62 protein-coding genes (2 of these 62 running past the window's edge) are annotated in these 54,465 nt (G+C 66.1%); 30 read left to right on the plus strand and 32 right to left on the minus strand.

Annotated features, from left to right (window positions below):
- A protein-coding gene (locus IL252_RS05400; protein ID WP_208627168.1) for a hypothetical protein crosses the window boundary here: on the plus strand, positions 1-46 show its 3' end. Its footprint begins 149 nt before the window's first position; the window shows 46 of its 195 coding nt (coding positions 150-195); its start codon lies beyond the left edge, outside the window; it ends in the stop codon at positions 44-46.
- A 92-nt stretch (positions 47-138) separates the two neighbouring features.
- Positions 139-432, plus strand: a complete 294-nt coding sequence (locus tag IL252_RS05405) for a hypothetical protein (protein WP_153554417.1) — start codon at positions 139-141, stop codon at positions 430-432.
- Between the two features lie 148 nt (positions 433-580).
- On the opposite strand, the gene IL252_RS17720 is transcribed toward IL252_RS05405, so the two are convergent.
- The 3 genes from IL252_RS17720 to IL252_RS05415 all read right to left on the minus strand — a co-directional run bounded on the left by IL252_RS17720 (position 581) and on the right by IL252_RS05415 (position 2,819).
- Positions 581-703: a hypothetical protein gene (locus IL252_RS17720; protein WP_018256486.1), complete on the minus strand. Its 123-nt coding sequence runs from the start codon at positions 701-703 to the stop codon at positions 581-583.
- A gap of 97 nt (positions 704-800) precedes the next feature.
- Positions 801-1,646, minus strand: coding sequence for an aldo/keto reductase (locus IL252_RS05410; protein WP_208627169.1), 846 nt, complete (start codon positions 1,644-1,646; stop codon positions 801-803).
- A 201-nt stretch (positions 1,647-1,847) separates the two neighbouring features.
- Positions 1,848-2,819: a hypothetical protein gene (locus IL252_RS05415; protein WP_208627170.1), complete on the minus strand. Its 972-nt coding sequence runs from the start codon at positions 2,817-2,819 to the stop codon at positions 1,848-1,850.
- Positions 2,820-3,088: 269 nt separating this feature from the next.
- Here IL252_RS05415 and IL252_RS05420 point away from each other — a divergent pair, with 269 nt between their 5' ends.
- The 3 genes from IL252_RS05420 (at position 3,089) to IL252_RS05430 (ending at position 5,915) form a co-directional block, all read left to right on the plus strand.
- Positions 3,089-4,318, plus strand: a complete 1,230-nt coding sequence (locus tag IL252_RS05420; protein ID WP_208627171.1) for a PGF-CTERM sorting domain-containing protein — start codon at positions 3,089-3,091, stop codon at positions 4,316-4,318.
- A 47-nt stretch (positions 4,319-4,365) separates the two neighbouring features.
- Entirely contained in the window at positions 4,366-5,454 is a 1,089-nt protein-coding gene (locus tag IL252_RS05425; protein ID WP_208627172.1) for an aminomethyltransferase family protein, read from the plus strand.
- Positions 5,455-5,540: 86 nt separating this feature from the next.
- Positions 5,541-5,915 carry a rhodanese-like domain-containing protein gene (locus IL252_RS05430; RefSeq protein ID WP_153554421.1) on the plus strand — a complete coding sequence of 125 codons (375 nt, stop codon included), beginning with the start codon at positions 5,541-5,543 and terminating at the stop codon, positions 5,913-5,915.
- Between the two features lie 49 nt (positions 5,916-5,964).
- Here IL252_RS05430 and IL252_RS05435 read toward each other — a convergent pair whose 3' ends face one another.
- Positions 5,965-7,047 carry a geranylgeranyl reductase family protein gene (locus IL252_RS05435; RefSeq protein WP_208627173.1) on the minus strand — a complete coding sequence of 361 codons (1,083 nt, stop codon included), beginning with the start codon at positions 7,045-7,047 and terminating at the stop codon, positions 5,965-5,967.
- Between the two features lie 73 nt (positions 7,048-7,120).
- Between IL252_RS05435 and IL252_RS05440 the strand changes: the two genes are divergently transcribed.
- From IL252_RS05440 to IL252_RS05450, 3 genes are all read left to right on the plus strand, one after another.
- On the plus strand, positions 7,121-7,507 hold the full coding sequence (locus tag IL252_RS05440) for a hypothetical protein (protein ID WP_208627174.1): 387 nt from the start codon (positions 7,121-7,123) through the stop codon (positions 7,505-7,507).
- A 74-nt stretch (positions 7,508-7,581) separates the two neighbouring features.
- Complete coding sequence (locus tag IL252_RS05445) at positions 7,582-7,857, plus strand: hypothetical protein (protein WP_153554424.1); 276 nt, start codon at positions 7,582-7,584, stop codon at positions 7,855-7,857.
- A gap of 398 nt (positions 7,858-8,255) precedes the next feature.
- Entirely contained in the window at positions 8,256-9,569 is a 1,314-nt protein-coding gene (locus tag IL252_RS05450) for a ribonuclease R family protein (RefSeq protein ID WP_170092568.1), read from the plus strand.
- Positions 9,570-9,684: 115 nt separating this feature from the next.
- Here the strand turns inward: IL252_RS05450 and IL252_RS05455 are convergent, their stop codons facing one another.
- The gene (locus tag IL252_RS05455) at positions 9,685-10,050 is read right to left on the minus strand and encodes a helix-turn-helix domain-containing protein (RefSeq protein WP_208627175.1); all 366 of its coding nucleotides are present in this window, start codon (positions 10,048-10,050) and stop codon (positions 9,685-9,687) included.
- Between the two features lie 282 nt (positions 10,051-10,332).
- On the opposite strand from IL252_RS05455, the gene IL252_RS05460 reads away from it, so the two are divergent.
- Together IL252_RS05460 and IL252_RS05465 are read left to right on the plus strand one after the other, a co-directional pair.
- Positions 10,333-10,506: a hypothetical protein gene (locus IL252_RS05460; protein ID WP_170092570.1), complete on the plus strand. Its 174-nt coding sequence runs from the start codon at positions 10,333-10,335 to the stop codon at positions 10,504-10,506.
- A 254-nt stretch (positions 10,507-10,760) separates the two neighbouring features.
- Positions 10,761-11,726: a phytoene/squalene synthase family protein gene (locus IL252_RS05465; protein ID WP_208627176.1), complete on the plus strand. Its 966-nt coding sequence runs from the start codon at positions 10,761-10,763 to the stop codon at positions 11,724-11,726.
- Between the two features lie 136 nt (positions 11,727-11,862).
- Here IL252_RS05465 and IL252_RS05470 read toward each other — a convergent pair whose 3' ends face one another.
- Positions 11,863-12,453 carry a 50S ribosomal protein L15e gene (locus tag IL252_RS05470; protein WP_012807807.1) on the minus strand — a complete coding sequence of 197 codons (591 nt, stop codon included), beginning with the start codon at positions 12,451-12,453 and terminating at the stop codon, positions 11,863-11,865.
- A 227-nt stretch (positions 12,454-12,680) separates the two neighbouring features.
- On the opposite strand from IL252_RS05470, the gene IL252_RS05475 reads away from it, so the two are divergent.
- Positions 12,681-13,589: a cobalamin-binding protein gene (locus tag IL252_RS05475; protein ID WP_208627177.1), complete on the plus strand. Its 909-nt coding sequence runs from the start codon at positions 12,681-12,683 to the stop codon at positions 13,587-13,589.
- A gap of 19 nt (positions 13,590-13,608) precedes the next feature.
- Here IL252_RS05475 and moeB read toward each other — a convergent pair whose 3' ends face one another.
- The 3 genes from moeB to IL252_RS05490 all read right to left on the minus strand — a co-directional run bounded on the left by moeB (position 13,609) and on the right by IL252_RS05490 (position 17,050).
- Positions 13,609-14,430 (minus strand): molybdopterin-synthase adenylyltransferase MoeB, encoded by an 822-nt coding sequence (gene moeB / locus IL252_RS05480; RefSeq protein WP_208627178.1) that lies wholly within the window; start codon positions 14,428-14,430, stop codon positions 13,609-13,611.
- A 36-nt stretch (positions 14,431-14,466) separates the two neighbouring features.
- On the minus strand, positions 14,467-15,456 hold the full coding sequence (locus IL252_RS05485; protein WP_208627179.1) for a methyl-accepting chemotaxis protein: 990 nt from the start codon (positions 15,454-15,456) through the stop codon (positions 14,467-14,469).
- Positions 15,457-15,538: 82 nt separating this feature from the next.
- Complete coding sequence (locus IL252_RS05490; RefSeq protein WP_208627180.1) at positions 15,539-17,050, minus strand: carboxypeptidase M32; 1,512 nt, start codon at positions 17,048-17,050, stop codon at positions 15,539-15,541.
- Positions 17,051-17,128: 78 nt separating this feature from the next.
- Here IL252_RS05490 and IL252_RS05495 point away from each other — a divergent pair, with 78 nt between their 5' ends.
- The 3 genes from IL252_RS05495 to IL252_RS05505 all read left to right on the plus strand — a co-directional run bounded on the left by IL252_RS05495 (position 17,129) and on the right by IL252_RS05505 (position 20,239).
- Positions 17,129-17,515 (plus strand): RidA family protein, encoded by a 387-nt coding sequence (locus IL252_RS05495; protein ID WP_208627181.1) that lies wholly within the window; start codon positions 17,129-17,131, stop codon positions 17,513-17,515.
- 125 nt (positions 17,516-17,640) lie between these two features.
- Positions 17,641-19,428: a PAS domain S-box protein gene (locus tag IL252_RS05500; RefSeq protein ID WP_208627182.1), complete on the plus strand. Its 1,788-nt coding sequence runs from the start codon at positions 17,641-17,643 to the stop codon at positions 19,426-19,428.
- Between the two features lie 49 nt (positions 19,429-19,477).
- Complete coding sequence (locus IL252_RS05505) at positions 19,478-20,239, plus strand: response regulator receiver protein (protein WP_208627183.1); 762 nt, start codon at positions 19,478-19,480, stop codon at positions 20,237-20,239.
- Positions 20,240-20,275: 36 nt separating this feature from the next.
- Here the strand turns inward: IL252_RS05505 and IL252_RS05510 are convergent, their stop codons facing one another.
- Entirely contained in the window at positions 20,276-21,403 is a 1,128-nt protein-coding gene (locus IL252_RS05510) for a M20 family metallopeptidase (protein WP_208627184.1), read from the minus strand.
- Between the two features lie 92 nt (positions 21,404-21,495).
- On the opposite strand from IL252_RS05510, the gene IL252_RS05515 reads away from it, so the two are divergent.
- Together IL252_RS05515 and IL252_RS05520 are read left to right on the plus strand one after the other, a co-directional pair.
- Positions 21,496-22,497 (plus strand): DUF368 domain-containing protein, encoded by a 1,002-nt coding sequence (locus IL252_RS05515; RefSeq protein WP_208627185.1) that lies wholly within the window; start codon positions 21,496-21,498, stop codon positions 22,495-22,497.
- 132 nt (positions 22,498-22,629) lie between these two features.
- The gene (locus IL252_RS05520; RefSeq protein WP_208627186.1) at positions 22,630-22,776 is read left to right on the plus strand and encodes a hypothetical protein; all 147 of its coding nucleotides are present in this window, start codon (positions 22,630-22,632) and stop codon (positions 22,774-22,776) included.
- Positions 22,777-22,877: 101 nt separating this feature from the next.
- Here the strand turns inward: IL252_RS05520 and IL252_RS05525 are convergent, their stop codons facing one another.
- The 9 genes from IL252_RS05525 to IL252_RS05565 all read right to left on the minus strand — a co-directional run bounded on the left by IL252_RS05525 (position 22,878) and on the right by IL252_RS05565 (position 29,560).
- Positions 22,878-24,140: an MFS transporter gene (locus tag IL252_RS05525; protein ID WP_208627187.1), complete on the minus strand. Its 1,263-nt coding sequence runs from the start codon at positions 24,138-24,140 to the stop codon at positions 22,878-22,880.
- Complete coding sequence (locus IL252_RS05530) at positions 24,140-24,535, minus strand: PIN domain-containing protein (protein ID WP_208627188.1); 396 nt, start codon at positions 24,533-24,535, stop codon at positions 24,140-24,142. Before IL252_RS05530 ends, IL252_RS05525 begins: the two co-directional genes overlap by 1 nt.
- Positions 24,532-24,765 carry a hypothetical protein gene (locus IL252_RS05535; RefSeq protein ID WP_208627189.1) on the minus strand — a complete coding sequence of 78 codons (234 nt, stop codon included), beginning with the start codon at positions 24,763-24,765 and terminating at the stop codon, positions 24,532-24,534. The genes IL252_RS05530 and IL252_RS05535 overlap by 4 nt, the downstream gene beginning before the upstream one ends.
- Positions 24,766-24,853: 88 nt before the next feature.
- The gene (gene ggt / locus IL252_RS05540; RefSeq protein WP_208627190.1) at positions 24,854-26,449 is read right to left on the minus strand and encodes a gamma-glutamyltransferase; all 1,596 of its coding nucleotides are present in this window, start codon (positions 26,447-26,449) and stop codon (positions 24,854-24,856) included.
- 86 nt (positions 26,450-26,535) lie between these two features.
- Positions 26,536-26,910: a VOC family protein gene (locus IL252_RS05545; RefSeq protein WP_208627191.1), complete on the minus strand. Its 375-nt coding sequence runs from the start codon at positions 26,908-26,910 to the stop codon at positions 26,536-26,538.
- A 103-nt stretch (positions 26,911-27,013) separates the two neighbouring features.
- The gene (locus IL252_RS05550) at positions 27,014-27,820 is read right to left on the minus strand and encodes an energy-coupling factor ABC transporter ATP-binding protein (RefSeq protein WP_208627192.1); all 807 of its coding nucleotides are present in this window, start codon (positions 27,818-27,820) and stop codon (positions 27,014-27,016) included.
- A complete protein-coding gene (cbiQ, locus tag IL252_RS05555) occupies positions 27,817-28,614 on the minus strand; it encodes a cobalt ECF transporter T component CbiQ (RefSeq protein WP_208627193.1) in 798 nt (265 codons plus the stop codon). The genes IL252_RS05550 and cbiQ overlap by 4 nt, the downstream gene beginning before the upstream one ends.
- Positions 28,614-28,922: a PDGLE domain-containing protein gene (locus tag IL252_RS05560; protein WP_208627194.1), complete on the minus strand. Its 309-nt coding sequence runs from the start codon at positions 28,920-28,922 to the stop codon at positions 28,614-28,616. Before IL252_RS05560 ends, cbiQ begins: the two co-directional genes overlap by 1 nt.
- Complete coding sequence (locus tag IL252_RS05565) at positions 28,919-29,560, minus strand: energy-coupling factor ABC transporter permease (protein WP_208627195.1); 642 nt, start codon at positions 29,558-29,560, stop codon at positions 28,919-28,921. The genes IL252_RS05560 and IL252_RS05565 overlap by 4 nt, the downstream gene beginning before the upstream one ends.
- A gap of 106 nt (positions 29,561-29,666) precedes the next feature.
- Here IL252_RS05565 and nikR point away from each other — a divergent pair, with 106 nt between their 5' ends.
- The 3 genes from nikR to IL252_RS05580 all read left to right on the plus strand — a co-directional run bounded on the left by nikR (position 29,667) and on the right by IL252_RS05580 (position 32,351).
- Positions 29,667-30,077 (plus strand): nickel-responsive transcriptional regulator NikR, encoded by a 411-nt coding sequence (gene nikR, locus IL252_RS05570; RefSeq protein ID WP_012807829.1) that lies wholly within the window; start codon positions 29,667-29,669, stop codon positions 30,075-30,077.
- 90 nt (positions 30,078-30,167) lie between these two features.
- The gene (locus IL252_RS05575) at positions 30,168-30,410 is read left to right on the plus strand and encodes a hypothetical protein (RefSeq protein ID WP_012807830.1); all 243 of its coding nucleotides are present in this window, start codon (positions 30,168-30,170) and stop codon (positions 30,408-30,410) included.
- Positions 30,411-30,464: 54 nt separating this feature from the next.
- Positions 30,465-32,351: a PINc/VapC family ATPase gene (locus IL252_RS05580; RefSeq protein ID WP_170092592.1), complete on the plus strand. Its 1,887-nt coding sequence runs from the start codon at positions 30,465-30,467 to the stop codon at positions 32,349-32,351.
- Positions 32,352-32,582: 231 nt separating this feature from the next.
- Here IL252_RS05580 and npdG read toward each other — a convergent pair whose 3' ends face one another.
- From npdG to IL252_RS05600, 4 genes are all read right to left on the minus strand, one after another.
- Positions 32,583-33,251 (minus strand): NADPH-dependent F420 reductase, encoded by a 669-nt coding sequence (npdG, locus tag IL252_RS05585; RefSeq protein ID WP_208627196.1) that lies wholly within the window; start codon positions 33,249-33,251, stop codon positions 32,583-32,585.
- A 208-nt stretch (positions 33,252-33,459) separates the two neighbouring features.
- Positions 33,460-33,663, minus strand: coding sequence for a hypothetical protein (locus tag IL252_RS05590; RefSeq protein ID WP_012807834.1), 204 nt, complete (start codon positions 33,661-33,663; stop codon positions 33,460-33,462).
- A 38-nt stretch (positions 33,664-33,701) separates the two neighbouring features.
- The gene (locus tag IL252_RS05595) at positions 33,702-34,583 is read right to left on the minus strand and encodes a TIGR01548 family HAD-type hydrolase (RefSeq protein WP_208627197.1); all 882 of its coding nucleotides are present in this window, start codon (positions 34,581-34,583) and stop codon (positions 33,702-33,704) included.
- Positions 34,584-34,611: 28 nt separating this feature from the next.
- Entirely contained in the window at positions 34,612-35,019 is a 408-nt protein-coding gene (locus IL252_RS05600) for a UPF0146 family protein (protein ID WP_208627198.1), read from the minus strand.
- 39 nt (positions 35,020-35,058) lie between these two features.
- Here IL252_RS05600 and IL252_RS05605 point away from each other — a divergent pair, with 39 nt between their 5' ends.
- Positions 35,059-35,580: an archaemetzincin family Zn-dependent metalloprotease gene (locus IL252_RS05605; RefSeq protein WP_153554451.1), complete on the plus strand. Its 522-nt coding sequence runs from the start codon at positions 35,059-35,061 to the stop codon at positions 35,578-35,580.
- Positions 35,581-35,708: 128 nt separating this feature from the next.
- Entirely contained in the window at positions 35,709-35,921 is a 213-nt protein-coding gene (locus IL252_RS05610) for a hypothetical protein (protein WP_018256606.1), read from the plus strand.
- Between the two features lie 24 nt (positions 35,922-35,945).
- Here the strand turns inward: IL252_RS05610 and IL252_RS05615 are convergent, their stop codons facing one another.
- Genes IL252_RS05615 through IL252_RS05625 form a run of 3 tightly spaced genes read right to left on the minus strand, consistent with a single transcriptional unit; the run spans position 35,946 to position 38,547 of the window.
- Positions 35,946-36,416: a hypothetical protein gene (locus IL252_RS05615; RefSeq protein WP_208627199.1), complete on the minus strand. Its 471-nt coding sequence runs from the start codon at positions 36,414-36,416 to the stop codon at positions 35,946-35,948.
- Positions 36,417-38,246, minus strand: a complete 1,830-nt coding sequence (locus IL252_RS05620) for a ribosome biogenesis/translation initiation ATPase RLI (protein ID WP_208627200.1) — start codon at positions 38,244-38,246, stop codon at positions 36,417-36,419.
- Position 38,247: 1 nt separating this feature from the next.
- Positions 38,248-38,547, minus strand: coding sequence for a hypothetical protein (locus tag IL252_RS05625; protein ID WP_153554455.1), 300 nt, complete (start codon positions 38,545-38,547; stop codon positions 38,248-38,250).
- A 202-nt stretch (positions 38,548-38,749) separates the two neighbouring features.
- Here IL252_RS05625 and IL252_RS05630 point away from each other — a divergent pair, with 202 nt between their 5' ends.
- Positions 38,750-39,016 carry a MarR family winged helix-turn-helix transcriptional regulator gene (locus tag IL252_RS05630; RefSeq protein WP_012807841.1) on the plus strand — a complete coding sequence of 89 codons (267 nt, stop codon included), beginning with the start codon at positions 38,750-38,752 and terminating at the stop codon, positions 39,014-39,016.
- Positions 39,017-39,061: 45 nt separating this feature from the next.
- Here the strand turns inward: IL252_RS05630 and IL252_RS05635 are convergent, their stop codons facing one another.
- The gene (locus IL252_RS05635; RefSeq protein WP_012807842.1) at positions 39,062-39,328 is read right to left on the minus strand and encodes a co-chaperone YbbN; all 267 of its coding nucleotides are present in this window, start codon (positions 39,326-39,328) and stop codon (positions 39,062-39,064) included.
- Positions 39,329-39,445: 117 nt separating this feature from the next.
- On the opposite strand from IL252_RS05635, the gene IL252_RS05640 reads away from it, so the two are divergent.
- Genes IL252_RS05640 through IL252_RS05650 form a run of 3 tightly spaced genes read left to right on the plus strand, consistent with a single transcriptional unit; the run spans position 39,446 to position 41,416 of the window.
- Positions 39,446-39,619 (plus strand): preprotein translocase subunit Sec61beta, encoded by a 174-nt coding sequence (locus IL252_RS05640; RefSeq protein WP_153554456.1) that lies wholly within the window; start codon positions 39,446-39,448, stop codon positions 39,617-39,619.
- 37 nt (positions 39,620-39,656) lie between these two features.
- Positions 39,657-40,031, plus strand: a complete 375-nt coding sequence (locus IL252_RS05645) for a hypothetical protein (RefSeq protein WP_153554457.1) — start codon at positions 39,657-39,659, stop codon at positions 40,029-40,031.
- Positions 40,028-41,416 (plus strand): DUF402 domain-containing protein, encoded by a 1,389-nt coding sequence (locus IL252_RS05650; protein ID WP_208627201.1) that lies wholly within the window; start codon positions 40,028-40,030, stop codon positions 41,414-41,416. Before IL252_RS05645 ends, IL252_RS05650 begins: the two co-directional genes overlap by 4 nt.
- Here the strand turns inward: IL252_RS05650 and IL252_RS05655 are convergent, their stop codons facing one another.
- Positions 41,417-42,820 carry an LVIVD repeat-containing protein gene (locus IL252_RS05655; RefSeq protein ID WP_208627202.1) on the minus strand — a complete coding sequence of 468 codons (1,404 nt, stop codon included), beginning with the start codon at positions 42,818-42,820 and terminating at the stop codon, positions 41,417-41,419.
- 365 nt (positions 42,821-43,185) lie between these two features.
- On the opposite strand from IL252_RS05655, the gene IL252_RS05660 reads away from it, so the two are divergent.
- Positions 43,186-43,497 carry a plastocyanin/azurin family copper-binding protein gene (locus tag IL252_RS05660; RefSeq protein ID WP_244256817.1) on the plus strand — a complete coding sequence of 104 codons (312 nt, stop codon included), beginning with the start codon at positions 43,186-43,188 and terminating at the stop codon, positions 43,495-43,497.
- Positions 43,498-43,710: 213 nt separating this feature from the next.
- Here IL252_RS05660 and IL252_RS05665 read toward each other — a convergent pair whose 3' ends face one another.
- Positions 43,711-43,968, minus strand: coding sequence for a hypothetical protein (locus tag IL252_RS05665; RefSeq protein ID WP_208627203.1), 258 nt, complete (start codon positions 43,966-43,968; stop codon positions 43,711-43,713).
- A gap of 313 nt (positions 43,969-44,281) precedes the next feature.
- Positions 44,282-44,863, minus strand: coding sequence for an LURP-one-related/scramblase family protein (locus IL252_RS05670; RefSeq protein WP_208627204.1), 582 nt, complete (start codon positions 44,861-44,863; stop codon positions 44,282-44,284).
- 114 nt (positions 44,864-44,977) lie between these two features.
- Here IL252_RS05670 and uvrA point away from each other — a divergent pair, with 114 nt between their 5' ends.
- Positions 44,978-47,998: an excinuclease ABC subunit UvrA gene (uvrA, locus tag IL252_RS05675; RefSeq protein ID WP_208627205.1), complete on the plus strand. Its 3,021-nt coding sequence runs from the start codon at positions 44,978-44,980 to the stop codon at positions 47,996-47,998.
- Between the two features lie 107 nt (positions 47,999-48,105).
- Entirely contained in the window at positions 48,106-49,692 is a 1,587-nt protein-coding gene (locus IL252_RS05680; protein WP_208627206.1) for an ATP-binding protein, read from the plus strand.
- A 319-nt stretch (positions 49,693-50,011) separates the two neighbouring features.
- On the opposite strand, the gene IL252_RS05685 is transcribed toward IL252_RS05680, so the two are convergent.
- Complete coding sequence (locus IL252_RS05685) at positions 50,012-50,242, minus strand: hypothetical protein (RefSeq protein ID WP_208627207.1); 231 nt, start codon at positions 50,240-50,242, stop codon at positions 50,012-50,014.
- Positions 50,243-50,702: 460 nt separating this feature from the next.
- Here IL252_RS05685 and IL252_RS05690 point away from each other — a divergent pair, with 460 nt between their 5' ends.
- Positions 50,703-51,929, plus strand: coding sequence for an MFS transporter (locus IL252_RS05690; protein ID WP_208627208.1), 1,227 nt, complete (start codon positions 50,703-50,705; stop codon positions 51,927-51,929).
- Positions 51,930-52,832: 903 nt separating this feature from the next.
- Positions 52,833-53,654 carry a sugar phosphate isomerase/epimerase gene (locus IL252_RS05695; RefSeq protein WP_208627209.1) on the plus strand — a complete coding sequence of 274 codons (822 nt, stop codon included), beginning with the start codon at positions 52,833-52,835 and terminating at the stop codon, positions 53,652-53,654.
- 6 nt (positions 53,655-53,660) lie between these two features.
- Here the strand turns inward: IL252_RS05695 and IL252_RS05700 are convergent, their stop codons facing one another.
- Positions 53,661-54,465, minus strand: partial view of a mandelate racemase/muconate lactonizing enzyme family protein gene (locus IL252_RS05700; protein ID WP_208627210.1) — the 3' portion only. It continues 431 nt past the right edge of the window; 805 of the gene's 1,236 nt are visible here — the last part of the coding sequence; its start codon lies off the right edge, out of view; the stop codon is at positions 53,661-53,663.

The following is a 54,465-nucleotide window of genomic DNA, read 5'->3' on the forward strand; positions in this document are numbered from 1 at the left end:
CGCGAGCAAGTGCGGTCGCTGCTTCGGCGACGGCGGCGGCTACTGACGGTGTGGACCGACCGAGTGTCCGGACACGAGTCGTCGGAACCGAACGCGGACCGCCAGTACGTTCAAGAGAGTCCAGGCTAGAGGGTCGGTGTGGACAGACAGGCACTCGACGAGGCGCTGGCCGATCGCTACGACGCCGACGAGCGGAGCCGGCGGATCGTCTCGCGACAGGCCCAGGATCTCGCGGACTCGTGTCGCATCGCGCGGGATCTGGGCTACCCGCTCTCGGTCGAGGACGTGCTGGCGAACCTCGACGACGCGCCCGACGGGCACACGCTCGTCGAGCGGTGGAACTGGTGGCTCGGGGCACTGGACCTCTCGCACGGCGGCTACGAGCGGTTCCGCGTCCGCCCGGACGTTGCCGGGCTCGATCAGTCCGAGTGATACGGATTATTGTAGATCTTTACCGGATTGACCGCACACCGTGGTGCGGTCGACCGGGAAAACGGCTACAATAATCCGTATGAGACGCCGTCTGGCGGCGTCGCTCGTCGATTCGGCGTCGAAAAAAGCGGTATCGCTGCCAGCGACCTCAGAATACCGAGAGGCCGTGTGCTTCTCGCGCGTGTTCGAGAAGCGCGTCCGTGCTGTCGAACTGCTCGCCACAGCTGCACGTGTGATACGTCGGCGTCGTGGTCGACTGGCGTGTCGCCATACCTACCCAATAGGGCGTATCCATAATGAATGTTTATGGATAATGTGTAACATACGCACGGGTGGCGGTACGTCGACACACGCCGGTCGCCGGCCGTTCACTCGGTCAGACGGTTGTACTCGTCGGTCGTCAGCTCGATCGTCGAGGCGGCGACGTTCTGTTCGAGGTGGTCGACGCTCGACGTACCGGGAATCGGGAGCGTCACGTCGGAGTGAGCCAGCAGCCACGCCAGCGCAATCTGGTACGGCGTCGCGTCGTGGGCGTGGGCCACGTCCTCGACGACAGAGCGCTTCTCGCCGAGGTCGCCGGCCCCGAGCGGGAACCACGGAACGAAACCGACGCCCTTCTGCTCGCAGGCTTCGAGGACCGCCTCGTCCTCGCGGTTGGCGACGTTGTACTCGTTTTGGACTGTCGCGATCTCGACCATCTCCTCGGCAGTTTCGAGTTGCTCGACGGTGACGTTCGAGAGCCCGACGTGGTCGATCAGTCCCTCGTCCTTGCACTCTGCGAGTGCCGCCACGGACTCCTCGAACGCCACGTCGGGGTCGGGTCGGTGGAGCTGGTAGAGGTCGATCCGGTCGGTGCCGAGCCGGTCGCGGCTACAGAGCACCGCGTTGCGCAGGTAGTCCGGATCGCCGTGCGGGAGCCAGTCGCCGTCGGTGTTGCGCAGCAGGCCGCCCTTCGTCGCGACGACGAGGTCGTCCCGGTCGACGTTCAGGGCCTCGCCGATCAGACGCTCGCTGACGCCGGGGCCGTAGGAGTCGGCCGTGTCGACGAAGTCGACGCCGATCTCGTCGGCGCGTGCGAGCACGTCCCGAGCCGCGTCCTCGTCGGCCGGCGGGCCGACGATGTCCTCGCCGGTCAGTCGCATCGCGCCGTATCCCAGCCGGTTGACCGTCAGTTCGCCGCCGATGTCGAACGTGTCGCTCTCGTTGTAGACCATCGTGTGAACAGTCGGGGGCGAGCCGTTTGAGCGTTCGTCCCGCGACACCCATTTTTGCACCCGAAGCGCGCGAACGCAACACCGACCAGCGGCGAAGGGATCGTCCGTGCCGCCCGGCAGTCATACTGCCGACGGTACCTTCGTGACGAGCTTCGCCACCCCGGAGTGGCGAAATCGGTCACAGATGTACAGCCGGTCGTATCAGTCGGCCGAGTTCACGTACACGTCGAAGCTGTAAAATCGGCCGTCGTACTTCAGGTAGATACCGGTCTCGAACCGCGAGCGCTGGCGTTCGGGGTCGGCGTCCAGCAGGTCGTGGCGCTCCAGTCTCTGGAGCAGACCGCGGTACTCCTCGGACAGCGGTGTCGTCTCCTCGTACTCGCCCGCGGCGGCCCGCTGGAACAGCCGCCGCTGGTCGTCCGGGAGCGATTCGTCGACGCGAACGTCGACCAGCGCGCCGTCGAGGGCCCGCTCGAAGGCGGCCTCCGAGTCGGCGACTTCGAGGGCCATCGCCGCGTAGACCGGTTCCTCGAGTCGCACCTGTGTGACCGACACTTCGAGGATCGTGTCGTGGACTACGACGTGCTGGTGGTCCGGCTCGGGGGCCAACTCGCTCTCGCCGTCGTCGAGGAACCGGTAGACGGAGCCACCCTCCTCGACGATGTCGTGGGGGTAGCCGCCGCCGTACTCGCGAGCGCGGGCGACCACGTACGCCGGGAACACGGCGCGGGCGTCGATCGGCGGGAGGTCCTCGCGCTCGATCGCCGCGGGCGGGTCGTCGAGTTCGTCGCGCCGGCCGACCCACTCCAGTCGCAGGACCGACCGCTCGATCTCGCGCAGGCCGGTCGTCGTCGAGTGGAGTTCGTAGTAGGTGCCATCGTGTTCGACGTAGGTCTGCTCGTCGGGAACCAGATCGTAGCCGACGGTCGTGTATCGCTCCCCATCGAGGACCGCGTCGTAGAGGCGGCGTTGCTCGGCCGCCCAGGGCGCGTCGCCGTCGTCGGGCGACCAGCCGACCCTGTCGAGCAGCGTCTCGCCGATCTCGTCGACCGAGAGCGTGTAGGACAACTGTGGGTCGTCGACGGTCGATTCGAGCGCGGAACAGCCAGCCAGCGAGCCGACGCCAGCGAGACCGACGGCAGTCAGGAGAGAACGGCGGGACCAATCGGACATACACAGTGGTGGCACTCCGTCCGGCAAGTGTATTGTGTCCGATCCCGGCTGGCGGGGACGGACTCGTCACTGGGGGCAGTCGGCAGCATTAGCGAGACAATACGGGCCGACGTTCGCGAGGCGCGTCGGTGTTCTGTCTGTGGATTGGGACGCGCAGCGGGGACGCGACCGCACGACAGAACAGTGGCGTCTCCGTCGGCGTCGGTCGCGAGATCACTCCCAGTAGTAAGTTCTCAATACTGATGTGTCGGTCTGTCGTGTACCGTCACATGTCCGGAACTCGCAGTACGCTCGCTCTGCTGTGTGCGGGGCTACTCGTGTCTGCAGGCGCGGTGGGAACCGCTGGGGGACAGTCGACAGAGCAGGAGACGTTGACGGTCACCGTCGTCGACAGCGACGACGAATCGCTGGGGGGTATCGATCTGACGATATCGTGGGAAGCAGCTGATGGGGGCTCGATCAACGAGACGACCCGTGCGAACGGACAGGTCCTGGTCGACGTACCTGCAGGGGCAGACGTGACGATCACAGTCCACGACGATCGGTACGTGCGCAACGAGCCGTTCGTCGTCGAGAACGCGACGACTGAAGCTGTGACGGTGCCGGTCACCGCGGCCGGAACCGCTGCGATCGAGGTCGTCGACGCCGACGGGGCGGTCGACGACGCAGTCGTGGGACTCTCCCGCTCTGGCACCACCGTGATGGATACCCGCACGAACGACAGCGGAACGGCCACGTCTCAGATGATCGAACAGGGGACATACACGCTGACCGTCCAGAAGGACGGCTATCTCCGTAACCGGACGCGACTGACCGTGGACGGTGACGTGACCCGTCGAGTCGAGATAGAGCAGGCGTCCCGGCTGGTGACGTTCGCCGTCGTCGACGATCACTTCGAGGAACCACGTGCGGTCAGCGACGCCCAGATTACCGTCGCCGGGAACACCGTCACCACGCTCTCGGACGGGGAAGCGACGATCCAGCTCCCGGTCAACAGCGACTACGAGGTCGAAGTCACGAAGGACGGCTACGAGACGGTCTCCCGGTCGCTGACGGTCCGGGAGTCGACGGTCCGGCAGAACGCCTCGATCCAGCGTATCGACTCGATCTCGGTCGAGCCAGACCAGTCACAGGTCGTCGTGGGACAGTCGGTGCGCGTGACAGTCACCGACGAGTACGGTGCCGCCGTCGGGAACGCGAGCATCGCGGTCGGCGACGACACCGTCGGCCAGACGGACGAGAGCGGCGAGGTCGCCGTCCCCGTAAACAGTGCGGGCGAGACAGTGATCGAAGCGGCCAGTGGTGCTCTCAGAGCGACAGCGACCGTCGAAGGCGTCGATCCGAACGCCGACGCCGAGACGACGACGGCAGGCGACACGGCGACCGCCACCGAACAGACGACCACGGAGCCGACCAGCCTCACCGGGCCTGGCTTTACTGGGCTCGGAGCGTTGTTGGCCGGACTGGTCGGGATCGCACTGCTCGCACGCCGGCTGTAGCTCGGAGTGCGCCACCCTTAATTCGCCGAGGCACCCACTCTGGAGCAATGACTGTCATCGAGGGCGTTCACGAGGATCGCGGCGCGACGTTCCGGACGATGGGCGGGAACCGCGTCGTCGCCAACTACGGTCGCCCCGAACGAGTCCACCGGGCGGTCCGGCAGGTCGTCGGCGTGATCGAGATGGGGTACGGCGTCGTCACGGTCACCGGCGACGACCGGATCGACTTCGTCGACAACGCCGTCTCGAACCGCGTCCCGACGACCGACGGCGAGGGAAGTTACGCGCTGCTACTCGACCCGCAGGGCCACGTCGAGACCGAGTTCTACGTCTACAACGCGGGCGAGCGACTGCTGCTTTTCGTCCCGCCGGCCCGCACCGAGTCACTCGTCGAGGACTGGCGCGAGAAGACGTTCATCCAGGACGTGACGATCACCGACGCGACCGACGAGTTCGCGGTCTTCGGGGTCCACGGCCCCAAGGCGACGGAGAAGATCGCGAGCGTCCTCAACAAGACCGCGACGCCCGAAACGCCGCTCTCGTTCGTCCGCGGGTCGATGGTCGACGCCGGTGTGACCGTCGTGCGCAGCGACGGGCTGGTCGGCGAGGAGGGGTTCGAGGTCGTCTGCAGCGCCGACGTGGCCCGCGACGTGTACGACACGCTGGAGAACCGCGGGCTCAACGCCGCCCCCTTCGGCTACGACACGTGGGACGCGCTGACGCTGGAAGCGGGGACGCCGCTGTTCGACACCGAGATCGAGGGCCAGATTCCGAACGTCGTCGGCCTCGACAACGGCGTCGACTACGAGAAAGGCTGTTTCGTCGGACAGGAGGTCGTCTCCCGGGTCCACAACCGGGGGCGGCCCTCGAAGCGACTCGTCGGACTCACCTGTGGTGTCGTCCCCGCGTCGGGTGCCGCAGTCTTCGTCGACGACGCCAGCGTCGGCACAGTGACGCGGGCCGTCGAGAGCCCGACCCGCGAGGAACCGATCGCCCTCGCAAGCGTCGACTACGAACTGCCCGACGGGACGCTGTCGGTCCGAGTCGACGGCGAGGAAGTCGAGGCTGCGGTCGCCGACCTGCCCTTCGTCACCGGCTCGGACGAGTCCGCGCGGCTCCCGCGGTACGACGACTGAGCGCCGGTCGCGTCGAAGGGCGAAATCGATCGGCTCCGAGCGCCCGAGGCACTGCAGTTTTGTGCAGCGAAGCCAATACAGTACTGATGAGCAGGATCCGTCCGAGCGAACTGGACGACCGCCTCGAATCGGGAACAGACGACGATCCGTTCGTCCTCGACATCCGCCCGTCGTCGGCCTACCGCACGGCCGCTATCGAGACGAGTCACAACGTCCCAGTCTACGACGACTTGCGCCAGGGAGACGAGGACGCACTGCGCGACCGACTCGACGAGATTCCGACCGACCGAGACGTGGTCGTCGTCTGCAAGATGGGCGTCGTCGCGAAACGAGCGACCAGCCTGCTCGGCGAGGAAGGCTACGACGCACAGACACTGCTTGGCGGCATGAGCGGGTGGACAGGCTACCAGAACGACTCGCTGAGCTACAAACTCCGGTCGCTTCGCTGGCGGTTTCTCTGATACGGGCGTTGTCGATCCGTCCGATCGAACGTCGGCGGTCGAGGCAAAGTCACCGCGACAGCAGCGCTTTCAGTTGCTCACGAGAGAACAGCGTCGACGGGCGGTCCATGTGGACGCCGATCTCACCCTCGAAGGCTCGCATGCCCGCTTTCTGGACCACACCGGGCAGCGAGTAGCCGGCACGCACGAGGTGGCCCAGTCGGATGTCGGTCCTGAGGTCGTCGCGCCAGGCCCGTTCGTAGTCGCCCAGCGTCCCCGGCCTGTCGGGATCGATCTCGCGGGCCGCGTGGTCGGCGGCGGTCATGCCATAGAGGATGCCCCCGCCGGTGAACGGCTTCGTCTGGGCCGCGGCGTCGCCGATCAGGAACGAGCGGCGGCCGGTGACGCGCTTCGGTGGCCCGATCGGGATGAGCCCCGAGCAGCGCCGGTCCGTGTCGACGCCGTACTCCGCGGTGAACGACTCGAAGCGCTCGCTCACGTCGTGGCCGGGCGGGGTCGCCAGTCCGTACTCGACGCCAGCTTCGCCGCGGGGAATGCGCCACGCGAAGAACCGTGGCACGGAGAGGTGTACGTCGACGAAGTGCTGGCGGTCGACCGTCTCGGTGAAGCCGAGCACCCCGTGGAGGAGTTCCCCGGGTTCGGGCAGGTCGAGCGCGCGCCGGACGCGAGACTGCGGGCCGTCACACCCCGCGACCATCCGCGCGTCGTGAGTCGCCGTCCCGTCGGGACCGCGGACCTCGACGGTGACGCGATCGGTGTGTTCGGTCACGTCCAGCACCGTGTGGCCCTCCCGCAGATCGACGCCGGCCTCGCGAGCGCAGTCGGCCAGCCGCCGGTCCAGCCCCACGCGGTCGATGACGTTCGAGATCACCTCGTCCTTGTAGAAGCGGTGGGCCTCGCTGTCGGGGCCGCCGCGATGGAACCGGGCACCGCGAATCTCGTTCTGGAAGAGTTCGTCGCGGGCGTCGTCGGGGACGAACTCCCAGACGTCGGTGCTGACGTGGCCCGAGCAGGCGAGTGGCTCGCCGACGGTGCCCTGTTCGAAGGCGAGCACGTCGTGGCCGGCCTCGCTCGCCCGCCGGGCGAACCGCGCGCCCGCCGGCCCGCAGCCAACGACGACGAAATCGTGCATACCGACGAGTCGGCCAGCCGAGACAAATACCTTGTCAGTTGCCCTTTTGCCGGTCGGCTCCCGAAGGCCACACATGGCAGGCTACCAGCCAGGCGTCTGTAACATCGGACGAGACGAACGACGCAAGCGACGCGTCGCCGGGATCGCCGGCTTCCTCGGCGCGGCGGCCTACGTCGCGGCGGTGCTGTGGTTCGGGCTCCCAGAGCGGTACCTGCTGGGCAGCTTCGCCTTCCTCTTTGGCGGCTTCGTCGGCGTCTTCCAAGACTATTTTCGCTTCTGTGTCGCCTTCGGAGCCCTGGCACGGTACGACCTCTCCGGATCGGCCGACGACGCCGGCAGCGTCACCGACGCCGAGGCCGTCGCACGCGACCGCAAACGCGCAGTCCAGATTCTCGCTGCCGCCGCCGTCTCGGCCGCCGTCGTCACCGGGATCGTCTACGGCGTCGTCGCCGCCCTGTAGCGATCGTCGGTGTGATAGGAGTGCCTCACTAGCGGGGCAGATACTATAAGTGGGATGGCGTACAACCCGAATATATGCTCGGTTCCCGGAGTTCCCGGGACGTCGTCACCTGCATCGCCTGCGGGGAGTCGGTCTCCCGGTCCGACGCGCGCGAGTACGACAAACACGGCGACCGCTGGGACCGCACGGACAAGGAGTTCGAGTACCTGTGCAAGCCCTGTCACAGTGACCTGACCCACCAGCCACGACCCGGGCTGGAAGACCTCCTCGAAACAGTCGAAGCAGACGCCGACGATCGGGACTCGTTCCTCCAGCGGTACGTCGAACTGGCCGAAGAGAAACGCCGCTAACGGCGGTCGTCCTTTCGAGACACTCCTTGCTGTTCGCGAGTCGCCGCTCTGCACCGCACAGCTCCGCTACTCACGGCTCACTCCGTTCACCGCTCGCATTTCCGAGGGCCGCAGTTCACTGCGTTCACCGCGCTCCTTGCTGTTCGCGGACTGCCGCTCTGCACCGCACAGCCCCGCTGCTCACGGTTCACGCCGTTCACCGCTCGCATTTCCGAGGGCCGCGGTTCACTCCGTTCACCGCGCTCCTTGCTGTTCGCGGACTGCCGCTCTGCACCGCACAGCCCCGCTGCTCACGGTTCACGCCGTTCACCGCTCGCATTTCCGAGGGCCGCGGTTCACTCCGTTCACCGCGCCCCTCGCTCACAACGCATATCTGTCCACTCCCCGTACCCAGCGCCATGACAGACGAGGACGCGCAGGCCGAGGCCGGCACGCCGGAGGGGCAAGGCCCCGTCGAGATCGACGAGGAGATGGCCCGTCACATGGCCAACAAGCGCGAGGAGCTGTTCGAGAAGTTCGAGATCCGCGACGCGTTCCCGCCCGAGGTGATGGAGGAGGCCGAAGCGCGGACCACCGACGTGCAGGCCGAGATCGCCGACGAGGTCGACGAGCGCGAGGACCTGCGAGAGCTGACGACGTGGACCACGGACCCGATCGACGCACAGGACTTCGACGACGCCATCTCCGTCGAGGAGCGAGACGACGAGTACGTCCTGTGGGTCCACATCGCCGACGTGACCCACTACGTCAACCCGGACACGGCGATGTGGGAGGAGGCCGTCGAGCGAGGCAACACCGTCTACCTGCCCGGCTACACCATCCACATGCTGCCGCCGATGCTGGCCGAGACGGTCTGTTCGCTCGTCCCCAACGAGGATCGGCTGGCCCACACCGTCGAGATGCACCTCGACAAGGACGATCTGGGCTACGAGGAGATCGACATCTACAAGTCGGTGATCCGCAGCGACGCCCGGCTCACCTACACCGAGGCCGAGCGCCTGCTCGACGAGCCCGAGACGGCCGCGGACCTGCTCGAAGACCAGCGCGTCGATCTGGCCGAAAAGACCGAACTCATCTGGAACCTCGCGGACGCGATGCACGAGCAGCGCAAGGAGGAGGGATCGCTCGTGCTCAACCCCGCCCGAGACCGCGCCCACACCATCATCGAGGAGTGTATGCTCAAGGCCAACAAGGCCGTCACGCACGAGCTGATGTGGGATCGCGGCGTCGAGGCGATGTATCGGGTCCACCCCCAGCCCAGCCCCGAAGAGTGGGACGAGGCCCTCGTCGAGATCCAGGAACTCGACGGCGTCTCGATCCCCGGCGACGCCTGGGACGACCCACGGAAGGCCGTCAACGCGACGCTGGAGCAGGCACCGGGCCGACAGCTGGACAAGATCCAGTGGGCCGTCATGAAGGTGATGCCCCGCGCAAAGTACATGAACGACCCCTTCGGCGGCCACCACGCCCTGAACTTCGAGATCTACGGGCACTTCACTTCGCCGATCCGACGGCTCTCGGACCTGATCAACCACTGGATCGTCTACACGAACGACGTGCCAGAGGACCTGATCGCGCTGTGTGATCGCGCCAGCGACAAGCAGAAGGCGGCCGAGACCTGCGAGCGCGAGTACAAGCAGTTCCTCGAAGAGATCGGGCTCGATCCCTCTGCGGTGAACAATCGCGGGCTGGAAGTAGTGGACGAGGACTGATCGACCCAGCGAGCAGTCCGTTCTGTAAGTCGTCGATCAGTGCGAGTGAGGACTGATCGGCACAACGAGCGGTCCGTTCTGTGAGTCGCCGATCAGTGCGGTTTCGGACGACGACTCACTCCCCAGAATCGTCGGTGCGGTCGAGATATCGCGTGCCCCACTCGTCCATCGCAGTGACCACTTGCTCCAGCTCTTCGCCCCACTCCGTCAGCGAGTACTCCACCCGGACCGGCTTGTCGTCGATGACGGTCCGGTGGACGATATCGCGTTCCTGTAGGTCGTCGAGGCTCTCGGAGAGGACCTTGTCCGAGATCCCGTCCACGCTCTCTTTCAGGTCGTTGAAACCGAGCGGTCCGTCGCGCAGCAACTCGACGACGATGCGTGGGTGCCACTTTTTCCCCACGATCGCCGCCGCCGCAGTCAGTGGGCCCATGTCGTGTCCCCCGTTTCCCACCGAGTACTCGTCCCCCGTTCTGTCCATGCAGTGTACGGCGGGCCCCCGCCAAATAAATACTGCAGTTCCCGGAGAGTATTTTTCACAGCTTGGAGAGTGGAAAGCCCATCGATGAGTGAGCGCGGACTAATAATATTAGAATTATACGAGACATATTCGAGAGTGTGTCGCGTGACCACGGGGTGTGTTCGGAGCGGTTTATCGGCGTCAGATTTTAGTGAGAATCGCGCGTAGAGACACACGAGGAGGTGAATAGTGATGACTGCCAGTACGAAACGGAGACTGCCTCGGAACAGTAATCGAACTGCGTTGTCGCGGTACGACCTCGTGCTGGCCGTCATTCCGACGGCCTTCGTCGTCGCGCTGCTGTCGAACGTCCTCTTTGGCATCCCGCTCCGAACGGTGTTGCCGGCCAGTTCGCTGGTCGGCGTCCTCGCGCTCGCCGACACGCTGTACTTCAATCCGCCGATCGACGGGACCTGAGACGGACGGGCGAGCAACCTCTGTGCGTCGGAACCGCTGGTGATCGGTGCATCGAAGCGGTGGGGACAGACCGCGAGCGAGTGCAGACGGCGGGATCTCGCCAACCTGGTTGGGCACACGTTTTATGAGTCTGGTTACCGTATATAACAGTCACGTGACCATCTCACTCTCGTCGGTCGACCGTTTCAATCCCGACGAGGCAACCGGATTCGACGACTGGCACCGCCTGTAGATCCCGACAAAATGCACTTCCAATGGTAGACACTGACGATATCAAGACGAGTAAATCGATTCAACAGCGCACTGGCCGGACCTTCCACCTGGCGACCCGCGTGCTCCCCAAGCGGATCCGCCACGCCACGTACGTCCTCTACGCGTTCTTCCGGGTGGCCGACGACGTGGTCGACCAGCCCGACGGTCCGGGGGCGGCGGTCCAGCACGAGCGCCTCGAAGAGATCCGAGAGGCCGCCCTCGGCCACGCCTCGGCGACGGGCGAGGACGCGGCGGTGCTGGAAGCGTTCGCGGAGTTACGCGAGCGTCACGACATCCCCGACGAGGAGGTCAACGTCTTCATCGACGCGATGGAGATGGACATCGCCCAGGCTCGCTACGAGACGTTCGAGGACCTCGTGGAGTACATGCGCGGGTCGGCCGTCGCCGTCGGCAACATGATGATGGACGTGATGGACGTCGAACAGCAGGAGACGGCGCGGCCACACGCCGCGGCGCTGGCCGAGGCGTTCCAGCTGACGAACTTCCTCCGAGACGTGCGCGAGGACATCCACGAGTACGGTCGGGTCTACCTGCCCCAGGCGACGCTTGCGGAACACGGCGTCACCGAGGACGACCTCGCCGAGGCGAACGTCACCGACGACTTTCGGGCAGTGATGCAGACGGAGCTGGCCCGGACAGAACAGCTGTACCACGAGGGTGTCGCCGGGATCAGGTACCTCCCCGAAGACAGCCAGTTCGCCGTGCTCCTGTCGGCGGTGCTGTACGCCGAACACCACCGACTCATCAGAGCACGGGGCTACGACGTGCTCACCGAGACGCCCGAACTCACCCGCCGTCGACGACTCTGGCTGCTGGCCCGGACCTGGTGGCACTGGCGTCGCCACCACGATCCCGAGGCCGCGTTCTACGCGGTCAGTGCGATCTCCGAGCCGTCGCCCGCCGCGGAGACGCCAGTCGGCGTCCGAGATTCGAGCCAGCCGGCCTGACGCTCCCAGTCTGTAGCGCCGGTCCGGAGTTGCGACCCTCCCGTTTTACTGTCCGGCAGCATGTGAGCGGGCGCTCCTCGTCGGTGAGTTCGGCGGCTGACGGACGAGTGAACGAAAAACGAAAAACGGGCGAGCGTTACTTCCCGCGGCCGCGGTTGCTACGGAGGCTCGGGCGGATGTGTTCGGCACCCTTGCCGCGCGTGTCCAGTCCGCGGTTGCGCTTGCCGGCACCGGTCAGGCCGCGCAGCGCGCGGTCGGTGTGGTCGTCGTCTGCGATCCAGCCCAGGTCGTCGTCGTTCTGGATCGCGGGGTGTTCGGGGTCGACGAGGATGATCTCGTGCCACTTCTGGCGGCCGTCTTCCCCGACCCAGTAGCTGTTGAGCACGCGGAGGTTCGGGTACGTGCGAGTGGCCCGTTCCTCGGCGACGCGCTGGATGTCCTTGCGGCGCGTGATGCGGGTGACGCCCTGGCGCTTCGAGCGTCGACCGGCCTTGAATCGCTCCTTGCGAGCGCCGCCCTTGCGGACGGACGTTCGCACGACGACGACGCCCTGCTTTGCCTTGTAGCCCTGCGAGCGGGCCTTGTCGAGGCGGGTCGGGCGTTCGATGCGCTCGATAGCGCCCTCTTCGCGCCAGTCCTGCTGTCGCTGCCACTGGAGTTCGGCGAGCTTGCCGTCGTCTGGGTTCTGCCACGCTTCTCGAATGTAGGAGTACGAACTTCGTGCCATGTGTGTATCACCACGGGCGTTGCGTGGTTCAACGCCGGAATCGTCCGGAGTCACATCCCGACCTGTACGACCCGTCGATCGGTCCATGCAGGTGCCCGCTGGTGCCCGTCGTCCAGCGAGTTACCCACTGCTTCCCGGCTTGCGCCCTTAAGCCATTCGAAGCTGATCGAGACGGACCCCCGTGTGACCACCAACACGCTGATTGCCGACCGGTCGCAACGGGTGGTATGCGCGTCGTCACGCTGTTGCCGTCGGCGACCGAGATCGTCTACGCCCTCGGCGTCGAGCCGGTCGGCGTCTCCCACGAGTGCGACTATCCCCCGGCTGCCAGCGAGCAGCCGTCGGTGAACCGCTCGCGGGTCGATCCGACGGCCGCGAGCGGCGAGATCAACGAGCAGGTCGCCGCCGCGGAAGACGATGGAGTCTACGCCATCGAACGAGAGACCCTGGCCGCGCTCGATCCCGACCTGATCGTCACGCAGGGCGTCTGTGACGTGTGTGCCGTCGACCACGTCGTCGTCGAAGACGCGGTCGTGGAGCTCGGTCTCGACGCGGAGGTGCTGACACTCGACGTTCACACGCTCGACGACCTCTTCGAGTCGATCCAGCACATCGGAGACGTACTCGGCCGTGGCGAGCGGGCGAACGAGCTGGTCGGCGACTTGCGCTCGCGGGTGGCCGCGGTCGAGACGACGGCCGCACGAGCCGAGTCGACGCCGAGCGTCGCCGTCCTCGACTGGACGGAGCCGGTCATGGTCGCCGGCCACTGGGTGCCCGAGATGGTCACCACCGCCGGTGGCGAGTACGGGCTGGAGTCGGCGGGCGCACACTCGCGGCCCCGCGAGTGGGACGAGATCAGAGCGTACGATCCCGAGCGGCTGATCGTCTCGCCCTGTGGGTTCGACCTCGCGCAGATCCGCGAGAACCTCGCAGACCTGACCGAGCGGCCGGGGTGGGCAGAGCTGTCGGCAGTCCGGAACGGGCACGTCACGCTCGTCGACGGCCACCACTACGTCAACCGGTCGGGACCGCGCCTCGTCGACACGCTGGAGTTCCTCGGCTGGGCGATCCACCCGGCTCTGTTCGATCGACCGCCGAGAGACGCCGTCAGCGAACTGGAAGCGGTCCAGCATTGAGACCGCGACGAGCGCGCCGTCAGTCGCCGGCAGCGTCCGGGAGCGAGCAGCGGCCGTCGTACTCGGCTTCGGTAACCGAGGACAACACCGGCTCCGACCCACAGACCGGGCAGTCCGGGTTCGGCGCGATCGGCACCTCGTCGACGCTCATCTCGCTCGCGTCGTACACGAGCAACCGTCCGTCGAGGCTCTCGCCCTCGTCGAGGAACCACTTGACGACCTCCGTCGCCTGGAAACAGCCGATCGTCCCCGGCAACACACCCAGCACGCCGGCAGTCGCACAGTCGGGGACGGCCCCCTCCGGCGGTGCCGACGGGAACAGGCAGCGATAGCAGGGTCCCTCGCCCGAGAACGTCGTCACCTGCCCTTCGAAGCGATAGATCGCGCCGTGTGACACCGGCGTTCCGGCCAGCGTGCAGGCGTCGTTGACCAGGTACCGGGTCCCGAAGTTGTCGGACGCGTCGACGACGAGGTCGTAGTCGGCGATCAGCTCGTCGGCGTTGTCCCGCGTGAGGCGGGTCTCGTAGGTGTCGACGGTCACGTCGGGGTTGCGGTCGGCGACGAACTCGCGGGCGCTGTCGACCTTCGGTCGGCCCACGTCGTCGTCGGTGTGGAGCACCTGCCGCTGGAGGTTCGACCGTTCGACCACGTCGTCGTCGACGATGCCCAGTCGTCCGATGCCCGCGGCCGCGAGGTACTGGAGCACCGGCGAGCCCAGGCCACCGGCACCGACGACGAGGACGCTGGCGTCCAGCAGTGCCGCCTGGCCGGACGGCCCGACATCGTCCATGATGACGTGGCGCGAGTACCGGTCGAGCTGCTCGGGATCGAGATCGACCATGGCGAAAGTGGACCGCCGAGAACAATAAGCCGTGCGCTACCGCTGGGCCTGCCAGTCGGCGACGAGCTCGTCGACGGCGCGGTTGATGTCTGCGATCTGTTCGGTCTGGTCGTCGGCTTCCTCGGCGATTGCGGCGGTCGACTCGGCGATCTCCTCGGCGGCGGCCGTCGCCTGGTCGACCATGCTCGCGACTTCCTCGGTGGAGGCGGCCTGCTGGTCGGTCGCGCTCGCGACCTCCGCGATCCCGTCGTTGACCTCCCGGACCGCGTCGCCGATCTCGTCCAAGATCTCGACGGACTCCTCGACGGATTCGATCCCCTCGTCGATCTCGGCGTTGGACGTTTCGAGGCTGTCGACGGCGTTTTCGGTGTTGCCCTGGATGCGACCGACCATCTGCTCGATCTCGCTGGCCTCGGACTGGGCCTGCTCGGCGAGTGACTTGACTTCGTCGGCGACGACGGCGAAGCCTTCACCGGCTTCACCGGCACGCGCGGCCTCGATAGAGGGGTTGAGTGCCAGCATGTTCGTCTGGTCGGCGATGTCGTTGATCACCTCGACGATCTCGTCGATCTCCGCGACGCTTTGCTGGATGGTTCGGACGTCTTCGGTCACGCTGTCGGCGGCTCCCTGTATTCGCTCCATCGCGCCGTACACGTTCTGTGCGTTCTCCTGGCCCCGATCGGCCAGCGCCGTCGCTTCCTGTGTCGCCGTCGAGACCTGTTCTGAGGAGGAGGCGATCTCCTCGACGGCCGCGCTGAGGTTCGACACCTCGTCGGCGATCTGGCTCATCCCCTCGTGCTGTTCGGCCGCTCGGCCCCGGATGTCGTCGACTTCCGTCGCGATGTCTTCGGACGACGCCTGTAGTTCGGCGATCGAGCTCTGGATCTCGCTGGCAGCCTCGTTGTCGTAGCCCGCCTGCCGATCCACCCGCTGCTCGATCTGATCGTCGATGTCCGTATCGAGGTCCTCGTCGATGTCACTGGCTGTCGAGAGGTCCGGCTCCGCCTGGGGCTCGGTGTCTGACATTGGTAGCCGTTTGCCGCAGTTCGGTTAAAAATGGTGTGCACAACAGAATCAAACGAGAGAATCGGCCGACGTCGTCGGAGCTTCAGCAGTCGTACAGGTCGCGGTACTTCGACTCGGCGTACTCGAGGAAGTAGTCGGCGGTGAATGGTTCGCCGGTCGCTTCCTCGATGAGGTCGTCGGTCTCGTAGCGCGCGCCGTGGCTGTGGACGCTGTCCGTGAGCCACCCGTGGAGGTCGTCGAACTCGCCGTCGCGGAGCTGTCCGTCCAGATCGCCGATGTCGTCTTCGGCAGCGGCAAACAGCTGTGCGGCGAGCACCGACCCCAGCGAGTACGTCGGGAAGTAGCCAAAGGAGCCGTGGCTCCAGTGGATGTCCTGTAGGCACCCCTCGGCGTCGGTTTCGGGCCGGACTCCGAGGTACTCCTCCATCTTGTCGTTCCAGACCTGCGGTACCTCGGACACGTCGAGGTCGCCGTGGATCAGGTCCCGCTCGATCTCGAAGCGCAGGACGATGTGCATGTGGTAGGTCAGTTCGTCGGCCTCGACGCGGATGAGGTTGTCCGGGTGGACCGTGTTGGCCGCCTCGTAGTACTCACGGGGCGTGGCCGACGTACCGAGGTGGTCCTCGACGGTCGGCGCGAAGCCCTCCCAGAACGGCTGGGAACGCCCGACGTGGTTCTCCCAGAGTCGAGACTGGGACTCGTGGACCGAGAGATCTCGGGACTCTCCCAGCGGCGTCCCGTAGTGTTCGTCGGGGAGCCCGAGCGTGTAGGTGGCGTGGCCGAACTCGTGGATCGTCGAACTGAGCGCCCCGAGTGGGTCCGCCGGATCGAACCGCGTAGTCACGCGGGCGTCGAACTGCGTCCCCGTCGAGAAGGGATGGGGAGCGGTGTCGAGTCGCCCGCGGTCCCAGTCGTAGCCGAGATAGTCCAGGGCCGACCGGACCAGGTCCTCCTGTGAGGCCTCGTCGTAGCTCCCCTCGAAGGGATCGGCCAGCGTCACGTCGCTGTCTTCGATGTCGTCGATCAGCGGGACGAGCGTGTCGCGGAGGTCTTCGAGTGCCGCCTCGGCGGTGTCGAGCCCGAGGTACGGTTCGTACTCCTCGAACAGGACCGCGTACGGATCTCGGTCGGGGTCGATCGCCTCGGCGTACTCGCGCTTGAGCTGGACTAGCTCTTCGAGCGTGTCGGCGTAGATCTCGAAGTCGTCCTCTGCCTTGGCTTCCTTCCAGACCGGCAGCGCGTTCGACGTGGCTTCGGAGATGCGCTGGACCAGGTCGCTCGGGACCTTCGTCTCGCGGTCGTGCTGGCGGCGAATCTCGCGGACGACCGCTTCCCGCTCGGGATCGAGGTCCGACCCCTCCAGTTCGGCCAGCCACTCGGCCACGTCGTCGTCGGTCAGGAGGTCGTGCGAGAGCGTCGACAGCGCCGCCGACTGCTTCGAGCGGGCGGGTGTCCCCTCCTCGGGCATCATCACTTCCTGATCCCACTGGAGGACACCCGCGGCGTCGTCGACGTACGTCAGCTGCTCGACGTGAGCGCGGAACTGCTCGTAGGTGTCTGGCGTCTCCGGCTCGGCATCGGCTTCAGTTGCCATGCGACTGTGTTACAACGGCCGTCGTATAATCCCCGCGACGAGGGAAAGATTCACAGCCTCTCTGGTCGGGCCGTCGGTATGGAACGCGAGACCGTCGACAGCGGCACCGAGTGGGAAGCCGAAGTCGGCTACTCCCGAGCGGTTCGAGTCGGGGATCGAATCGAGGTGTCGGGGACGACCGCCACCGACGAAGACGGCGCTGTCGTCGGCGTCGGCGATCCGTACGCACAGGCCACGCAGGCGATCGAGAACGTCGAGAGCGCGCTCGTCGAGGCCGGTGCGACACTCGACGAGGTGGTCAGGACGCGCGTGTTCGTGACGGATATCGACTGTTACGAGGCAGTCGGTCGCGCCCACCGCGAAGCGTTCGGTGACGTGGGGCCAGCGACGAGTATGTACGAGATCGAGCGCCTCGTCGATCCGGACCTGCTCGTCGAGATCGAAGCCGTCGCGATCAGGGAGTGAACGGGCCACTCACGTGACGACGACCCGAGCGAAGCGAGCCCGCTCGACGGCGGTGTCGGCCCCCAGTTTCACGACCGATAACGAGGGGAGCAGTACTATAACTGTTCACCTGATTGGTACTAGCCATGGCACCGAGTCACACAGATCCCTCGCGGCTGCTCCACGTCGGCGAACGCGAGGCGTTGCTCCGGGAGGCGAGCGGTGCAATCGACGCCGTGCGAGGCGAGGTGTCGGTGACGACCGTCGGCAGTGTCGAGGCGGCCGGCGAGCAGATCGACCACGGCGATGTCGACTGTATCGTCTACGAACACGGTGCCAGCGGGGACGAACCGGAGTCGCTCCGGAAACTGGCCGATCAAGCGACGGCGACTCCGTGGCTGTTCCTGACGAGCGACGAGACGGCCGTCGACGACGCCTTGCGGGCCGGTGCGAGCGACGTGGTCGTCCTACGTGAAGACACCGGCCGACGGCTGCTGTCTCGACGACTGGAACAGCTCCTCGCCCGAGAGCGGTCCGACGAGCGCGACGTACAGGAAGCAGGGTCGACGGACAACGAAGCGTTGCGGTCGGACCAAGCTGCGACCGATCTCCTGCTGGACACGCTCGACGACGTGTTCTACCTCGTCGGCACCGACGGGACGCTCGAACGGTGGAACGAGACCCTCAAGACCGTCACCGGCTACTCGGACGCGGAGCTGGCGGAGATGAACGCGATCGATCTCTTCGAGAAGTCGGACAGAGAGCGAATCGACGAGGCCGTCGCCGAGACGCTCGAAGACGGCGCAGCGAGCGTCGAGGCGTCGTTCGTGACCACGGACGGAGAGACGATCCCCTACGAGTTCACCGGCGCGAGACTCGTCGACGACGGCGACGTGCGCGGGCTCGTCGGAATCGGACGCGACATCTCGGAACGGAAGGCCCTCGAAGCGGAACTCCGGCGGAAAGCGAGCTTGCTGGATCACATCTTCGACCAGGTACCGACCGCGCTGTACGTCAAGGACACCGAAGCCCGTCACGTCCGGATGAGCGAGTTTCACTCGGACGCCGAGGGGACCCTCGGGAAGACGGACCCGGAGGTCTACGGAGAGACGGAGTACACCGAGTCGACGTACGCCGACGACATGCGAGTCATCGAGGAGGGCGACCGGATCATCAACCAGGAGGAGTTCAACCCCAGAACCGGCGAGTGGTCGCTCACGTCGAAAGTCCCCTGGCGAACAGAGGACGGCGAGATCCAGGGACTGATCGGCGTCACCCGGAACATTACGGAGAAAAAAGAGTACGAACAGAAGCTGAACCTCCGGAACCGGGCGATAGCGGAGGCACCGATCGGAATCACGATCCACGACGCGATGGAGCCACCGGGCCGAATCGTCTACGCGAACGACAGCTTCCAGTCGCTGACGGGCTACGACGAGTCGGCGCTGGACGGGGAGGACCTCACGATACTGGCCGGTGCGGAGACGGAGCCCAGTCAGCTCGATCGGCTCGACACCGCGTTCCACGACAGCGAGTCGAGGTCGCTCGTCGCACTCCTCTACCAGAGAGACGGAACGCCGTTCTGGGGCCGTGTCACCGTCGCGCCGGTGACCGACGACGACGGCGAGGTGACGCACTTCGTCGGGTTCCTCCAGGACGTGACAGAGACCAAAGAGCGTGCAGAAGAGATCGAGCGACGGCTCGACGAGTTCGGCGAACTCATCGCAGAGGAGCTACGGACACCGCTACAACGTGCCGAACAGTCCGTCGCGGCGATCGCCGACCCCAGCCAGCAGGCTGCCGTCGAGAACGCAGTCGAGTCGATTCGGCGGGCCGACAAGCTCGTCGACGACCTGGCGACGGTCCACTCGTTCTCGGTCAAGTCACGCGACGTGTTCGAGACGGCGTCGACGAGCCAGGGTGAGGACCGATGAGAGGGCACGCTCGCCCGAAGACAGCCACAGACACCTGAGAGAACGACCGATGGACTTCCCGGCAAACAGCGTCGTCGTCTTCGAGGAAAACAGGACGCGCGGAGAGCTGTATTCGCTCTGGCTCGACGAGTACGACGTGGACGTGGCCGCGACCAAACGGGAGGCCGATACGGCACTTGACGGTGCCGTCGTCGTCGCCGTCCTGAATCAGGGGTTCGCGGACGGTGCCGCCTCGAAGCTGCTGGAGATCGTCCGGTCGCGCGCACCGCTCTGTCGCGTCGTCGCGACGCGGGAGCGGTCGGACCCGTTTCCCGACCTCAACGTGGACCACCAGCTCGTCAAGCCGGTGTTCGAGGAAGAGCTGGTCGATCTCGTCGAGACGCTCCTCTGCCGGGCGAACTACCACCTCGCACTGAGTCGGTACTACCAGACGAACGTCGATCTGTCCTCCTTCGAGATCCACGACGGCGACCACCCGCCGGACAGAACCCAGTACGACGAACTCCAGCAGCGGGCCTCCAAGCTACAGAAGTTCATCGCCCGCCTGACCAAGCAGATGGAACAGGAGGACATCCGCGCCGTCAAGCGCGACATCCTCCTGGAGCGCGACATCGAGGAGACAGACAGTACAGAGAAAATCGACAGCAAGTACCGGCCAAAGAAGTGTACGAACTGCGGCCAACGGTGGGACGGCGACGCCGACGGGGACCCCGCGGTCACACAGCTCGGTGCGTACGTCTGGCGGTGTGGGGGCTGTGGCCACGTCCAGATGGCGGCAGATCCCAGCCACCAGCACGTCAACCGCTGGTAGCGGGCGACACGCGAGCGACGAGCCGGCAACGGATCGCTACCCCGCGATCTCACTCGCCACGTCGCGATAGATCGCCACGCAACGCTCCAGCACGTCGATCGAGACGGACTCGTCTGCGGTGTGGGCCTCGCCGGGCTGGGCCGGCCCGACGACGACGCAGTCGGTCCCAGCGCCCGCGAGGTTGCCGGCGTCGGTCGCGTGGGGCTTGACGACGTGTTCGGGCGCGCCGTCCTGTGCCGCGGTGGCCGCTTCCAGCACGAGGTCGGCGAAGGCCCCGTCGTCGCAGGCCATCGGCGGGAGGTCCTGGTCGACGGTCCACTCGACGCCGTCGATCGCCTCGACGCGTTCGACGGGAGCCCGCTCACCGGGCACCGTCCGCTCGTCGACGGTCACCGCACACGATTCGGGGATGACGTTCCACGCGCTCCCGCCGTCGATCTCCGTGACGGCGACGCTCCCGCGGACCTCCCGGCCCATCACCGTCGTCGACGGAAACTGGAGGTCCCGCACCACGTCGACCGCGTCGCTGGCCCGGTAGATGGCGTTCTCGCCGCTCTCGACCTCGCTGGCGTGGGCGGCTCTGCCGGTGGCCGTGATCGTACTGCCACGGCGGCCCTTGTGGGCGACGGCGACGTCCGTGACGCCTTCGGCGGAGTAGCCCGTCGAGCCCTCGCCGACGACGGCGTAGTCGGGCGCGAACCCATCGTCGACCGCGGCCGCCGAGCCCAGACAGCCCGACTCCTCGGCGACGAACGAGACGAAGACCAGTTCCGCGTCGAGATCGGTCGCGTCGACCGACTCGAACGCCAGCATGGCGGCGGCGACCGCACCCTTCATGTCTGCGGTTCCGCGGCCGTAGAGGCGGCCGTCGCGTTGTTCGACGCGGTAGGCACCGCCGTCGGTGACCTGTAACTCGTCGGGCGGCACCACGTCGTGGTGACCCGCCAGCGCGAGCGACGTCCCGCCCGCGCCGTCGCGGGCCTGGCGGTCCTCCTCGGGGTCGACGCCCGGCCCTTTGCGCGCGAAGACGTTGCCGTGCTCGTCGCGGAAGACGGCACTGTCGGTGTGCTCACGGAGCCACTCCTCGACGAAGTCGCCCGCGGTGGTCTCGTCCTCGTGGCTGGGAATCGAGACCAGGTCGCGGGTGAGTTCGGCGACGTGCATACCCGAACAGAGAGTGGCAGACACAAAAGGCTGTAGCGACCAGCGTGGAGAGTCCACAAGAGCCATTGTGTACACGGGTGAACAGGCGTCCAATGACGACCTCGTCGGACGAGGCGACCGAGCCCGTCTTCAGTTCGGTGCCGCCCCTGCGTCGCTGGCTCAAGACGTTCGTGGTCGGCCTGTGTATGGGGTCTGCCGACGCGACGCCGGGCATCTCCGGTGGCACCGTCGCACTGATTATGGGCATCTACGAGCGCCTGATCGCTGCGATCACGGCGATCACGCCCGAGCGAGCGATGCGGTTTCTCCGCGCGCTCTCGCCCGGCGGCGGCGTCTCGATCCGAGAGGCCGTCGCCGTCCTCGAAGAGGTCGACGTGTGGTTCCTGCTGGCGCTGGTCGGCGGCGTCGGCACCGCCGTCGTGATCGTCGCCCGGATCGTCCACGTCGCCAGCGAGGAGACGCCGGTCCTGCTGTACGGCGTGCTGTTCGGCCTGATCGGCGCGTCCGCTCTGATCTTGCTGCGAGCGCTCAGCATCGAGACCGCGACTCACGCGGTCGCCGCCGCGTCGGGGTTCGTCCTCGCGTTCGTCCTGTCCGGTCCCGCCTCGCCGCTGGGGACCGACGGACTGCTGGTCGTCTTTGTCGGCGGTGCCGTCTCGGTGAGCGCGATGATCCTGCCCGGCATCTCCGGCTCGCTCCTGCTGGTCGTGCTCGGCCAGTACGAGCGGTTGTCCGGCGCGTTGACGACGTTCGTCGACGGTCTGCTGGCCGTCCTCACCGGGCGACCGGCGGCGGGACTGGTCGACGCCGGGACGGTCGTCGTCACGTTCATCCTCGGCGGGCTGGTGGGCCTGTTCACGATCTCGCGAGTGATCCGGCGGGCGCTGGACAGGAACCGGGGGGCGACGCTTGCCTTCCTCGTCGCGCTGGTCGTGGGCGCGTTGCGAGCGCCGATCACCGAACTGTCGAGCCGGGAGGCAGTCACCTGGACGACGGAGACGATCGGCGTCTTCGCCGCCGTCGCGGCCGTCGGCGCAGTGGTCGTCCTGGTGCTGGACTGGTACGCCGTCGATCTCGACTTCGAGGCGGTGTGAGCGACAGATCACTCGCATCGTCAACTAGAGGGTAGTATTATAGGACAGGCCTACAGATATCACGCCCATTACCTCGAAGATCGTCGGATTATGAGAGGAATAATTAAGAGTGTCGGGACGAATGGGGTATCCATGGCGGATCGTTTCAGCTACCGGGAGATTCGCGCGATGGAACGCGAGTACTGCCGCGAGAACGACAACATCGTCGGGTTCTTCGGCGGTACCGACGACAGCGGGACGGAGCGACCGTCGAACGACGACGAGCAGCGAAGCCGCTGATACTGTCGGGGGTCCATCTGTGACCGATTTCGCCACCCCGAAGTGGCGAGTCGCTGCACGAAGTGACAGCCAGCAGGACGAAGCCGGACACCGCCGCGGTGTCAGGCGGGTTCTCGTCGGGTGCCGATCCGTGACAGTGCCACGGCCAGCGCCGCGCCGAGTACCGGGAAGGCCGCCAGCGCGAGGAAGGTCCCGTCGGTGCCGACCGCCGAGAGGAGGATGCCGGACAGCGCCGCACCGCCCGCACCGACGCCGAAGTTCGCCAGGTAGGTGAACCCGTAGGACAGCCCCCGGTCGTCCGGCGGGCTGTACTCGGCGATGGTCGCCTGGTAGAGGGGCTGGATGGCAAAGAGGACAAAACCGAGCACCGCGCTGACGGCGAGCAGCGGTCCGAGACCGGCCCGGGCGGCCGGGACGAAAAGCACCGCGACGATCGCGAGGGCGGCGAAGACCCCGATCAGGCCCGTCGTCACCGAGATCCGGTCCGTGAGCTTCCCGCCAGCGTACTGGCCGGCGATCCCGACGGTGAGCAACCCGGCGTAGACGTAGGAGGCGAGGTCGAACTCCTCGGCCATCGGACTGCCGGGCTCGAAGAGGCGAACGTAGTCGGTGATCGGCGGGAGAAAGCCGCCGAGCACGTCCGGCAGGAAGGTGAGGACGCCGCGGTAGAACACGCCGTTCATCAGCACGACGCAGATTGCCAGCGCGAAGCCCGCGGTAAACAGCGTCCGCGTGCCGGTGACGAACTCGCCGAGCGAGGACGGCCCCCCGTCGCGGCCCTCGTCCTCGCCGCCGTCCGTGCTGACAGCCGCCATCTCGTCGAACTCGGCGGTTACCGCGTAGCCGACCGCGAGTACGGCGGGGATCGAAAGCAGGCCCGCGACGGTCCGCCAGTCGAAGGCCAGCAAGAGCAACGCGGTCGCCAGCGGTCCGAACGCGATCCCGACGTTGCCGGCCATCCCGTGGTAAGCGAAGCCGGTGCCACGCTCTGACACGCCCGTCGAGAGCAAGGAGAGCCCGGCCGGGTGGTAGACGCTGGCGGCGACGCCCCACAACCCCAGCGCGAGGGCGATCGTCGGGATGCCGGGCGCGAATCCGAGCAAGAGGAACGACCCCCCCATCCCGAGCAGACAGCCGATAACGACGGTGCGGGCGCTCAGCAGGTCGGCGAGCACGCCACCCGGGAGCGCGCCGATACCGAAGAGGGCGTAGCCGACGGCGACGATCGTCCCGAGCAGCGCCGTCGTCGTCGAGAACTGCTGGAGCCAGACGACGACGAAGATGGGGATCGACAGCTCGTAGGTGTGGACCGTCGCGTGTGCGAGCATCGCGAAGCCGACGATCGAGCGGTCGTTGTCGTTCATCAGTAGGTCCCGACGGGGACGCCGAGTGTCTCGAAGTCGCCCGGATTTGCTGTGAGGACTGGCTCGTCGAGAATATCTGCGACGGCACCGATGTACGCGTCGTTCGTCTCGACACCGCTGTTCCCATCGGCATCCCGATCAGCGTCGGCGAGCAGTCGGCTCGCAGTCCGGGCAATCTCCTCGTCGACATCGACTCGGGGATAGCCCAGGAGCGCGTTCTGGACCTGTCGACGTTCTTCTTCGCTCGCCGTGTAGGCGACCCCGTAGTAGACCTCGGCGACGACGGGCGTCGGGAGCCACTGGACTTCCCCGCTGTCGGTCAGTTCCCTCCCGCGATCGATAGCTGTACGCTCGCCGTCCATCAGATCGAACACGTACGACGAATCGAGAATCACTCGTCGAATGCCTCCCGCGCCCGCTCCAGTCGGTCCTCGTCACGGCCGCCAAACCGCTCGGCAGCTGCCCGCGCTTCGTCGACCTGCTCCGACAAAAGAATCCCGGCGAGAGCTTCCGGTTCGGGTTCGCGAGTCAACCGTCTGAGCGTCTCGAACATCGTCTCGTCGTCCCGGTTGTGGGCTTTGACCCACGCGTGGTACTCGTCCGGAACCCGGATCATCTTGCTCATGGTGTAAATCCCGATTTACAGAGTGAAAAATCTGCTGCAGCGCCACCCCGGGGTGGCGAAATCATTTACAGATGTACAGCCGGCAGTATCAGAACCCGACGCTGCTCCCGTCCTTGCGCGGTTCGGTCGCGCCCGACAGCGTCCCGTCGGGTTCGCGGCGCGCGATCTGGCCGCCGCCGAACTGCCGGGGCGGGAGGACGGCCACGTCGTGTTCCCGTCGGGCGAGGTCGGCACCGATCTCGCCGGCCAGCCGTTCCTCCAGCGCGAGGCGACCGTCCTCCATGTAGCGCCAGCGCGGCGCGTCGAAGGCCCGCTGGAGGGGCATCTCGTCGTCGATGAGGTTGCTGAGGACCTGGACGTGGCCCTGCGGTTGCATGTACCCGCCCATGACGCCGAAGGCGGCCCAGTCCTCGTCGTCGAGTTCGACGAGGCCGGGGATCAGCGTGTGGAACGGCTTCTTGCCGGGTTCGAGCGTGTTCGGGTGGTCCGGGTCGAGCGAGAACGACGCGCCGCGGTTCTGGAGGACGATCCCCGTGTCGGGGACGACGACGCCGCTGCCGAAGCCGTTGTACAGCGAGTTGATGAAGGAGACGACGTTGCCCGCCTCGTCGGCGACGGTCAGCAAGACCGTGTCGCTGTCCTCGTCGGGGAGTCCCGGCCCGCCGACACTGACCTCCCCGGCGGTGTCCCCAACCGTCGCCGCCCGCTCGCTCGCGTACGCCGGGTCGTGGAGGTCCGGAACGGACTCGAAGTCGGGGTCGGTGATGTAGTGGTGGCCGTCGTGGAAGGCCCGCTTCATCGCCTCGGCGAAGTAGTGGACGCGCTCGGGCGAGCCCGCCGGGTGGTCTCCAGCGCCCAGTTCCGCGGCGACGTTGAGCGCCTCCAGCGCGATGAGTCCCTGGTTGTTCGGCGGTAGCTCGTAGACGGTCGCGCCGTCGTACGTCGTCGAGACGGGATCGACCACGTCGGGGGTAAAGCCCGCGAGGTCGTCGGCCGAGAGGAGACCGCCCTCGGCCTGCACGGCGTCGCCGATCTGCTCCGCGATCGCGCCCTCGTAGAAGGCGTCGGCTCCCTCGCGGGCGACGGTCTCGAACGTCTCGCCCAGCCCCGGCAGCGTGACGGTCTGGCCCACGTCGGGTGCCTCGCCGCCGGGCAGGTACGCCTCGCGGCCGGCGTCGCTGACGAACCGCTGGGCACAGGCGGCCCAGGCGTCGGCGATGACCTCGCTGACGGGGTACCCCTCCGTCGCGTACTCGATGGCGGGCTGGAGCACCTCATCGAAGGCGAGCCGACCGTGTTCCTCGACGGTGTGCTCCCAGCCCCGCGCCGCGCCCGGAACCGTGATCGCCAGCGGCCCGAAGTCGGGCATCTCGCCGTCGTCGACGCGGTCCCGGACGGCCTCGCGTGTCGCCCGCTCGGGTGCGCCCCCACAGCTCCGGAGCGCCCCCACCTCCCCGTCGGCCGTGCGATACAGCGCGAAGGCGTCCCCGCCGATACCGGTGCTCATTGGTTCGACGACGTTCAGCGCCGCCGCCGTGGCGACGGCCGCGTCGAAGGCGTTGCCGCCCGCACGGAGGAGCCTGATGCCCGCCTGTGCGGCCAGTGGCTGGCTCGTCGAGACGACGCCGCGGTTCGCGTAGACGGTCGAACGACGCGAGTCGAACCGATCGAGGTCTGGGTCCATACTGCTGGCAAACGGTGACACGGGCAAAAACGTTGGTCCAGACCCCCATACTGCCGGAACTGTGGCGACGGTCCTGCTGGCTCGGACTATCCAGATCCTTCGCTGGAGCCGACCGACGGCGTTTCGTGCTGAAACGCCTGGACTTCGACGGTCCGGCCGTCCGGATCGGTCGCGAAAAACTGGTAGATCCCGAACTCGTCGTTGGCCTCGGGCCGACCGGTGGCCACGTCGGCGAGGTCGGCGTGGCAGTCGTCGACGGCGGCCTCGTCTTCGAGGACGACAGTGACGATCCCGTCGGTTTCCGTCTCGGTCCCGTCGCAGAAACCCACGAGGAGGGTGTCGTACGAGAGGATCGTACAGCCCCCCTCCTGTTCGAGCCACACGTCGAAGCCGAGTCGATCGGTGTAAAACGAGACGGTCTCGGCACGGTTCTCGGTCCGGAAGAAGACGATCCCAGACATACCGTCACCGAGACGGGCCAACCACGTGAGCGTGCCGGCTGTGTGGTCCCGGCTCGGCGTGTGGGGAGTCGATCGCCGGGTGTCGCGGCCAGGGCGGGGCGCGTCAGTCCCGGCACAGCCGTTCGACCGCTTCCTCGACGCGGACCGGGAGGTCCTCGAAGCCCGCCCGGTCGAACAGTTCGACGACGGTCGGGGGCGCGAGGCCGGCCTCGCGGAGTCGGTCGACGTCGGTCAGCACCTCGCGGGTCGATCCCGTCGCGACGACGCGCCCGTCGCGGCCGAGCAGCACGACCCGGTCGGCCACCGCCGCGACGAGGTCGGTGTCCGGTGTCGACGTGACGATCGTCACGCCGTCGTCGGCGAGATCGTCGAGGAGATCGAGCAGTGCGGCCTCGTTGTCGCCGTCGACGTTCGACAGCGGTTCGTCCAGCAGGAGGACCTCCGGGTCGACCGAGAGGACGCTGGCGATGGCGGCGCGGCGCTGCTCCCCGCCGCTCAGCCGGAACGGGGGGCGATCGAGGAGGTGTTCGAGGTCGAACCGCCGGGCGAGCTCGGCGACCCGCCGATCGGCTTCGGCGGCCGACAGCCCCAGCTGGGAGGGGCCGTACTCGATGTCTTCGCGCACGGTCGGGTTGAACAGGTACTCGCCGGGGTCCTGAGTGAGCACGCCCAGCCGGTCGCGAACGGCGTCGGCCGGCTGGTCCGTCCCGAAGTAGCGAACAGCGCCGTCGTCGGGCGCTAACAGCCCGCCAAGCAAGAGCAAGAGCGTAGACTTGCCCGCGCCGTTGGGGCCGAGCAGCGCGACCCGTTCGCCGGCCTCGATCGTCAGGTCGACGCCGTCGACGGCGGTCGTCCCGTCCTCGTACCGGTAGGCCAGTCCCGACGCTTCGATCACCGGGGCCGCCGTCACGCGGCGATCACCCGAACCACGACGGCGGCGACGAGCAACAGTGCGAACGCCGCGTCGGCACGGCCCAGCGACCCCGACCGGTCGTACGGTCGCATGCGCGTGCCACCGCGAGCGCGAGCGGCCCGCTGGACCCGTTCGCCGCGGTCGAGCGAGCGCAGGAGGAAGGTGCCCAGAAACGAGCCCGACCGCGCCCAGCGACTCTGGAGCGAGCCACGCGAGAACGTGCGGCTCCGGCGAGCGTGGGCCATCCGTTCGAGTTCCCGGAAGAACAACAGTAGCGACCGGTACGTGACCGCGAGGAGAGTGATCGCCAGCGGCGGGACCCGAAGGCGACGCAGGGCGGTCACCAGCGGGCCGAAGCCGGTCGTCAGCAACAGCACGGACAGCAGTGCGAGCGAGGCCGTCACGCGGACCAGGAAGACCGCGACGTAGCTCACTCCCGTCGCCGAGAGCGAGAGCGGGCCGAGCGCCGCGACGGTCGGTCCCGGCTGGAGGACGGCCTGTGGCGCGACGACGGCGGCCGAGGCCAGCACTGGCAGTGCGATCCGTCGGCCGAGCGTCAGGGGCGCGATCCGCGAGCCGATCGCCAGTCCCAGCGGGAGGGCGACCAGCCCACAGAGGATCGCGAGGTCGTCGGTCACGACCGCGATCACGAGAAGCGAGAGGACGCCGACCAGCTTCAGCGCCGGGTCGACGGCCTGCATGAAGCCGTCGCGTCGCGGCGTCCGGGTCGTCACGAGAAACGACTGGGCCTCGTCGCTGACCGCCGCGACGGTGCGGTCGAGTGCGTCCATCAGTCGGCGAGCAGCCGTGCGATCGCCGTGGCGACGACGAGGGTCAGCGCCGTCCCGACGACTGCCGAGACGAACGTCCCCACCAGCGGGTCGACGCCGGGGATCGTGTAGTCCGGCAGCAGTCCGGGGTTGTAGGTCACCTCGTGTGCCATCGCACCCGTGCGCTCTGCGGCGTTCTCCAGTGGTTCTGCGTAGCCGACTCGGCCGGCCGCCCACGCGAACAGCGGCGAGGCCGCGACGAGTGCGCCGATCGCGAGCAGGCTCCGGCGAACCCACGAACGGTCCCAGGCGTCGCTGGCGACGCTCACGCGGCCACCTCCGTCGTCGTCGCGGTCGGGAACAGATCCGGCCGGGCGTCGGCGACGTAGCGGTAGACGACGGCCGTGATCCCGCCCTCGATCAGCCCCAGGAGGAGGTGACCGACCCCCATGATGGAGACGGTCGTCACCAGCTCGTAGGCGAACGCCGAGGAGGCACCGAGCTGGAGCGCGGCGGCCACGGCACCGACCGTGATCCCCAGCCAGCCGGCGACGAAGGCGGCCACGAACTCGTTGTGGCCGGCCAGCAGCCGGTAGAGAGCGTAGCCGACGTACACCTCGACGACGGCCATGTTCAGGACGTTCGCGCCGAGGACGACGAGCCCGCCGTCACCGAACACGAGCGCCTGGATCGTCACGACGGTGGCGACACAGAGCGCACCGAGGTGGGGACCGAGCAAGATCGCGGCGAACGCGCCGCCGACGAAGTGAGCGCTGGTGCCGCCGGGAATCGGCCAGTTGAGCAGCTGTGCAGCGAACAGGCCGGCGGCGACGATACCGAGCACCGGCGCAGTGGTGTCCGTGAGGTCGCCGTCGGCACGCCGTGCGGCGACGACGAGCGTCCCGCCAGCGAGGACGGCACAGACGACGGCGATCCACAGATCGAGGAATCCGTCCGGAATGTGCATACGCTCCGGTCCGAGCGGGGAGAAATAATACTTTCTCATTGCTCAGTAATACTCGGGGAGAGCGCAGTTGGACACGCTCTTGCCCGCCCCCGTCGTAGCCGGGGTCATGAGCGACGATCTGGACCGGATCAGTCTCACGCTCCCGGCAGAGATGACCACGCGACTCGACGACATCGTCGACGACTGGGAGTACGACAGCCGTTCGGAGGCGATCAGAGACGCTCTGCGTGACTTCTTCGGTGCCTACGAGTGGGAGTCGGCCGACGACACCGTCCACCACGGCACCGTCGTCGTCGTCCACGACCACCACGTCGACGGGATCGCCGACCAGCTTCAGACGATCCAACACGAGATGGCCGACCTGATCACGTCGGTCCAGCACATCCACCTCTCGCACGACACCTGCATGGAGACGCTGGTCGTCGAGGGGGCGGGCACTGCGATCACCGAACTGGCGAACCGCCTGCGGGCGATCGGCGGCGTCAATCAGGTCAAGGTCGTCGTCGTCGGCGACTGATCGCGCCGGGCGTCGGGGAGCGCCGCGTCACCACCGCCCCGAACTGCGAACCCACCAAGCTATTACGACGGCGTGAGCGTCCCGTCCCGTATGCCGGCCAAATCAGGCGCTTCACACTCGACGGGCTATCTCGTCAGCGTCGTCGTCAGCGGACTGTTGATCGAACACATCCTGGCGTTCGCGCCGTCGTTCCGACGCGTGTCCCGGATCGCCGGTGAGCTCCTCACCGCGTACACGAACGTCCCGATCTCCGAGGAGGCCGCCGGAATGTTGCTCGTGACTGCGGTCCTCGTCGGCGTCTGGGGCGTCGGCTACCACCTCTATCGGCACTGAGGGCTGTCGTGCCGCGAGGGACGGGCTTTTTACCACCTGTCCCGAAGGCAGGATATGGATATTGTACCGGACACGAGCGTGGTCATCGACGGCCGCGTGTCCGAGCGGATCGAAGCCGACGCGGATCCCGACTCCGAGGTCGAGGGGACGGGCTTTGCGGGCGCGACCGTCGTCGTCCCCGAAGCGGTCGTGGGCGAACTCGAAGCACAGGCCAACGACGGCCGAGAGACCGGGTGGGAGGGGCTCGAAGAGCTCCAGCGCCTGGTCTCGCTGGACGAGGACGGCACCATCGACGTGGAGTACGTCGGCCGTCGCCCCGACGCCGTCGAGAAGCGCGAGGCCGGCGAAGGCGAGATCGACGCGCTCATCCGGGACGTGGCACAGGACCGCGGGGCGACGCTGGTGACCAGCGACGACGTGCAAGCCGAGGTCGCCAGCGCGAAGGGCATCCCAGTGGAGTTTCTGGACCCGATCGAGCGGACGGTCGATCGCCTGACCATCGAGAACTTCTTCGACGAGGCCACGATGAGCGTCCACCTCAAGGTCGGCGTCGCGCCCTTCGCCAAGCGCGGGTCGATCGGCGACATGGCCTACCAGCCGATCCGAGACGACCCCGCGACCGAGGAGGAGCTGCGATCGTACGCCGCCGACATCGAGGAGGCGGCCCACGCCAGTCCCGAAGGGTTCGTCGAGCTGTCCGAGCCGGGCATGACGATCATCCAGTACCGGGACTTCCGGATCGCCATCGCGCGTCCGCCCTTCTCGGACGCCCTGGAGATCACGGCCGTCAGACCGATCGTCAAGACGGAGCTTGACGACTACGAGCACGCCGACGAACTGCGCGACCGGCTCACCGACCACCAGCGGGGCGTCCTCATCTCGGGCTCGCCCGGTGCCGGGAAGTCGACGTTCGCCCAGGCCGTCGGGGAGTTCCTCGTCGACGCCGACTACGCAGTCAAGACGATGGAAAAGCCCCGCGACCTCCAGGTCGGCGACGAGATCACCCAGTACACCGAGCTTGGCGGCTCCATGGAGAAGACCGCCGACTCGCTGTTGATGGTCCGGCCGGACTACACCATCTACGACGAGGTGCGCAAGACCGACGACTTCGAGGTCTTCGCCGACATGCGACTGGCCGGCGTCGGGATGATCGGCGTCGTCCACGCGACGCGGGCCATCGACGCCCTGCAACGGCTGATCGGCCGTGTCGAACTCGGGCTGATCCCACAGATCGTCGACACCGTCATCTACATCGAGGCCGGCGAGGTCCACACCGTCTACGACGTGACGACGGAGGTCAAGGTCCCCGACGGCCTGATGGAGGAGGACCTGGCTCGCCCGGTCATCCTCATCCGAGACTTCGAGACCGGCGAGCCCAAGTACGAGATCTACACGTTCAACCGGCAGGTTGTCACGGTGCCACTGGACGACGGGGACGGCGGGCCGGGCACCGACTCGGGCGTCGACCGCATCGCGAAACAGGAGATCGAGCGGGAGATCCGCTCGATCGCACACGGCCACGTCGAGGTCGAACTCAAGAGTCCCGACACCGCCGTCGTCTGGGTCGAAGAGAGCGACATCTCGCAGGTCATCGGCAAGGGCGGCGGGCGCATCACGGACGTGGAGAACCGCCTGGGCATCGACATCGACGTGCGCACGCTGGCCGAGAAGCCGAGCGGCTCCTCGGCGTCGAGTACCTCCGGTTCGGGCGCGAACGCTCCCGGCCAGATCGTCACCCCGGAGATCACCTCCCGACACGTCCAGATCCCGATGGACGGCCACCAGGGCGACACCGTGGAAGTGCAGGCCGACGGCGAGTACCTCTTCACCGCGACGGTCTCGCGGGGCGGCGAGATCCAGGTCTCGCGTGGCTCTGCCATCGCCGAAGAGCTAGAGCAGGCGATCGACCGCGGCAAGACGATCACGGTCGTTCCATCGTAGCGAACGCATCCGCGCCTCTGGCGCGGTTCACAGCCACGAGCGAAGCGAGTGGCTGCCTTTTTCATCGACGTTTTTGCAAGTGGGGTGCCCGCAGCGAACGGAGTGAGCGAGGACATCCCCCGCAGCAAAAAGGTCGTGGAGCAGGCCATCGACCGCGGCAAGACGATCACGGTCGTCCCCGCATAGACGAGCGGGGGACGGGACAGCTGCCGTCGTGAGTGGTTCCCGCGACTACCGGAATCGGACGCCAAGGTCGTGGAGGCCGTCGTTGTGTCGGGCGACGTTGATCAGCAGCGGCGTCAGTCCCTCGATCTCCGCGGCGTTGGCCAGCGGGCCGCCGTCGAGCGCGCGCAGGCCCTCGATCGACTCGGCCAGTTCGATCACGGTGTCTTTGGCGTCGGACTCGTCGCCGACGACGACGGTGTCCCAGTCGAGGTCGGCGTCGAGGTCGGCGAGCCGGCCGGCCGCGAGGTTGTGGAACGCGCCGACGACGGGTACGTCGTCGGGCGCGGCGTTGGCCGCGAGTTGCGTGACGCTGCCGACGCCGGGCCGGTTGTAGTGGAAGCCGTCCTCGTCGCGTTTCATCCCGACCGCCGGGGAGACGAGCACGTCGTCCGAGGAGAGTTCGTCCGCGATGGACTCGACGGTGTCGGTGAGGTGGTAAGCCGGGACGGCAGTGACGATCACGTCCGCGCGCTGGGCGGCCTCGACGTTGCCCAGTCCCTCGACGCTCGCGTCACGGCCGCGCTCGTCGAGTGCCGTCGCGTACTCCGTCGCTTTCGCTGCTGCGCGTTCCGGATCGCGCGAGCCGACGAGCACGTCGTGGGCGGAGTCCGCGGCCCACCGCAGTGCTAGTCCCTCGCCGATGTCGCCGGTGCCACCGAGTAGGGCGATTTCCATACCGAAAGGCTGGAGCGAACACCGAATAAGTGTTGTCACACTCCCGCTACTTGCCGATGTCTGGCGCTCGTGTGTCGCCCAGACAGCTGTAGAGAGAGTCGTCGTACGGTCGACCGGGCAACGGCGACGAGACTCCGTCTCGTACTGCTGGCTGAACCTTCGCCACCCCGGGGTGGCGAAATCGGTCACAGATGTACAGCCGGTCGTGTCAGTCGTCGCCCAGGAGCGGCGGTCCCGGCTCGCCCCGGAGCACGATCAGGTACGCGAGGACGAGCGACAGCACGACCCACTGGACGCCGACGAACAGCTGCGAGGCGGGGTCCGGGGGGACGACGAGTACGCCGAGGACGAGCCCGAACACCGCGAGCGTCACGGTGAGGCCGACGAACCACAGCAGATCCGTTCGATCCATATCGTTCGATCGGTCCCGAACGGGCAAAAAGAGCGACCCTAACGGTCCGTCGACCGCGGGGAGAGCAGGTCGGGGAGGTCGTCGACGCTCTCGACGACGGCGGCCGCGCCGGCACGGCTGAACTTCTGTCGTCCCGTCTCGCCCGTAAGCCCACCGGTGAGGACGCCGATACCGTCGTACACTCGGTCGTCGGCCTCGTTGGCGTTGACGGCCGTTCGCACGTCGTCGAGCGTGTCCCCGGCGAAGGCGATCCGGTCGGCGTCGAAGCGCTCGGCCAGCGTCACCAGCGCGTGGGGGTCGGGCTTGCCGGCCTCCCAGTCGTCCATCGTGAAGCGGTGCTCGTCGGCCACGTCGAGGCCGGCCCGTTCCAGCGCGATGTCGGCCTCCGCGGCCGGACGCCCGGTGACGACGCCCACGTCGTAGTCCGCCTGCAGGGCCGCGATCGTCTCCGGATCGACGATGACCGGCTCGTCGTTGACGAACCCCGGCTCGGCGATGCGGGGCTCGCGGCCCTCGATCTCGCGGTACAGCTCCGCGCCCAGATAGAGCAGCTGGAACACGTCCCGGAGCTGGTCGGGGTCCCAGGCGTCGAAGACGTCCTCGCAGGCGTTTGGCGTCAGCGCCTCCCGGACGATCGCCTCGGCGGCGTCTCGCCCACCGCCCCGCTTGGCGATCCCGTCGGTGAAGGTCTCGACCGTCTGGTCGAGCCCCTCGCGGCTCGCGAGCACGTACAGCGCCCCGGCGTGTGTCAGCTCCCAGTCGTTGTTGAACCCGCCGGCGTCCTTGAACGACTGGATCGCCGACCGGTCGATCGTCTCGCCGTACAGCCGCTCGATGGACTCGACGATGGCCCGTCGGTAGGAGTCGGCAACGTCGACGAGCACGCCGTCGATGTCCAGGACGACCGCATCCACGTGCATACCACCCGGAAGGTGGCCGCCGGTCATTTCACTTGCCTTTCGGACCGTCCGCGCGGACGCGGTACAGCGTCTCGCCGCCGGGCAGTTGCTCGCGGTCGACCGCGACGGTGGGCGGGTCGCCGCCGAGCGTCGTGAAGTAACACGCCACACCGTGCTCGCGGGCGAGGGCGCGCAGCGGACGGTGCAGTTCGGGCGGGCAGTTCAGCGCGTAGACGGCCTCGGCGTCGGCGTAGACGCCCGGTGCTGGATCGGTCACGTCGTCCAGGACGAAGGTGAGCCCCCGCGGCACGTCTCGCCGAACCACGTCCGTGACGGTCACGTCGACGCCCCGCTGGGCGAGTCGTCGTGCCACGTCCGGCCGTCGGCCGACGCCGACCTCGACGACGCGCTCGAAGTCGGCCAATCGAGCGACGAGAGCGCTGCGTGGGTCGTTCACGGCGGGATGTTTATGTCACATCGGCACATATGGCTTCGCATGCACGTTGACGTCGTGCCGGTGGGAGACGTCTCGGCACGGGTCAAGCGCGAGGCCTCCAAGGGACTGCGGACCGTCTACGACTGCGAGGTCTCGATGCACGAACCCCAGCCGATCCCCACCGGTGCGTACGACGGCAACCGGGACCAGTACCGGGCCGAGGAGTTCATCGATCTCGCCCAGCGAATCGGGAGCGGCGAGAAGAACATCGCGATCACGCCACAGGACCTGTACTACCGGCGGCGCAACTACGTCTTCGGCCTGGCCTACCTCAGTGGCAGCGGGAGCGTCATCTCGACACACCGGCTCCAGACCTCCTCCGACGGCGGCTTCTCGAATCGATCGGCGAGCGACATCTTCGGCGACCGGGTCCGGAAGGAGGTCGTCCACGAGATCGGCCACACGCTGGGCCTGGAACACTGTGACAACGAACGCTGCGTGATGAAGTTCTCCCCCACGGTCCGCGAAGTCGACGTCAAAGAGCAGTCGCTGTGTGGCTCCTGTGCGACACAGGTGACGTAGTCGCTCTCCTGGGTGCGGTCTCGTCGCTGACTCCCGTCGACGAGCAGCCGCTGACGACGACGAGAGGCGATGGTGCCAACTCAGTTAGGTATCGTCGTTATTGTGCATGTTAACTTATGGCATGGTGTATGAGCAAGACACAGGAGTCCGCCCGTATCGACGAACTCGGAGACATCTTCGTGTCGGTCACCGGTGACGACGCCGTGACCGAGTCACAGGACCGGGCGGCCAAGCGCAGCGACCGCGAGCTCCCAGACGACGGCGGCGGCGTCGACATCGAGGACGGACTGGACGACGCCGTCGACGGGGCAGAGGTCGGAGAACCCGATCCCGTGTCCTAGAGCCGCGGGTCTCTCGATCACCACTTACTCGGCCGGATCGAACCCACCGAGCCCCAGCGCGGTCCCGACAGACCCACAGAGATAGCCAAGCACCGTGAGCGGTCGGTTCGGTTCCCCGAAGCACGTGTATCCCAGCTGCGTCTCCTGGGGCCATCCGAAGTAGAAGACGTTTGCACCCCAGTCGTACGCGAACTGCCAGGTCGCGTCCCCCCGGAGCAGCGGCTGTCGACACGCGCCACCGGCGACGCCGATCCAGAACACGAGCACGCCGAGGAAGAAGAGACCGGCAGGACGGCGATACCGCCGGAACCGTCCGATGGCCGACACACCGAGAGGAAGCAACGAAAGCAGGACGACCGCACGGAAGAACTGGCGGTCCCACCCCCACTCCGTCCCGAACGTGACGAACAGCGACCCACCGAGTAGGACCGCTGTGAGGACGAACGATAGGAGCAGACGGACGGGGCGAACGTCACTCGCTTCGCCCGGAATCATCTACGGCGCGTAGTAGTACTCACCGTCGCGTTTCTGCTGGCGGTCGAGCTGCGAGCCCGGTTTGTTGATCCGGGGCCGGGAGGTCCGTTCGTCCCGGCGGAAAGTCACGTCGAGGTTCGAGAGGAACTGGTTCATCCCCTCGCGCATCTCGACGGGCGGGCTGGCGTGGCCCTGCTTTGCCGGCTCGCCGTCGAAGACCAGCAGTCGATCCGAGAGGAGATCGATCATGTAGATGTCGTGGTCGATGACCATCGCCGTCGCGTCGTGGTTCTCGGCGTAGCGCCGGATGGCGCTGGTCGCGAGCACGCGCTGTTCCACGTCGAGGTGGGCCGAGGGCTCGTCCAGCAGGTAGAGGTCGGCGTCCTCCGAGAGACACGCCGCGATGGCGACCCGCTGGCGCTCTCCACCAGAGAGGTCGGTGAGTTGCTGCTCCATCACCGCATCGAGCTGGAGGGGCTGGGCGATTTCGGTGTTCCAGTACGACGAGCCAAAGTCGTCCGTGATCGAGGACAGGAAGGCGTCGACCCGCATCGGCTGGTCGATCTCGATGTACTGGGGCTTGTACGCGATGTCGAGGTCGGCGTCGACGGTTCCCGCGTCGGGTTTGAGCCGTCCGGCCAGCAGCTTCGCGAACGTCGACTTCCCGATCCCGTTCGGGCCGACGACGCCCAGCACCTCGCTCTCGCGGATCTGGCCGGCCTCGACGTCCAGCGAGAACTCGCCGTCGCCGTAGGACTTCGTGAGGTCGGGGTACTCGGCGACCACGTCGCCCGTCGAGACCGAGCGTGGGGCGTGTTCCTCGAACTCGATTTCCTGCTGGCGAAAGCGCATGTTCTCGTTGTCGAGATAGCCAGAGAGGTACTCGTTGATGCCGTTTTTCGTCGACTTCGGGCTGGTGATGATACCGTACGCGCCGGGCTCACCGTAGGCGACGTGGAGCGCGTCGGCCAGCAGGTCCAGGATCGCCAGGTCGTGCTCGACGACCAGCATCGACCGGTCCTCGTCCTCGGCCAGCTCCTGGATCAGCTGGGCGGCGGTCATCCGCTGTCCGATGTCCAGGTACGGGGTGATCTCGTCGAGGAAGTAGAAGTCGGCGTCGCGAGCGAGCGTCGCGACCAGCGCGACCCGCTGGAGCTCCCCGCCAGAGAGGTCGTCGATGTGGTTGTCGACGACCGGGGCGATCCCCGTCCGCTCGATCAGGTCGTCCAGCGCACCGCGTTCGTCCGTGCGTTCGAGCAGCTCGCTGGCTGTCCCGTCGAACTGATCGGGGATCTGGTCGACGTACTGGGGCTTGCGTGCGACGGTCATGTCGCCGTCCCGCAGGTCTTCGAGGTAGTCCTGCAGTTCGGTGCCCCGATACTCGTCGATGACGGCCTCCCAGGCCGGCTCCTCGTCGAACCGACCGAGGTTCGGCGTCATCTCGTCGGCGAGGATGTGGACGGCCGTCGTCTTCCCGATCCCGTTCGGGCCGAGGATCCCGGTGACCCGACCCTCCTGGGGGGCGGGCAGACCGTACAGCGCGAAGGAGTTCTCGCCGTAGCGGTGGACCGGCTCGTCGCCGAGTTCCTGTGGGAGGTTGATGATCTCGATGGCGTCGAAGGGACACTTCTCGACGCAGATCCCACAGGACTCGCCCAGACAGATCTCCTCTGAGATCCACACCTGGTCGTCGCTGCCGGCGTAGTTGTCGTCCTCGTCGTACGCGTCGCCGCGCTTGACGATGCACTCCTTGCCCGTCCGGTTGGGCGGGCAGAAGTTCATGCACTCGTAGTTACAGCGGTCGGGCTGACATCGGTCGAGGTCGACGACCGCAATGCTATCGTCGGCCATGTTAGAGTGTCGCCGTTGTCAGGAGGATTCCCCACGAGACGAACCAGAGCGAGAACGTCATGAACGCGACGAACAGGTAGTCCTTCGCGGAGAAGTCGTCGATGTCGACGCCCAGTACACTCAGAATCGGGAACTGAACGACGATCGCTGCGATCAGCACGGCGACCGCGAGTCGATCACCCGCGCCGGCCGCTATCTCGTTGGCCGCGACACCGGCGGCTAACCCAGAGAGGGCCGCCAGTGTCGTGACAGTGAGTCCGCGCAAGTGCGAACTCATGCCCTCGACCGTGTCCGTTGCCATACGCTATGGTCCGCCGTCGGGGACCAAAAGCCGCCCGGTTCGGGCACGCTCGATGGCGCGGTCACAAGGGGTCGGCGTCGAGCACGGTCGCGAGTCGAGACCCACCCAGAACGCCCGCGATACGGAGCAGTACGGGCAGCACAGTTCGTTGCTCGGCGCAACTCCTCAATCTTTATGGAGCCCGCGCCACTCGTGACAGGTGATGACCGAAACCGACGGGGAGGCCATCGCGGACCTTCCACCGAGCGCGAAGCTCGTGTACAAGGTTCTGGAGTACGACGGTCCACTCACCCAGAAGGGGATCGTCGAGGAGTCGATGCTCTCGGCGCGGACCGTCCGCTACGCGCTCGAACGCCTCGACGAGGTCGGCGTCATCGAGGAAGACGTCTACTTCGCAGACGCGAGACAGAACCTCTACGAGATCACTGACTCCGGTGCCGAACAGGCCGACGCAGCCGTCTCTGACTGACTCGTTTTCGTCTAGGTCTGTACGTGAACGGTGAGAACGGGGAGACTACGCCGAAGCCTGCTGGAGAGCGTCTTCGAGATCTTCGCGCTGGGTGACGCCGACGAACCGTTCGACGATGCCGTCGTCGTTCTCGACGATCAGCGTCGGCAGCGAGCGGACCTGATACTCGTTGGCCACGTCCTGCTCTTCGTCGACGTTGATCTTCTCGAAGCTCACGTCGCCCCAGTCGGCTTCCAGTTCTTCGAGGATCGGATCCTGCGTCTTGCACGGGCCACACCAGTCTGCGTAGAAGTCCTTGAGCGTGACTGTCATCGGTACTCGTTGGAGGTAGCCGGTGGGCCCAGATAAGGATTGTCACCACGACGGATCCTGCCCGTGGCGAGGGACGAAAGGGAAAGGCTTACTCGGTGGGACCGACGACGCTACTGTATGAGCAGCAGCGACAGCGGCGGACTGATGTCCAGTGCCGGACTCGTCCGGTACTTCGACGCGGAAGACAACAACACGATCCGAATGGATCCCCGGTCGGTCGTGGCATTCGGCGTCCTCTTTGGCGTGTTGATCCTCATGCTCAACGCGCTGTTCATGCTGGGCGCAGTGTAACAGCGGGCTTTTCATCGCTCCGTCGCAACGGCCGTCCATGCACTTCAGCCAGCGCGAGCAGCAGGCACTGGCCGAGGCCGGCCTCTCGACCGACGAGATCGCCGCCGCCTCGGAGGCCGTCGTCGCGGCCACCGACGAGGCAGCCACGGCCCTAGAAGCGTTTTTCGCGGACCGGGAGACGATCTACTCTGACATGGAGATGGCACACAGCGCCAGCGACGTGCAGGAACACGCCGTGGCGTATCTGGACCTCTTTACCCACGCCGACGACATCCGGGGCTACCTCCGCTTTGACTCGTGGGGCGTCCCGGTCGAGGGCGGGCGCGTCCTGGGCGAGGACGTGGTCGAGCTGACGCTCGGTCCGACCGTCGACGGCCGCGTACGCTTCGCGCACGACGACGACGCGCTATGACCGTCCGGATCAGGGGGATCTACACGACCGCACTGACCGAGTTGTTCCGGGACGAGCCCGGCGTCGTCCAGCCCTCGCCGCCGATCGTCGACCGGTTCGACGCCGAGTTCACCCACGAGCCGGCGACGGTGACAGTCGAGACGACAGCCGACCGGCAGGGCGTTCGCGTGACCGGCGACCCCGACGCCGTCGAGGCGGTCTCCGAGCGCCTGGCGGACGTGGGTCGGGACGCGCTGGTCTGGTCGGACCCGACCCCCCGCGGTGCGGTCTACGACGGAGCAGTGACCGAGACGCTGGGCGGGGGCGCGATCGTCGCGCTCGGAGACGGCGAGGGGTACCTGCCCTACGGCGAGACCGATCGCCGAATCGAGGACGGCGATCGGATCCGCGTCCAGGTCGACGAGCCGAGCCCGCCCTGGAGCGGCGACCGCGCGACGCTGTCCACGACGATCCGGGCCCACGGCTCGCTGGTGACGCTCGTCCGCGGCGAGACGATCGAGCACACCGGTCCGGAACTCGCCGACATCCTCCCGGCCGATCCCGTCGACGGCTGGGGAAGCTCCTGGCACCGCCACAGCGACGACGCCGGCCTCGACGCGCTGGGCGATGCGCTGGAACGGGCCAACGACCGCGCGGCGGCGCTGGACGACGCCCTCGCCGACGCGCCCGCACCGGCCGACGACGCACCGCAGCGCCACGCCGCCCCCGAGTCGACGGCGTGGGTCTGGTTCGGCCGCGAGAGTCGCTTCGCACTGGACGACGCGCGGGACGCGGTGACGGCGACGATGCCGGGCCACCACCGGATCAAGGCGGGCTCGCGGAGCGCCTCGGCCGGCGTCGACCTGGCCGAAGCGGTCGCCGACGGCTTTCGGACCGGCGAGCAGGACTTTCCCTTCACCGCGGTCGCGAGCCAGTTCGGCCCCGCGGCCGGCGACACGGTCCGCCTCGACCACGGCAAGCCCGACGGTCGGCTGTACACGCTGGGCGACGCGGCGGTCCAGTCCGTCGAGCCCGACGGCACGGTGACCGTCGAGCGGGAGATGTCGCCGGGGGGCACCTACGACGCGCTCGGCGTCGACCGCCAGGCCGGCGACGTGGCGACGACGAAGGTCAAGGAAGGGCGCTGGTGGTATCCGACCGTCTACGAGGGGGCCGACGGGACCAAACGAGGCACCTACGTCAACGTCTGTACGCCCGTCGAGGTGTTCCCCGACGCGGTCCGCTACGTCGACCTCCACGTCGACGTGGTCAAGCACGCCGACGGTCGCGTCGAACGGGTCGACGACGACGAACTCGACGCCGCGGTCGAAGGGGGCCACGTCTCAGCGGCACTGGCCGAGAAGGCCCGCAGCGTCGCGAAGGCCGTCAAACACGGCCTGGAGTGATCATCCGGAGCGGCGTCGGTACCACGCGCCGGCACCGAGCAGTCCGAGCAGCCCCGCACCGACACCAGCGCCGGCCCCCGTCTCGCTGGTGGGCGTCGACGCCTGTCCCGATGGGGTGTCGTCGGTCGTCGGCGCGCCGTCGGCCGGGCGCTGGTCTGGAAACGCGAACAGCGCCGACTCCAGGGGCGAGTCGTCGTCGGTGTTGACCCCGAACGCGCCGATGCTGGCCCCCAGGAAGAACTCGCCCGGCGCGGCGAGCTGTGCGGTCCAGAACTTCCCGCGGCCGGCGTCGCGCCAGTGGAACCGCTCGACGGGGTCTGTCGCGTCGGTCACGTCGTGGACGGTGACCCCGCCCTGGTACCAGGCGGCGTAGCAGCGCCCGTCGACGAGGTCGAAGTTGTGGGCGGTCGTCCAGACGCCGCCGCGGGTGGGATCGGGCGTCGGCGGCGGGTCGATCGCCCCCAGCCGCCTGGGCGCTGCCGGGTCGCTCACGTCGTAGAACGCGATCCCACCCGGACCGGTCGAGCCCGAGGCCGCCGCCCAGGACTCGGTCCCGATCCCCAGCAGGTCGCCGGTCTCGTCGACGGTGACGAAGTGGTCGTTGCCCGGCGGCTCCGTGCGCTCGCGCCGCCTGTTCGCAACGTCGAGCAGCGTTTCGAGCGGGCGGCCACGCACCCGCGAGACGAGCGTCGGCTCGCCGGGATCGGACACGTCGAGACACCACGTGCCGGCGTCCCAGTAGGCCAGATACGCGCGGTCGTCGTGGACCCACACGTCGTGGAGGTTCACCATCCCGAAGGGCAACTCGCCCCAGCGGTCGTCGACGTCGACGACGCTCCAGCGGGCCAGTTCCGTCCCGCTCTCGGGATCGACGACGACCAGGGGCGAGCCGTCGATCCCGCCGCCGGTGAAGTAGCCGACGCCGTCCGCGAGCACGCAGTTGTGGGTGTAGAACTCGACCTCGTGTTCGGCGAGGACCTCGGGATCGGCGGGATCGGACACGTCGACGTAGCCAAAGCCACGGACCGAGTCGCGCCCACCGTTTGCCGGGCCGGCCACGAGCAGCCGGTCGCCGTCACAGTGCAGGTCCCAGATCCCCGACAGCGGCCCGTCGGCGTGGTCGGCCAGGAGCTGCTCGCGAGCCAGCACCCGCATCTCGGTCGGGTCGGCGACATCGACGACCGTGAAGCCGTCGACGGTGGCGACGTAGGCGACCGTCCCGTCGGGGCTCAGGACCATCTCGCGGACGTTCTCGATCGAGACCGTCCCGAGGGGCTGGCTGTCCGGCGTCTCGTCGGGCGGCGTCCCGTCGCTGGTGGCAGTCGGGTGGGCGCTCGCGAGGCCGGCACACGCCCCGAGTGTCCAGCCAGTGCCGGCTGTTCGGAGGAACGTCCGACGGTGCATACATTCGCTAGAGAGTGCGACAGCAGAAAGGTTGTGTTGGTTCTATCGACGTTGTCAGGGAGTCATAGAACGACAGTCCGAAAGATGTCGATTAATCCACCAAGACCGCATCGAGGGACACAGCGAAGACGCTCAACTGAAGCAATCACCCCTGGACGACACGAGCATCACGATATGCGAAGAGTTCTAATGATACCCCTCACGACACGACACATATGATACGGCGACGGCGTTTCCTGACAGCAGTCGCAGGCGGGACCGTTGTGGGCCTGGCAGGCTGTAACTCGGGAACATTCGGACCGAACGAACGCCAACTCGACGCTCAACGGACGGAGCTACAGGAACGAAACGACGCCGTCGTCGGAATGAAAACACCCGACAACGCGTTTGCGCCGACGACAGTGACAATCGGCGTCGGCGAGCGCGTCGGCTGGATAAACGACTCTGAGTGGAGCCATACCGTCACGGCCTACGAGGACGGTCTCCCTGACGAAGCTGCATTTTTTACTACCGGAGCGTACGACACGGAACAGGCGGCACGAGATGCGTGGCCGGACGGCGATCTCGAAGTCGGCGAAACATACGAACACACTTTCGAGGTTGCCGGCGAGTACGACTACTTCTGTGTCCCACACGAGGACGAGATGGTCGGCACAGTGATCGTCAAGGACGAGTGATAGTCGGCGTTCGTGAACCGGGCCATCTGAGGCCAGAGTGAGCGCTGGTTGGCGACCACACCAGCGGAGAGTGTGACCCGAGTGTCGGGTGCGAAACCGCTATCGGACTAGTATCATCAAATCGCCGCACAGTCGGACCCAAAGCCACTGGCCGCTGGCTCTGATTTGGACAGTGAAGCCCCTCGCTCTTCGTCGTCGGTCGATCTCGCAGTGTTATGTGGCCCTCTGCGACCCGTTCGGGGAATCGAAATAGCCACGCGCACCACCCGTCACGAGTACCACGACAAGATCGAACACGAGCGTCACGACGACACCGAACACAACGAGTACCACGAGCCCCAAAACGATTCCAGCACCAGCGAGGAGAGCCCTGAAACCGATTTGCAACCCCTCGAAAGAACGAAACACGTAGTAACCGACGCCAATCTGGATGAAGAACAGTACGATCGCAAACAAGGAGAAGGCGGCCATACAGACCGTAGAGATTCACAGGCTAAATTTTTTGTGTAGTGGACCTCATCTTCAAGATACAGGCCAACAGTTAAAATATCGAACGGCCATCTTTTCATCCTACGGTTGCTCGGCACTGTTCGGTGACGAGCGATCCGAGAGAGGCTTAAAACAGCTGTTTGAGGGTATATGTAGCTCTTCCAACCGAGATCGTTTTGAGGTCACCCGACCGCTGTTCGTGGATTAGGTAGCCTCATACTGTCGGCTGTACATCTGTAAACGATTTTGCCACCCCGCGGTGGCGACTATCGTCACGACGTTACAGCCAACAGTGTCAGTTCCCCTGGATCGCGTCGATGACCATCGAGGCGGCGATGACGGCCTCCTTGGGGACGTTGCTCGCGTTGTCGATGGTGATCTCGTAGCGGTCCCGCAGCGAGAACTGTCCCTCGATGGAGCCGACGTGGTTGCCGTCGACGTCGGTGATCTCGTACTTGTGGGGGATGATCGCGCCGAACGGGAGGAGGTTGCGCGCGAGCGTCACCGCGGCACCCCGGGAGTCGATCTTCGCGATGGCGCGCTCGTCACCCGCGTCGCGGATCGTCCAGGTGTCCTGCATGACCGAGTAGTCGTTGTCGAGGACCACGAGGTCCTCGCCGGTCTGGGCGTCCGAGAGCACGTAGTTGCCGGCCACGTCGATGATGCCGCCGGCCTTGACCGTGAAGACCTCGTTGCCGTCCCCGTCCGTGAAGGGGAACTCCTCTTTCATCTTGAGCATCTTCTGCTTGCCGCGGACGACGACGTTGCCGGCGGCGTCCATCGCCTTGTACTTGTTGCGGACCAGCGACTGTTCGACGGTGTAGCTGTTGTCGGTCAGATCCAGTCCCTGGATGTCGTACTTCGAGAGGGCACTCATGTCCGGACGCTCACGCGATTTCGGCATTAATTTTGTGTCTGATGGTGACAGAGCCAACGAGTGGCACCGACGGACCGACAGCGTTTCACGCACCCAGTTCTCAGGGGGCCGTAGATGACACGAGAGTACATCGAGGTCCGCGGTGCGGAGGAACACAACCTCAAGGACATCGATGTTGAGATCCCGCGAGAGGAGTTGACGGTCGTGACGGGGCTGTCGGGATCGGGCAAGTCCTCGCTGGCCTTCGAGACGGTGTACGCCGAGGGACAGCGCCGCTACATCGAGTCGCTGTCGGCCTACGCCAGGAACTTCCTGGGCCAGATGGACAAGCCACAGGTCGAGACCGTCGAGGGCCTCTCCCCGGCCATCTCGATCGACCAGAAGAACGCCGCCAACAACCCCCGCTCGACGGTCGGGACCGTCACTGAACTTCACGACTACCTGCGCCTGCTGTACGCCCGCATCGGAACGCCACACTGTCCGGAGTGTGGTCGCGAGGTCGGCGAGCAGTCCGCACAGAACATGGTCCGTCGGATGCTGGCCCTGCCCGAGGGGACCCGCGCGAAGATCGCCGCACCGGTCGTACGCGACCAGAAGGGGGCCTTCGAGGAGCTGTTCGAGGAGCTGGTCGGCGAGGGGTACGCCCGCGTCGAGGTCGACGGCGAGCCCTACGATCTGACGATCGACGACCCCGAACTCGACGAGAACTACGACCACACGATCGACGTGATCGTCGACCGCGTGAGCGTCAGCGCTGACGCCCGCTCGCGGATCACCGACTCCGTCGAGACGGCCCTCGAAGAAGGGGAGGGTATCACGAAGGTGATCCTCCCGGACCCGCCGGAGGGCGTGTCCCTCGGCGGGGCGACGGCGCGCTCGACGGGCGATCTCGCGGGGACCGGCGACAGCGAGGACCACAGCGACCGCGACCGCCTCGTCGTCGAGTTCTCCGAGGACCTCGCGTGTACCCACTGCGGGATCGACATCTCCGAGATCGAGACTCGCTCGTTCTCGTTCAACAGCCCTCACGGGGCCTGCCCGGAGTGTGAGGGACTCGGCGAGACCAAGGAGGTCAGCGAGGAACTCGTCATTCAGGACCGCTCGAAGCCGCTCAAGCACGTCTTCGAACCCTGGAGCTACGATCGTACCTACTACTCCCGACAGCTGGACAACGTCGCCGACCACTTCGGCGTCTCGCTGGAGACGCCCTTCGAGGAACTGGACGAGTCGATCCAGCGCCAGTTCCTCTATGGCACGGACGACCTCGTCCACTTCGAGTGGCAGACCAAGAACGGCACCCGCGAGAAGACCGAGCGCTTCGAGGGCGTGATCCCGAACCTGGAACGCCGCCACGTCGAGACCGACAGCGACCGCGCCCGCGAACACATCGAGGAGTTCATGGCCGTCACCACCTGTCCCGAGTGTGAGGGGACCCGCCTGAAAGCGGAGTCCCGGCACGTCCTCGTCGACGGGAGTTCCGCGAGCGATGCGAGCGGAACGTCGTCGGAGGTTTCCTCCGACGGTACGTCGATCACCGAGGTCAACCGGATGTCGATCGGCGACGCGCTGGAACACTTCGAGGGGCTGGAAGCGTCGCTGGACGAACGCGACACGAAGATCGCCGAAGAGATCCTCAAAGAGATCCGCGCCCGGCTCGGGTTCATGGAGGAGGTCGGCCTGGAGTATCTCACCCTCGACCGGGAGGCGTCGACGCTGTCCGGCGGCGAGAGCCAGCGCATCCGGCTGGCGACCCAGATCGGGTCCGGACTGGTCGGCGTGTTGTACGTGCTCGACGAGCCCTCGATCGGACTCCACCAGCGGGACAACGACCGACTGCTGAACACGCTGGCGGAGCTGCGCGACCTCGGCAACACGCTCCTCGTGGTCGAACACGACACCGAGACGATGCGCCGGGCCGACAACATCATCGACATGGGTCCCGGTCCGGGCAAACGGGGCGGCGAGGTCGTCGTCAACGGATCGATGGACGACGTGATCGAGAGCGACGACAGCGTCACCGGCGAGTACCTCTCGGGCGAGCGGACGATCCCCGTCCCCGACGACCGCCGAGCGTCGGACACCCACCTCACGATCGAGGGGGCACGCCAGCACAACCTCGCAGATCTGGACGTGGACCTGCCGATCGGCTGTTTCACCGCGATCACGGGCGTCTCGGGGTCGGGCAAGTCGACCCTGATGCACGACGTGCTGTACAAGGGCCTCGTCCGGCGGATGAACGACACCGACGTGAACCCCGGCGAGCACGACGACATCGAGGGGATCGACGAGATCGAGACCGTCCGCCTCATCGACCAGTCGCCTATCGGTCGCACGCCGCGCTCGAACCCCGCGACCTACACAAACGTCTTCGATCACATCCGCGAACTGTTCGCCGAGACCAGCCTCGCGAAGCAGCGAGGCTACGAGAAGGGCCGTTTCTCGTTCAACGTCAAAGGCGGTCGCTGTGAGGCCTGTGGCGGCCAGGGCAACGTCAAAATCGAGATGAACTTCCTCTCTGACGTGTACGTCCCCTGCGAGGAGTGCGACGGGGCGCGGTACAACGACGAGACGCTGGACGTCACCTACAAGGACGCCACCATCTCCGACGTGCTGGACATGAGCGTCGCGGAGGCCTACGACTTCTTCGAGGGCCACACCGGCATCCGCCGCCGCCTGAAGCTCCTGAAAGACGTGGGCCTGGACTACATGCGGCTGGGCCAGCCCTCGACGACGCTCTCGGGCGGGGAGGCCCAGCGGATCAAGCTCGCCGAGGAGCTGGGGAAGAAAGACTCCGGCGAGACGCTGTACCTGCTCGACGAACCGACGACCGGGCTCCACCCCGAAGACGAGCGCAAGCTGATCGACGTGCTCCACCGCCTCACCGACGAGGGCAACACCGTCGTCGTCATCGAGCACGAACTCGATCTGGTGAAAAACGCCGACCACATCGTCGACCTCGGCCCGGAAGGCGGCGAGAACGGCGGCCGGATCGTCGCCGAAGGGACGCCGGAGACCGTCGCCCGGACGGACGACTCCTACACCGGCCAGTACCTCCGTGACCTGCTCCCGAAGGTCGATCTGGAGGGGCCACGCGCCGACCGAGACGTGGCCCAGCCCGCCGCGGACGACGACTAAAATTCGCGTCTCTTCAGACAGATATCGGCCTCACTGGTCGACAATACATCCTCGGTAACGGATGGTACTGGACGAGTGTTTTTATATCCAGAAAGTAATTCACATGCATGTCGGAAGCAGCGGAAACACGTCCAGTTAATGTCGGTATCGACGTGGAAGGTCACTTTAGCGGGCTCTCGAAGCAGTCGATGGACTTCCACGATGCGATCGCGGAACTCATTGACAACGGCATCAGCGCGAATATCAAATCAAACGAGTACTTTGCACAGGACGGACCAGACGAGTATTTTCGAATCCAGATCACGATTGAGCGGTACGAGAACGAAGTTTCAGTCATCGTTGCAGATTCCGGCGAAGGAATGGCACCCGTCGTGCTTCAAGAGAAAATATGGGAGTCTGGGAATACTGACGAGGCAGATGGTGTGTTGAACGAACACGGATTTGGGCTGAAAAACGCATTGAGCGTCCTGACGAAAAACGAGGGGAATCCCCCGTTCGTGATTCTGTCTCGAAACGAAGACGACTACGGATCGGGGCAGTTTGGACGAATCGAAGGTCCAATCAGTGACGAGATGGAACTTGAGATTGGCGATTTTCGTGATGAGTGGAACGAAGGTGCTGGTACCCTTGAAAGTCCAGAATCAGGCACACGAATACAGCTCTCGACATCGAACGACATCCTACAGAGTGCGTATCGGCGGGCGTCAAATCTAAGCACTCTCTCACAGGCGCTTCGGGAGCATTTTGGGGTGATGTACCGCCATTTCTTGCAACACACCGATCGGAACCACATCAGTATAAACTGGACTGACCACGTTACCGACGACGCTGGTGAACTCTCCGTCGAACCGATCTATCCAGAATTCCGCACAGGTGAAGATGAGGACGGCAACTCTTGGTATCGAACTGATGAAATTGTTGTCGAAGACGATGCAGGAGAGCAGTACGCGGTCAAATACAAGCGGGGGATCGTTAACTGGGAAGAAACGAGAAATAAGTACGAAAAAGACACCTACGAAGGGATATCGACCGGGAACGGTGAGTCTCCGTTCCGGCTGTATTATAAACGGAATCAAACGACCCAGGGAATCGACATCATCTACAACGGTCGAACACTGAAGACAGGACTCATAGAAAAGATCTGGGACCGAGCAACACACAACGACTTCAACGATTTCGTTGGCGAACTCATCATCAGTGACGACGCGTTCGAGACGGTCAACAACAAGGTCGACATCAACGACAGTTCCGCGCTGTGGCTCGATCTCAAACAGAAGTTGAACGATAACGACGAGTTCGCACCGATAAAGTTCGGAAAGCAAGAGAAGGAAGACAGTATCAAGAAACGTCTCAAGCGAAAGTTAGAGGCACAGATGGCGACTGATGCAGTCCGTGCAGAGAAGGGATTTGATGGTGTGGATATCGACCTTCTGCAACGGTTCGAAGAAGGATTCGAATACATTTACGAAGTGAAGCGGTCGAAGGCCAAACCCATCCATGTCTACCAGTGTGTGATGTACTGGGATGCATACACACGAACGCAGGACAGCGATCTCAGTAAAGTAGTGCTTGTTGCACGGGACATCGGTGACAACGCTCGGGCGATGCTGGACCGTTGGAACAATCGTGAGGACGAGCACGGCAACGAATACAAACTCACGTTTCAGCCGCTCTCTGAGTACGACCTCGATTAATATCATTACCGATACAGAGTACTATTCGAACGGCTCATGAATGACCTCACCGGGAAACGGCTATCTATTATCTCGGTCATCTACCCCTTTGGGATCTAGAAACCGCTCGGTCCATTTCTCGACTATGAACGGCACCCCCGAGCGAGTGCCATGCCGAGGCGGGTGGACCATTCGGCGTAGATGGCCGGCCGCGTCACCTTGATCTTGCCGGCCAATTGCCGAGCTACCTTGGCGGGATCGGCCAGCATCGACTCGGGATAGTCCAGTTCGCGAGCCGATCGAGTGGCCGTCAGCTGCGGGTACATTCGCGTGACGCGGATCAGTTCGTGTCGCGGTTCCAGCCGGAGCGACCGCATGAGTGCTTCGATGGCCCCTTCGTCAAGGCGTATCCCGAGAGCCCGGGATGATCGACCTGTCCGACACCTGGTCCCATCGTGTGGACGATACCCCCACCCTGTGTGCGCATGTGGGGAAGAACCGTCCGAATCATCCGGAGCGCGTCGAGCAGGTGATAGCCGATCCCCTCGCTCGTGCCGGTGACGACGACCACCGGTCGACGTGGTACTGGGCATGATACTAGACGGAGGGCTACGAGCAGTATCAGCACTCCGGCGAAGAGGATCGACAGCGATCGCGTTGTATGTTTGCATGGCATAGTTCAGCGAGTGATGGAACGTGGCACCGACTGAGAATGAGAGCGCGTCCGCGAGCGCTGGGACGACCTATCGCGACGGCAGACAGTCGCGACCCAGCGCCTCCGCGCCATCACGCTCGTCGGTGCCGGACTGATGCTCCTGGTGCTTGCCGTCGGTGACGGTGTCTGCTTCACGACCGCTCGCGGTAGGCTGGCCGACTGTACGGGTGCGATTCATCCGCCGTTGGGTGGAGTGCTGGCGGCACTTGGCGTCGTCTCGCTGGCCGTCGGTTGCTGGCGCTACTGGCGCGCGGATCTTGGCTATTGTCGTGGAGCTTCGACGCCGTTTTCAGGACGAACCGACCTTGCAGCTACTGTGTCTCTCGCCGCGCGCCTCCGCGGGCTGGCTCGCTTCGACGCGCTGGTCCTGACGGCGTCGCTGTGGTTCTTCGGGAAGTTCCTCCGCTATGCCTTCCCGCCGCTGTTCGGAACCCTGGGTGAGAGCTACGGCGTCTCGCGGACCGTGCTGGGGACGACCTTCACCGGGTTCATGCTGGTCTACGCGGCGATGCAGTTTCCCTCGGGGGCACTGGCCGACCGGCTGGGGTCGGTTCGAGTGCTGGTCGCCGGCACGGGCGTCGCGGCGGTCGGTGCGCTGGTGCTCGTCGTCGACGCCCCGCTGTGGGTGCTCGTCGCGGCGATGCTCCTGATGGGGGCCGGGACGGGCGCGTACAAGACCGTCGGCGTACGCCTCCTCTCCGGGATCTACCCGTCGCGGACCGGGCGGGCGCTGGGGGTGTTCGACACCTTCGGGACCTTCGGCGGCGTCGCGGCACCGGCGGCGGTCGTCGCCGTCACCGGCCACGACGCGGTCGGCGGTGCCGGCTGGCGGACGGTGTTTCTCGCGGGCGGGCTAGCGACGGTCGGCCTGGCCGTCGCCTTCGGCAGGCGAGTCCCGCGCCGACTCGCGTCGTCGAGTACCGCCTCGACTGGGAGCGACCACGGCGACGTGACCGCCTCGCCGGACAGCTACCTCACGATGTTTCGCGAGTGGCAGTTCACCGGCTTCGTGCTCGTGACGATCTGCTTTTCGTTCGCCTACAACGGCGCGGTCGCCTTCCTCCCGCTGTATCTCGCCAGCGAGACCGCGCTGTCCAGCGCGACCGCGAACCTGCTGTTTTCGGCCCTGTTCGTCGTCAGCCTCGTCCAGCTGGTCACCGGCGAAGTGAGCGACCGGATCGGGACCACCCCCGTCCTGCTGGTGACACTCGCCGTCGCCACCGCGGGACTGCTCGCGATCCTGACGCTCGCGCCGACCGGCGGGCCGCTCGCGCTGGGCGGAGCCGTCGTCGCGCTCGGCCTGGGAGCGCACGGATATCGGCCGGTCCGGGGTGCGTATCTGATGGCGGTCGTCCCCGAGGACGTGGCCGGCGGGAGCCTCGGCGTCGTCCGGACGCTGCTGATGGGGGCCGGCGCGGTCGCCCCGGCGATCGTCGGCTGGCTCTCGGACGTGACAAACTTTCGGGTCGCGTTCGGGCTGCTGGCGGCGGCACTGGTCGGCGCGACCGGGCTCACGGCGGCGCTGTGGCTGTTCGACCGCTGAGCGGGGAGACCGACGCGAGCCGAGAACGGGGGTACCTGGCCGACTCGACGAAACGGAGATCACGGCAGGAGAGAGTAGATCGATGTTTGTCCGTCGAAATAGCCAGTCTACACTCATCTAACACGCTACCGGCGATAGGTTCGAAGTTTCGACGAGATATTTACCCAAGTTCCGAGTTTTCAGACAGAAAAAGAGAGAGTGTGGTTTCAATATTGCCTTTTTCAAGATAGACTGTCTGTTTTATACCTGCCAGCCGAGGAGAGCCGACACATACGACGCATCTGGCGGAAGTACATGCGTTTGGAGCGAGCGAACGAAAAACTGAGACAGAGCAGAACGCAATCGCCCAGTACGAGCCTGAAACGCTGGCGACGACTGGCTTTCTGGCGTGTGCGGGGATCGCTGGCGAAGGGCCTTCGATCGACGTCGTTCGGGCAGGACGAACGGAAGAGATTACCAGAAATTCCGCGAACCGACGCCTGAAGCGTTCTTCCAGCCGAAAAGCGGGACCGACGATCCGTGCGGAGAACCCGGTAACAGACCACTCGTCGGCGGCGTTCGAATAACAGCAATACGGTCGTTATGCAATCGATCAGTCGGCCGCGTCGCCAGAGAGTGTTGCGTTCATTTCGTTCGCATCTCACGAACGCCGCTATCGTGGGAAACAGCGCGAACGCCCGCAGTACGGAGCTACGAGTCCGGAATCCGGTGTAGACGGCCAGCAGCGAGTCAGAGTCGTTCGCCACCGCCGAACAACAGCGAGAGCGACAGACCGTCGTCTCATACTGTCGGCTGTACGTCTGTGAAGCATATCGCGACCTCGTGGTCGCGAGGTCTCGAAACAGTGACGGCCAGCAGTATCAGTCGGAAGCTATTTTTCGGCGAGTCGTGATAGCCCGACACATGGGTACCGGATACACGGCGATGATGTACGACCCGACAGACGTCGAGACCGCGATCAGCGACATCGGTGCCTGTCGGTACGACGGAATCGAGATCGGTCTCGGGAAGGTCCGGGACAACGACACCGCGACGCTGAAGCGGTGGCTCGCCGATGCGGACCTCGAACTGTACTGCGTGATGAGCGAGTGGATCGAGAGCGATGAGGCGGTCGAGCGGATCGTCGAGGACGTGCCGACGATCGCCGATCTCGGTACCGAGTTCCTCGGCTTGCTCCCGCCACAGCGAGGGCGATACGACGAAGCGACGGTCGAGACGTGGTTGAGTCGGGTCAGCGACGCGGCGCTGGACGCCGGCCTGCGTCCGGTCGTTCACCACCACGGCGCGACGGCGGTCGAACGGCCGTCGGAGATCCGTCACTACCTCGACGCCGTCGACGGGCTGGAGTTGCTCTTCGATACGGCACACTACTACCCGTACGGCGACCACTTCCCCGAGGGCGACGTGACCGACGCCGTCGAGCGGTTCGGCGACGACATCGCGTACGTCCACCTCAAGGACGTGGCTCCCGGTCAGGGGTTCGCCGACAACCGGGACGCGCTCACGGACGGGGACTTCCACCTGGACAACGTGATCAACTACTTCCGGTCGTTCACGGACCTCGGCGACGGCGTCCTGGAGTTCGGAGCGCTCGCGGACGCCCTCGACGCGGCGGGGTACGAGGGCCACTACACGATCGAGATCGAGAACCAGACCGAAAAGCGACTCGTCCACGCCAAGGAGAACATCGACCGCTGGAACGAGCTGTCTGTCGACGGGCGATAGCGCCGATCAGTGCTTGCGGTGGTCCTCGACGGCGTCCCAGTCGAGTTCGACGCCGAGGCCCGGTCCGTCAGGCACCTGAATGCGGCCGTCGCGGATGAACGGCTCGTCGCGGACGAGCAGGTCGTCCCACCACGAGACCTCGCGAGCGTGGTACTCCAGGGCCACGAAGTTGGGGACCGTCGCACCGACGTGGACCGTCGCCGCCGTCGCGACGGGGCTGCCGATGTTGTGGGGGACGAGCGCCTGGTAGTAGGTCTCAGCCAGCTCGGCGATCTTCTTGGTCTCGGCGATGCCGCCGGTCTTCGGAACGTCCGGGGCGAGGAAGTCGACGGCCTGCTCGGCGACCAGGTCGCGGAAGCCGTGACGGCCGTAACGGTTCTCGCCGGTCAACAGCGTCACGTCGACCCGGCGTTTCAGTTCCCGCATCGCGTCCGTGTTCTCGGGCGGGAGCGGGTCCTCGATCCAGGCCAGGTCGTACGGTTCGATCGCACGGCAGAGTCGCTCTGCCGTCTCGGGGCTGAAGTTCCAGTGGAGGTCGACCGCGACCTCGGCGTCGTGGCCGATCTCGTCGGTGACGGCCTCGACGACGCGGCGCTTGTGTTCGATCTCCGGCGGGTCGAAGTGCCGCGAGAGCGTGTCGATCTCCCGGCCAGAGGGCACGTCGAGGTCGAACTTCACGATGTCGAACCCGTCGTCGACGGCCCCCCGGGCCGCCTGCGCGTACGCTTGTGGGTCGTACGTCGAGGTCTCCTGCCCTTCTCTGGCGGATTCGACCATCGCCTCGCCAGCGTGACAGTCCGCGTAGACGGCG

The organism is Halomicrobium sp. IBSBa (genome assembly GCF_017612575.1).
Classification (GTDB): Archaea; Halobacteriota; Halobacteria; order Halobacteriales; family Haloarculaceae; genus Halomicrobium.

Bases quoted from the DNA above. Each gene is read 5' to 3' on its own strand.
- IL252_RS17720 (WP_018256486.1), bottom strand. From the start codon at position 703: ATGGCGACACGCCAGTCGACCACGACGCCGACGTATCACACGTGCAGC.
- IL252_RS05410 (WP_208627169.1), bottom strand. From the start codon at position 1,646: ATGGTCTACAACGAGAGCGACACGTTCGACATCGGCGGCGAACTGACG.
- IL252_RS05415 (WP_208627170.1), bottom strand. From the start codon at position 2,819: ATGTCCGATTGGTCCCGCCGTTCTCTCCTGACTGCCGTCGGTCTCGCT.
- IL252_RS05420 (WP_208627171.1), top strand. From the start codon at position 3,089: ATGTCCGGAACTCGCAGTACGCTCGCTCTGCTGTGTGCGGGGCTACTC.
- IL252_RS05425 (WP_208627172.1), top strand. From the start codon at position 4,366: ATGACTGTCATCGAGGGCGTTCACGAGGATCGCGGCGCGACGTTCCGG.
- IL252_RS05430 (WP_153554421.1), top strand. From the start codon at position 5,541: ATGAGCAGGATCCGTCCGAGCGAACTGGACGACCGCCTCGAATCGGGA.
- IL252_RS05435 (WP_208627173.1), bottom strand. From the start codon at position 7,047: ATGCACGATTTCGTCGTCGTTGGCTGCGGGCCGGCGGGCGCGCGGTTC.
- IL252_RS05440 (WP_208627174.1), top strand. From the start codon at position 7,121: ATGGCAGGCTACCAGCCAGGCGTCTGTAACATCGGACGAGACGAACGA.
- IL252_RS05445 (WP_153554424.1), top strand. From the start codon at position 7,582: ATGCTCGGTTCCCGGAGTTCCCGGGACGTCGTCACCTGCATCGCCTGC.
- IL252_RS05450 (WP_170092568.1), top strand. From the start codon at position 8,256: ATGACAGACGAGGACGCGCAGGCCGAGGCCGGCACGCCGGAGGGGCAA.
- IL252_RS05455 (WP_208627175.1), bottom strand. From the start codon at position 10,050: ATGGACAGAACGGGGGACGAGTACTCGGTGGGAAACGGGGGACACGAC.
- IL252_RS05465 (WP_208627176.1), top strand. From the start codon at position 10,761: ATGGTAGACACTGACGATATCAAGACGAGTAAATCGATTCAACAGCGC.
- IL252_RS05470 (WP_012807807.1), bottom strand. From the start codon at position 12,453: ATGGCACGAAGTTCGTACTCCTACATTCGAGAAGCGTGGCAGAACCCA.
- IL252_RS05475 (WP_208627177.1), top strand. From the start codon at position 12,681: ATGCGCGTCGTCACGCTGTTGCCGTCGGCGACCGAGATCGTCTACGCC.
- moeB (WP_208627178.1), bottom strand. From the start codon at position 14,430: ATGGTCGATCTCGATCCCGAGCAGCTCGACCGGTACTCGCGCCACGTC.
- IL252_RS05485 (WP_208627179.1), bottom strand. From the start codon at position 15,456: ATGTCAGACACCGAGCCCCAGGCGGAGCCGGACCTCTCGACAGCCAGT.
- IL252_RS05490 (WP_208627180.1), bottom strand. From the start codon at position 17,050: ATGGCAACTGAAGCCGATGCCGAGCCGGAGACGCCAGACACCTACGAG.
- IL252_RS05495 (WP_208627181.1), top strand. From the start codon at position 17,129: ATGGAACGCGAGACCGTCGACAGCGGCACCGAGTGGGAAGCCGAAGTC.
- IL252_RS05500 (WP_208627182.1), top strand. From the start codon at position 17,641: ATGGCACCGAGTCACACAGATCCCTCGCGGCTGCTCCACGTCGGCGAA.
- IL252_RS05505 (WP_208627183.1), top strand. From the start codon at position 19,478: ATGGACTTCCCGGCAAACAGCGTCGTCGTCTTCGAGGAAAACAGGACG.
- IL252_RS05510 (WP_208627184.1), bottom strand. From the start codon at position 21,403: ATGCACGTCGCCGAACTCACCCGCGACCTGGTCTCGATTCCCAGCCAC.
- IL252_RS05515 (WP_208627185.1), top strand. From the start codon at position 21,496: ATGACGACCTCGTCGGACGAGGCGACCGAGCCCGTCTTCAGTTCGGTG.
- IL252_RS05520 (WP_208627186.1), top strand. From the start codon at position 22,630: ATGGCGGATCGTTTCAGCTACCGGGAGATTCGCGCGATGGAACGCGAG.
- IL252_RS05525 (WP_208627187.1), bottom strand. From the start codon at position 24,140: ATGAACGACAACGACCGCTCGATCGTCGGCTTCGCGATGCTCGCACAC.
- IL252_RS05535 (WP_208627189.1), bottom strand. From the start codon at position 24,765: ATGAGCAAGATGATCCGGGTTCCGGACGAGTACCACGCGTGGGTCAAA.
- ggt (WP_208627190.1), bottom strand. From the start codon at position 26,449: ATGGACCCAGACCTCGATCGGTTCGACTCGCGTCGTTCGACCGTCTAC.
- IL252_RS05545 (WP_208627191.1), bottom strand. From the start codon at position 26,910: ATGTCTGGGATCGTCTTCTTCCGGACCGAGAACCGTGCCGAGACCGTC.
- cbiQ (WP_208627193.1), bottom strand. From the start codon at position 28,614: ATGGACGCACTCGACCGCACCGTCGCGGCGGTCAGCGACGAGGCCCAG.
- IL252_RS05565 (WP_208627195.1), bottom strand. From the start codon at position 29,560: ATGCACATTCCGGACGGATTCCTCGATCTGTGGATCGCCGTCGTCTGT.
- nikR (WP_012807829.1), top strand. From the start codon at position 29,667: ATGAGCGACGATCTGGACCGGATCAGTCTCACGCTCCCGGCAGAGATG.
- IL252_RS05575 (WP_012807830.1), top strand. From the start codon at position 30,168: ATGCCGGCCAAATCAGGCGCTTCACACTCGACGGGCTATCTCGTCAGC.
- IL252_RS05580 (WP_170092592.1), top strand. From the start codon at position 30,465: ATGGATATTGTACCGGACACGAGCGTGGTCATCGACGGCCGCGTGTCC.
- npdG (WP_208627196.1), bottom strand. From the start codon at position 33,251: ATGGAAATCGCCCTACTCGGTGGCACCGGCGACATCGGCGAGGGACTA.
- IL252_RS05590 (WP_012807834.1), bottom strand. From the start codon at position 33,663: ATGGATCGAACGGATCTGCTGTGGTTCGTCGGCCTCACCGTGACGCTC.
- IL252_RS05595 (WP_208627197.1), bottom strand. From the start codon at position 34,583: ATGCACGTGGATGCGGTCGTCCTGGACATCGACGGCGTGCTCGTCGAC.
- IL252_RS05605 (WP_153554451.1), top strand. From the start codon at position 35,059: ATGCACGTTGACGTCGTGCCGGTGGGAGACGTCTCGGCACGGGTCAAG.
- IL252_RS05610 (WP_018256606.1), top strand. From the start codon at position 35,709: ATGAGCAAGACACAGGAGTCCGCCCGTATCGACGAACTCGGAGACATC.
- IL252_RS05615 (WP_208627199.1), bottom strand. From the start codon at position 36,416: ATGATTCCGGGCGAAGCGAGTGACGTTCGCCCCGTCCGTCTGCTCCTA.
- IL252_RS05620 (WP_208627200.1), bottom strand. From the start codon at position 38,246: ATGGCCGACGATAGCATTGCGGTCGTCGACCTCGACCGATGTCAGCCC.
- IL252_RS05625 (WP_153554455.1), bottom strand. From the start codon at position 38,547: ATGGCAACGGACACGGTCGAGGGCATGAGTTCGCACTTGCGCGGACTC.
- IL252_RS05630 (WP_012807841.1), top strand. From the start codon at position 38,750: ATGACCGAAACCGACGGGGAGGCCATCGCGGACCTTCCACCGAGCGCG.
- IL252_RS05635 (WP_012807842.1), bottom strand. From the start codon at position 39,328: ATGACAGTCACGCTCAAGGACTTCTACGCAGACTGGTGTGGCCCGTGC.
- IL252_RS05640 (WP_153554456.1), top strand. From the start codon at position 39,446: ATGAGCAGCAGCGACAGCGGCGGACTGATGTCCAGTGCCGGACTCGTC.
- IL252_RS05645 (WP_153554457.1), top strand. From the start codon at position 39,657: ATGCACTTCAGCCAGCGCGAGCAGCAGGCACTGGCCGAGGCCGGCCTC.
- IL252_RS05650 (WP_208627201.1), top strand. From the start codon at position 40,028: ATGACCGTCCGGATCAGGGGGATCTACACGACCGCACTGACCGAGTTG.
- IL252_RS05655 (WP_208627202.1), bottom strand. From the start codon at position 42,820: ATGCACCGTCGGACGTTCCTCCGAACAGCCGGCACTGGCTGGACACTC.
- IL252_RS05660 (WP_244256817.1), top strand. From the start codon at position 43,186: ATGAAAACACCCGACAACGCGTTTGCGCCGACGACAGTGACAATCGGC.
- IL252_RS05665 (WP_208627203.1), bottom strand. From the start codon at position 43,968: ATGGCCGCCTTCTCCTTGTTTGCGATCGTACTGTTCTTCATCCAGATT.
- IL252_RS05670 (WP_208627204.1), bottom strand. From the start codon at position 44,863: ATGAGTGCCCTCTCGAAGTACGACATCCAGGGACTGGATCTGACCGAC.
- uvrA (WP_208627205.1), top strand. From the start codon at position 44,978: ATGACACGAGAGTACATCGAGGTCCGCGGTGCGGAGGAACACAACCTC.
- IL252_RS05680 (WP_208627206.1), top strand. From the start codon at position 48,106: ATGTCGGAAGCAGCGGAAACACGTCCAGTTAATGTCGGTATCGACGTG.
- IL252_RS05695 (WP_208627209.1), top strand. From the start codon at position 52,833: ATGGGTACCGGATACACGGCGATGATGTACGACCCGACAGACGTCGAG.